Genomic DNA, 57,671 nt, shown 5'->3' on the forward strand with positions numbered 1-57,671 from the left:
TCGCCGTGGGCCGGGGTCGCGCTCGGGCTGGCGGTGCTGGTCGGCGGAACGCTCGCGCCGTTGGTCGCGGTGGCTGCGGAACGCCGGGCGAGCACCGTCCTGGCCCGTGGCCGGCGGCAGGTGTCGGAGGACGTGCTGACGCTGCTCACCGCCGCACCGGACCTCATCGCGTTCCGGGCGGACCGGAAGGTGCGGGCGTCGCTGGCCGCCGACGACGCCGAACTCGCCCGGCTGGCGCGACGGCAGGCGTTCGGCGCCGGCGCGGCGACCGGTGTCGTGCACCTGGCGCTGGGGATGGCGGTCGTGGCGTGCACGGCGTCGGCGGCCGGCGTCGACCCGCTGCTGGCCCCGGTGCTCGGGCTGGTGCCGTTGGCGTTGGCGGAGGTGCTCGGGGCGTTGCCGGCGGCGGCCCAGCACTGGGGCTCGCTGCGGGAGTCCTACGGGAGGATCGTCGAACAGTCCGCGCCCGGGAACCGCCCGGCCGTGACTCGTCGGCACCTGGCCGCGCCGCGCCCGACCGGCTCCGATGGCCTTCCGACCAGGCAAGATGATCACGCGGTCGGGCTCGATGACCGGTCGGTCGGGCCTGGGGACCCCCCGATTCAATCCAAGCACGAGGCACCGACAATCTCGGGCGTTCAAGCTGAGAGTGGCGCACGGGCAGCGGAGCCGGTTCGGGTCGTCGTGCCGGCGCAGGGCCGGGCGCTGGTGTCGGAGCGTCCCGGTGCGGTGGAGTTCGAGCAGGTGACGGTGGGGTGGCCGGGAGCCGGGGCGCCGGTGTTGACCGGCGTCAGCGGTCGGGTTCCGGCGGGGGCCAAGGTCGCCGTGGTGGGTCCGTCGGGGGCGGGCAAGTCGACGTTGTTCGCGGTGTTGTTGGGGTTCGTCGAGCCGTCGGCCGGGGTCGTCCGGCGCCCTGAGCGGGTGGCGTGGTGTCCGCAGGAGCCGATGCTGGTGTCCACGTCGTTGCGCGAGAACCTGCGGATCGGTGACCCGCGTGCCGACGACGCCCGGATGCTCGACGTGCTGTCGCAGGTCGGGTTGCACCTGGACCTCGACACGGTGGTCGGCCCGTCCCTGCTCTCCGGGGGCGAGGCGCAGCGGGTGGCGCTGGCGCGTGCCCTGCTGTTCGACGCCGACGTCCTGCTGCTGGACGAGCCGACCGCGCACCTGGACGAGGCGTCCGCCCGCGACCTGCTGGACCTGGTCGACGGCCTGGACCGCACCGTCGTGCACATCACCCACCGGCCCGACGAGGCCGCGCGCGCCGATCAGGTGTGGGAGGTGTCCCACGGGCGGGTCGGGGTCGGGGCCTACCGTTGACGGCCGTGGACCCCGCCCTGGTGCTTGCCGCTTCGACCGAGATCACCACCGCCGCGCTGGCCGGTGACGACCCGGACGCCGTGCTGCCGCTGGTCGTGCGGCGGGCGGTAGAGCTGGCCGGGGCCGACCTCGGGCTGGCGATGGTCACCGGGGACGACGGGACGCTGACCGTCGAGACGTCCTCGGGCGACGACGATCCGGTGGGGATCGTGCTGTCGAGCCGTTCGTCCGCCGCGCGCGCGGCCCGGACCGGCGTCCCGGTGGTGGCCGACGACTTCACGACCGATCCGCGCACGGCCCCGTTCGTGCCCAAGGCGTTGCGCGGCTACGGGCCGTTCGCGGTGGCGCCGTTCGGGACCAGTGAACGGCGGATCGGTGCGCTCGCGGTGTACCGGCGCAAGGGGGCCACGCCGTTCAGCACGGACACCGTGGACGTGCTGGCGGCGTTCGCGGCGCAGGCCGGGCTGGCGGTCGTGCTCGCCGAGGGGTTCACCGCGCGGCAACGGGTCGCGGTCTACCAGGAGCGCGAGCGGATCGCGCGGGACCTGCACGACGTGATCATCCAGCGGCTCTACGCGACCGGTGTCCAGTTGGACCTGCTCGACCGGCGGTTGAAGCTGGAGGGTCGGGAGGGCGAGCGGCTCGCCGACGCGGTGGACCAGCTCGACCAGACCATGGCTGAGGTGCGGGCCACGGTGCGGGCGTTGCGCAGCGCCGACCCCGGCAAGCCCGGTGACGCCGACCTGCGTGGCTCGGTGCTGGCCGAGGCGCGCACGGCGGGGGAGCTGCTGGGGTTCGAGCCCGAGGTGCGGATCGACGGGGACCTGGCGGAGGTGCCGCCCGAGCTGGCCGACCACGCGCGGGCGGCGTTGCGGGAGGCGTTGTCGAACGTGGTGCGGCACTCCGGGGCGCGGGCGGTCGGGATCGAGGTGGCGAAGGACGCCGAACGGCTCGTGCTGCGGGTCGCGGACGACGGGTGCGGGATCCCGCGCGGGGTGGCCCGGCGGGGGTTGCGGCACCTGGAGGAGCGGGCGTTGGCGGCCGGTGGCGGGTGCGAGGTGGCCTCGTCGCCGCGCACCGGGACGACGATCACCTGGCACGTGCCGCTGACGTGATCGGCCGCCGGCGGCAGGTGGGGATCAGCGCGAGCGGCGGGCCACCCAGGCGGCGGCCTGGGTGCGGCGCTCCATGCCGAGCTTGGACAGCACCGACGTGACGTAGTTCTTCACCGTCTTCTCCGCCAGGAACAGCCGTTCGGCGATCTGCCGGTTCGTCATGCCCTCGCCGATCAGGTCCAGCACCCGCCGCTCCTGCTCGGTCAGCGCGTCCAGCACGTCGACCTCCGGCGGGCGGCGCATCCGGTCCAGGACGCGGGCCGTGGTCTGCGGGTCGAGCAGCGAGCGGCCTGCCGCGACCTCCCGCACCGCCACCACCAGGTCCTGCCCGCGCACCTGCTTGAGCAGATATCCGGACGCGCCCGCCATGATCGCGCCGACCAGCGCCTCCTCGTCGTCGAACGCGGTCAGCACCAGGCACCGGACGTCCAGGTCGCGCAGCCGGCGGCACAGCTCCACCCCGGTCCCGTCCGGCAGCCGGACGTCCACCACCGCCACGTCGGGCCTGGTGGCGGACGCGCGGACGAACGCCTCGCCCACCCCGCCCGCTTCGGCGACCACGGTGATGTCGTCCTCGTCGTCGAGCAGCTCACGCAGTCCCCTGCGGACCACTTCGTGGTCGTCGACCAGCAACACGCGCACGGGCACGAACCAACCATAGGGCGAATGCCGGTACCGGCCGAACACGGACGCCAAGACAGTGCAAGGCATGCTCGTACGCGTGATCGAGGAAGCCGACCGGATCGTCGTCGGCCGACTGGTGCTGGAACTGTGGGGCGCCCACACAGCCGTCGCCCACGGCCAGGTGTTCTTCCCGGCCAGCCTGCCCGGCTTCCTGGTGGAGCACCAGGACCAGATCGTCGGCCTGCTCACCTACGCCGCCACCGACGGGTTGCTGGAGATCGTCACCGTCGACGCGTTGCGAAGAGGCAGGGGCGTGGGCAGCTCCCTGGTCGACGCGGCCGTCCAGCGCGCCCGCCAGCTCGGCTGCTCCCGCGTCCGGCTGACCATCACCAACGACAACCTCGACGCGCTGCGGTTCTACCAGCGGCGCGGGTTCCGGCTCACCGCGCTGCGGCCCGACGCGGTCCGGGAGTCCCGCCGGCTCAAGCCGGAGATCCCCTCGGTCGGGGATTACGGCATCCCCATCACCGATGAGCTCGACCTCGAACGATGGATCGCGCCGAGGTAGTTGTCCACAGGCTCTACCCAGCTTGTCCACAGACTTGTGCACAACCGGTGTGATCTGGGTTACGGCCGTTCCGGCTGTCGGGCGATCAGCTGTGGGCCATTCATCTGTAGCCCGTTCATCTGGGGTCCGTTCATCTGGGCGCCATATATCCGGGTGCGATTCAGCTGCCTGGATCTCGTCAGCCGGACGGCGATCCAGGTAGCGACCATCGGCAGGTCGATCATCGGCGGGGCAGCGAGCTGAACACCTCGTCCCACGCGGCCGCGACCTGTCGGGCGCAGGTCTCCGGGGCGACCCCGCCCACACCCGTGCCCAGACCCGGCATCGCCACCGTGCGGATCACCTCGCGCAGCGGGCGGCCGTCGTCCAGCCGCCCGTCCCGCCACAACCGCAGCACGGCACGCGCCGCGAGGTACGGGTGCACGGTGTCCGAGGGCAGGTGCTCCCCGGCTCGGCGCATGGTCGGCGCGCTGATCAGCCATTCCGGCTGGACCTCGCCGGTGGGCACCACCAGCGCCTCGCCGACCGGCAGCTCCCCGCCGTGCAGGGCGAGGATCGCGCTGCGCACGTGCGCCTCGACGTTGGGGAACGCGCGGGCGTACACGGCGTCGATCCCGCCGCGCATCCATCCCGAGGAATTCGCCGGGCTCACCACGGCCTCGGCCACGATGTCGAGCACCGAACCCCGGTGCACCTCGACACCGTCCCGGCCGTCGGCGACGCCCGACCACGCTGTCGCGAGCAGCTCGTCGACAGCGCAGAGCACCAGACGCGGAACAGCTACCGGAGCGTTGATCTCACCCTCCGTATCGGCGGACACACCCGCAAGCATTCCAGGACACAGGGGTCCGGTGGAACGGGGGCGGGCCCCCGCGGGGCGGGTGATCCTCGCCTCAACGGAGGGCGCCGGACGTGGTGCTCGTATCGTTGCGGCGTGCTCGCCTACTTCGGACCACGGGGAACGTTCACCGAGCAGGCCGCGCGCGCCTTCTCCGCGGCCTACGGCACCCCGGACGACCTGGTCCCGTTCGACACGGTGCCCGCCGCCCTGGCCGCGACCCGGAACGGCGAGACCGACGCGTCCTGCGTGCCGGTGGAGAACTCGGTGGAAGGCGCGGTGCCCGCCACCATGGACGCGCTGACCGAGGGCGCGCCGCTGGTCGTGGTCGCCGAGACGGTGCTGGCGGTGCGGTTCAGCGTCCTGGTGCGCCCCGGCGTGTCCGACCCGAAGACCATCGCCAGCCACCCGCACGCCCTCGCCCAGGTGCGGCACTGGATCGAGGCCAACCTGCCGTCCGCCACGGCCGTCGCCACGACCTCCACCGCGGCCGCCGCGCGCGCGGTGCTGGCCGGCGAGTTCGACGCCGCGGTGAGCGCACCCGTGGCCGTGCAGCACTACCCGCTGGACGTGCTGGCCACCGACGTGGCCGACGTGCGCGACGCCAAGACGCGCTTCCTGCTGCTCCGCCGACCGGGTCGGCTGCCCGCTCCGACCGGCCACGACCGCACGTCCGTCGTGGTCACCGCGACCGACCGGGTGGGCGCGCTGTCCGAGCTGCTGACCGAGCTGGCGCTGCGCCGGATCAACCTGACCCGCATCGAGTCACGGCCCACCAAGGGCCGGCTCGGCGAGTACCGGTTCTACGTCGACCTGGACGGCCACGTCGCCGAGCCGCGGGTCGGTGACGCGCTGGCGGCGTTGCGCCGGCACTGCCCGGACACCCGGTTCCTGGGGTCGTACCCCAAGGCCGAGGCGGGCCGCGCGCCGGCGGGGGACGAGGAGTTCGTGGCCGCCGCCGAGTGGGTGGCGTCGGTTCGGGAGGGGCTGGGGGCGTGAAGCTGATCCTGGTGCGGCACGGGGAGACCGCGTCGAACCTGAAGATGGCGCTGGACTCGCTGCCGCCGGGTCCGCCGCTGACCGAGGCGGGCGTGGCCCAGGCGGCGGCGCTGGCGTCGTCGTTGGCCGCCGACGAGTCGGTGGCCGCGGTGTACGCGAGCACCGCCGTGCGGGCGCAGCAGACCGCCGCGCCGGTGGCGGCGGCGTTCGGGCTGGAAGTCGAAGTGCTGGAAGGCGTGCAGGAGATCTTCTGCGGCGACCTGGAGGGGCGGCACGACCGGGAGGCGTTCGAGATCTTCCTGACGACCGTGCGGTCGTGGGCGGAGGGCGACCTGGACCTGGCGATCCCCGGCGGGGAGAGCGGGCGCCGGGTGATCGACCGGTTCGTCGCGGCGGTGGACAAGGTGGCCGCGCGCCATGCGCCGGACGACACGTTCGTGCTGGTCAGCCACGGCGGCTCGGTGCGGATGGCGGCGCTGGCGCTGGCCCGGAACGTGCAGCCCGCGCTGGCCGAGGCGGGCCTGCTGCCGAACACCGGGCGGGTGGTGCTGGAGGACTCCGGGGCGGGCTGGACTTGCACGTCGTGGACCGGGGTGGACGCGATCGTCTAGCGCTCGGTGATCTTCGGCGGACGCCGCGCCGCCGCGGTTCGGCCCGTCGGGTTCGACGGGTTCGCGCACGGCTGAGAGCGGTCGACCCCGCTTGATCGCCTCCGGCGGGCACACTGGGGAACGTGGAGATGACCCGCCGTGAGTTCGAGGAGCACGTCGCCGACGCCCTCGACCTCATCCCGCCGGAGTTGACGCAGGCCATGAGCAACGTCGTCGTCCTGGTGGAGGACGAGCCCCCGCCGGACGCCCCGGACCTGCTCGGGCTCTACCAGGGCGTTTCGCTGACCCGCCGCACCTCCGACTACGCCGGGGGTCTGCCCGACCACATCTTCATCTACATGGGGCCGCTGCTGCGGTACTGCCGCTCGGAGGACGAACTGGTCGAGGAGATCGCCACGACCGTGGTCCACGAGGTGGGTCACCACTTCGGCATCTCCGACCACCGGCTGCACGAACTCGGGTGGGGCTGACGGAGACGGTCGCCACAAAGACGGTCGCCGCAGAGAACGTCGGCTTCGGGATGGTCGGCCCCCAGACGAGGGCGCCGGTCACCGCGAGGTCGTGGTCGGCGCGGCCGACGACGTGGACGGCTTGTCCGAGGCCGACGTCGTGGCCGAGCTGGTGCTCGAACTGGAACTGGAGCTGGAGTGCAGGGGCGCCCCGGTCGGCTCGTCCTGCTGCACGGCCGTCGTCTGGGGCGGGTTGGACGTGGTCAGCGGCGGGGCGTTCGGGTTGCGGACGCTGCGGTCCCACGAGGTCAGGCTGTTGTCCGCGGCGGGGATCGCGCCCACCTTGCAGTTCGCCCGATGGGAACCGGCCGCCCAGCTCTCCGGCGCCCTGGTGTCCCACGTCACGATCAGGCCCTGCGCCTTGAAGTCCATCCCGCCGCTGTACTCGGCGGCGATCCGCACGCACTCGCCGGACATGATCTGGTCCTGCTTCTCCAGCGCGGGGAAGTCGCCCGCCGGCAGCGTCACCACGCCGACGATCTCGAACGTGTGCGGCTTCGTGCACTCCACCGGGTCACCGACGCCCTTCGCCTCGGTGATGCCCAGGCACACGCCGGGGTCGTACACGTCCGACTGGTCCTGGGTGCGCGCGGTGCCGTAGGCGGGCAGCAGGCCACCGGCCGGACCCGCCACCTGGAGCCCGCAGCGCAAGGTCCGCTGACCCTCCGCCCACAGGCGTTCACCGGGGTTGAGCGGGCCGACCGTGTACTTGCCGAACGGGTCGAACTTGCCCTTCAGGTAGTCCAGCGACGTCTTCGCGCAGTGCTCCTCGCTGATCTTCTGCCACTGCTCGTCGGTCGGGAACGGCGCCTCCGGGCCGTACGCCGAGCCGATGTCGACCACACCGGTGACCTCGAACATGTGTTGTGCCGCACAGTCGACCTTCGTCACATCGGACAGGTTGCGCCTGGTCCAGTTCAGGCAGTCGCCTGCCTGGGAGACGTACACCGGGTTCACGGCCTCCGTGGCACTCTGTCCGGGTGGACCGGCGCCGACCGGCCAGGACGTGAAAGTGCTCAGCGCGAGCAGCAGGAACGCACCGACGAACGCGCCGAGCATGACCATGTGGTCACCACGACGAAACCAACGGGCGCTCATCGACATCTACTCCATGATGCCTGTGCCGACCCCGTAACCAATCGGGCGGGTGGACTGTGTTGCTTTTGGGACACTCGTCACCCATATGGCGGCCGATCTCTGTACCGTCCCCGCCGGGAGTGGCTGATGACTGAGAACGACCGGAACGACCGCAACGACCGGACCGCGGGCAACGCCGCGCCCGGTGGACCGACACCGCAGGCAGGCGGGGGTGCGACCCCGCCGCCGTACGTGCCGCCCACGCCGCCGGAGGGCACGCCCGGACCGGGCACACCCCCGCAGGGCGTGCGGGGGCACTCGCCTGCGCCCGGACAACCGGGTGGACAGCAGCCGGGGCAACCGGGCGGGCAGCAGCCGGGTGGGCAGCCGGGGCAGCCGGGTGGCAAGCGCGGCCAGATCCGGCAGCAGCAGCCGGGCGTGACGCAGGCCCGGCCGCCGACACTGGCCGAGCAGCGCGCCCGGACGCAGGCCCTCGAGCAGCAGCGCGAGGCGGAGCTGGCCCTGGAGGCCGAGCAGGCCCGCAAGCGGAAGCAGCGCAAGCGGCTGCTGATCGGCGGCGGCGTCGCCGTCGGCGTGGTGGGCGTGGTCGCCATCTGGTACGCCGCGTCCAGCCCGGACGACGTCGAAGCCCAGTGCACGCAGGACGGCGTCGTGGTCGACGACAAGTACTGCGACGACAGCTACGCGCGGTCCCACGGCGGGTACACCAGCGGCGGCTTCATCTACATCGGCGGCAGCTCCTACCGCTACCACTACGGCGGCTCCAGCGTGCCCGTCGGGCAGAAGGTCAGCGGCGGCAGCTACACCATCCCCAAGGGCGCGAACGTCACCACCAAGTCCGGCACGACGGTCCAGCGCGGCGGCTTCGGCGTCTCCGGCGGCAGCAAGAGCGGGGGCAGCTGAGTGCGCCGGGAGTCCTCCACGCCCCGGCCGAACTGGCAGCGCACGGTGTCCGACCAGGGCCTCGTGTTCGGCGCCCCGGCCAGGGCCGTCGACGGCAGCCCGCGCCCGTACTGGGACGAGTCGGCGCACTACGTGTTCGAGATGAGCGACATCCTCTCGCTCGAAGCGGACGTCGAGCTGCTGCACAACATGTGCCTGGAAGCGGTCGACAACGTGGTGCTCACCGAGCGGTTCCGGGACTTCGGCATCCAGGAGTGGCTGTGGCCCGCCATCGCCGAGTCGTGGAAGCGCCGCGACCCGCACGTCTACGGGCGGTTCGACCTGCGCTACGACGGTCGCGGGCCGGCGAAGATGCTGGAGTACAACGCGGACACGCCCACGTCGCTGCTGGAGGCGTCGGTCGTCCAGTGGAACTGGAAGACCGACGCCTACCCGGACGACGACCAGTGGAACTCGATCCACGAGAAGCTGGTCGAGCGGTGGGCGGAGCTGGGCGAGCGGCTGCCGTCCAACGAGCTGCACTTCACCTGGTCCGCGGCCGACCCGTCGGGTGAGGACCACGTCACGGTGGCCTACCTCCAGGAGACGGCGGCCGAGGCGGGCATGAACACGGTCGGCCTGGCGATCGAGGAGATCGGCTGGGACGCGCTGCTCAAGCGGTTCGTCGACCTCGAAGAGGCGCCGATGGGCACGGTCGTGAAGCTGTACCCCTGGGAGTGGGTGGTCGACGAGCAGTTCGGCCGCTTCGCGGTGGAGAGCCTGCCGGGCACGCTGTGGGTCGAGCCGCTGTGGAAGATGCTGCTCTCCAACAAGGCGCTGCTGGCGGTGCTGTGGGAGATGTACCCCGGCCACCCGAACCTGCTGCCCGCGTTCCTGGACGAGCCCGGCCTGCTCACCGAGTACGTGCGCAAGCCCCGGCTGGGCCGGGAGGGCGCGAACATCCAGATCGTGGCGCCGGGGTACGAGACGCAGACCGGCGGCGTGTACGGCAAGGAAGGCTTCGTCTACCAGCTGTTCGACCCGCTGCCGGAGTTCGACGGCTACCGGCCCGCCCTGGGCGCGTGGGTGGTCGGCGACGCGGCGGCCGGGCTCGGCATCCGCGAGACGGTCGGCCTGGTGACCGACGATGGCGCGGCGTTCGTCCCGCATCGGATTGTCGAATGAATGGAGTGGCAGTGATCAGCGAACTCGCGTTGGACCCGGGCTTCGGCTCCGCGATCGGCCGGGGCGTCGGCGCGATCGCCCTGTACGCCGTGGTCGGCCTCGTGCTGATGGTCGTGGGCTTCTACGCCATCGACTGGACGACCCCCGGCAAGCTGTCGACCCTGGTGCGGTCCGGCGCGCCGAACGCGGTCATCGTGACCTCGGCGGGCCTGGTGAGCATGGCGCTGATCGTCGTGGTGGCGATCTACAGCTCGGCGGGCAAGCTGGACGAGGGCCTGCTGTCCGCGCTGATCTTCGGGTTCGTGGGCATCGTGGTGCAGGTGCTGGCGGTCCGCCTGCTGGAGTGGGTGACCCGGCTGGACATCGGCTCGCTGATCGAGTCGGACCGGTTCGCGCCCGCCAGCGTCGTGGTCGCCAGCGCCCACGTGGCGCTCGGCCTGGTGGTCGCGGTCGCCATCTCCTGACCGTGACCCGGCTCACACCGGTCGCCTGTTCCTGGTGGAGCGGGCGGCCGGTTCGCATTGTCGGTGCCATTCGGGCGACAGGCGAATAAGAGGTGGCGGCGAGGTTCGCGAAGCACACCGCCGGTGAGCGATTCGTCACGGCCGCGTAGTCTGTGCGAGGCTGGCCCGGTCTCGGAGTCGAACCCCGGACGGGTGGCTGGGGGAGCCCGGTCGCAGCGGTTCCGCAGTGCAAGAACGAGCCAAATGCAGGCCCACCAGGGGGAGCACGCGCAGTATGACTCTGTCGAACCGGTCTTCGGACATTTCGTCCGAGGCGCACACGGGTGTGCTGGAGCTGTCGATCGTCCTGCCGTGCCTCAACGAGGCCGAGACGCTGGAGACCTGCGTCCGCAAGGCGAAGCGCTCCCTGGAGGAGTTGGGCGTCGTCGGCGAGGTGATCGTGGCCGACAACGGCTCCACCGACGGCTCGCAGGACATCGCCCGCGCCAACGGCGCGCGCGTGGTCGACGTGCCGCGCCGCGGCTACGGCGCCGCCCTGATGGCGGGCATCGAGGCCGCCGAGGGCGAGTACGTGCTGATGGCCGACGCCGACGACAGCTACGCGCTGGAGGACATCGGGGCCTTCGTCACATCGCTGCGCGAGGGCAACGACCTGGTGATGGGCAACCGGTTCCAGGGCGGCATCGCGCCCGGCGCCATGCCGTTCCTGCACCGCTACCTGGGCAACCCGGTGCTGTCCCGGCTGGGCAAGCTGTTCTTCCGCATCCCGGTGGGCGACTTCCACTGCGGCATGCGGGCGTTCCGCCGCGACCGGATGCTGGAACTCGGGCTGCGCACGTCCGGCATGGAGTTCGCCAGCGAGATGGTGGTGCGCTCGGCGCTCAACCACCGCAGGATCGCCGAGGTGCCGACCACGCTGCGCCCGGACGGCCGCAGCCGCGCCCCGCACCTGCGGACCTGGCGGGACGGGTGGCGGCACCTGCGGTTCCTGCTCGCGTTCAGCCCGCGGTGGCTGCTCTACTACCCGTCGCTGCTGCTGGTGGGCGTCGGCCTGCTCGGCCTGCTCTGGCTGTCGTTCGGCCCGCAGGAGGTCGGCGGGGTCGGCTTCGGCCTGCAGAGCATGCTCGGCTTCGCGACCATGTTCGTGGTCGGCCTGCAAGGCGTCGGGCTGGCCGTCATCGCCCGCTCCTACGCCTCCCACCTGGGACTGCTGCCGCCGCCCTCGGGGCGGGCCATCCTGCGGGTGGCGCGGGCGTCGCTGGAACGGGGTCTGTGGATCGGCGGACTGCTGATCCTGATCGGCGTAGGGTGCTTCGTCGGAGCGCTGCTCAGCTGGGGCGCGACCGGGTTCGGTGCGCTGGACGTCGTGGACACCGTGCGCGTGCCCATCCTGGGGATGGTGTTCATCGTGTCCGGGTTCCAGATGATCAGCGTCAGCTTCACCCTGAGCCTCACCAAGATCGGCGAGGACTAGTCCCTCCCAAGCTTTCGCGAAGAATGGTGTTAAGTGTGGGTTACCACGAGTGGCACGCGAAACCCGGTTACTACAACGACGTCGTGAGGCACTTCCGGCCCGGCTCGCGCATTCTCGACGTGGGGTGCGGCACGGCCTGGCTCTCGGAGTTCTTCCCCGACTACGTCGGGCTGGACAACTTCCAGTCGACCGTCGACAAGGCGAAGGAACAGGGGATCGACGTCCGCCTCGCCGACCTGGAGGAAGAACTGCCGGTCGGTGACCGCGAGTTCGACGGCGTGGTGCTCAAGGACGTGTTGGAACACCTGCTCGACCCGGTGTCCCTGGTGAAGGAAGTGCACCGGGTGCTCAAGCCGGGCGGCCGGGTGTTCGCGTCCTCCCCGGACGCCCAGCGCTGGTCGTGGAACGACTACACGCACCGCCGGCCGTGGACCCGGATCTCGATGCGCCGGCTGTTCGCCGACCAGGGCTTCGACGTCAAGACGGTGTCCTACGAGTCGGTGATGCCGGGTTCCAGCATCATCTCCGGCCTGCTCCCGGCCAAGCGCCGGCCCGCCCCGCTGGTGGCCGCGACGTGGCTGCCCGGCTGGCGGCGCAACGTGTGGATCCTGGCCGCCCGCCCGAACTCCTGAACCGACCCGGATCCGGACTCCGGGGCGGAACACCCGGGCAGGACGCCCGAACCCGAACGCGAGAACGCCCCGGCGGCCACGGCCACCGGGGCGTTCCGCCGTTCCGGGATGACCGCCGAAGTCAGGCGGGTGACGTGGTGGCGGGCGTTTCGCGGCCGGCTCTGCGGGCGTTGAGCACCATGCGCAGCACGCCGTCACCGGACACGAACTCGATGGCCAGCAGGGCGCTGCCGATGGCGACGGCGGACGCGACGACGATGTGCTGCGCCGAGTCGTGCAGGAACGCCAGCAGCGCCCAGTGCGCGACCGCCGTCCCCACCAGGCCGACGACCATCCGCGTGCTCTTCTTGGCGATGGCGAACATCAGGTGCACCCACAGCACCGCCGCCGCCGTCATCACCAGCGCCAGCGGCGCCAGCAGCGGCTTCGACTCGCCGTAGGCGGGGCCGAACGTGCCGGTCAGCAGCGCCGTGGGCACCAGCCACAGGCCGAGCGCCACGGCGAGCCCGCCAGCCGCGGTCAGCGCCATCGTCTTGAGCACCAGGCCGTCCGCGCGTTCGCCGCGCTCCAGCGCCGCAGCCGCCCTCGGCAGCAGCACCATCGCCAGCGCGGACGGCGCGAACAGCGCCACCTTGCCCAGCAGCACGGCCCCCGCGTAGTGGGCGCGTTCGATCTCCGGCAGCATCGCCTGCGCCACCAGCAGGTCGACGTTGGTCAGCGACGAGAACGCCAGCAGGCCGATCATCGTCACGATGGTGCTGGGCATCGGCGGCGGCGCGACCGGCGGCACCTTCATGTCCCGCACCACCGGGGGCGCCATCACGGCCAGCCCGACCAGGGTGGCCGCGAGCATCGCGAGCATGCTCCCGGACATACCCGCGACCAGCACGAACAGCGGCAGCAGGACGGGCCGCAGCGCGCCCAGCGGACCGGCCAGCGCGAACGCCACGTACCGGAACCGCTCGGTGCCCTGCGCGACGCCGGTGACCACCAGCAGCAGGGCGGTCGTCGCGACCCACACCGCGGCGAACACCACGGGCCGCGCCGCACCGATGTTGAGCCGGTCGGCCAGCAGCGGCGACAGACCGGACAGCACGACCGCGATCGCCAGGCTGACCAGGCCCATCCGCCGACCCAGCCGGCGCAGGTAGCCGGACAGCTCGGCCGGGGTGCCGGAGGTGCGCAGCACCGCGACGTCGCGCGCGGTGGCGACCTGGATGCCGTTGACGGCCATCGACACGATGGTGCCGAACGCGATCAGCGCGGAGATGGCGGCGAACTCCGGCGGCGTCACCATCCGCGCGGCGATCAGGTAGAACAGGTAGTTCCCGGCGTGGCCCGCGAAGCTGGCGACGAGGACGATCAGGCCCTCGCGGCGGGCGCCCGAGCTCATCGGTTCCGGACCATCTCGCGGTACACCTCGGCGTGCGCGTCGGCGGTGCGCTGCCAGGTGAACCGGGTCGCGCACTTGAGGCCCGCGGCGGACAGCGACTCGCGCAGCGCGGGGTCGGAGACCACCCGGCGCACGGCGTCCGCGATGGACCGGGTGTCGTACGGGTCGACGTAGACCATGTCGTCGCCGCCGACCTCGCGCAGCACCGGCAGGTCCGAGCCGATCACCGGGCAGCCGCGCACCATGGCCTCCACCACGGGCAGGCCGAAGCCCTCGAACAGGGTGGGGAACGCGAACGCGCTCGCGCCCTCGTACAGGCCGGCCAGCTCCTCGGCGGTGACCCAGCCGCGCAGCTCGACGTCGTCCTCCAGGCCGAGCTGCCGCACCAGCGGCGTCAGCGGGTCGTCGCCGTGACTGCCCGTGACGACCAGCCGGGGGCGCTCGACCTCCGGGATGAGCGTCCACGCCTCCAGCAGCCGCGCGTGGTTCTTGTGCGGCATCCGGTTGCCGCCCGCGAGCACGTAGGGGCGGCCGGTGCGCTCCGCGCGCGGCGGCAGGTCGACCGGGTCGGCGCCCAGGTAGATCATGTCGATGTCGGACCGGGGGCGGCCGAGCAGCTTGACGATGTCGTCGGCGGAGGCCTCGCTGATGGTGTGGATGCGGGTCGCGGCCCGCGCGGTGGCGCGGCTGAGCAGCTGCACACCGCGCGCGCGACCGCCGGGCACCCACTCCGGGTGCTTGATCGGCAGCACGTCCAGGATCGACACCAGGGTCGGCAGCAGCCGCACCGAGGGGCCGAAGTTCGACGGGCAGTGCAGCAGGTCCGCCTTGATCCGGCGGGCCTGGACGGCCACCGCGAACGCCTCGGCCAGCGCCCAGGTCACCCGGTTCTCGCCGGACACCGGCAGCGGCACGATCTCGCCGGGGAACCAGTCCGGCGGGTTCTCCGCCAGCTCCCGGTTGCCGATGCCGACGAACCGCAGGTCGTCGTGCGCGGCGGCCATGGCCGGGAACATGCCGCGCACGTAGCTTTCCGAGCCGCCCTTGCGTCCGGTGAAGAAGACCAGGTCGACGGCGATGTGGAGGGGCACGCGGCCCATGGTAGGTCCGTCACCCGCAGTTACCGTGCCGCCTCCACCAGCCGCGCCAGGATCTGCCGGGCGGTGGCCTGCACGGTGTTGGTCCGGCTCACCCGGGCGTACCACTCGTGGGTGGTCTTGCGCAGCGGGTCGCCCGCCGACACGACCTCGGCGATGGTGCCGCCGAGCTGCTCGGGCGCGGTGGACGCGGCCAGCCGGCCGTTCACGCCGTCCTCCACCAGTTCGACGGCCGCGTTGTCGTCGCCGTCGACCAGCACGGTCGGGGTGCCGGCGGCGGCGGACTCCACCACCACCAGGCCGTAGCCCTCCCGGGCGGAGGGGTTGACCAGGCACGCGGCGTCGCGGATACCGGCGTCCAGCTCCTCCTGGCCCACGAAGCCGGGGGTGCTGATGACGTCCCGCAGGCCCAGCCGGTCGATCTCGGCGAGCACGGCGGCGCGGGACGGGCCATCGCCGAAGATGGTCGCGGTGAGGTCGGGGACCAGGGTGCGCGCGTGGGCGATCGCGGCGGGCAGCGACTCGACCCGCTTGTCCGGGATGTGCCGGCCGACGTACACCGCGTTCGGCGGCGTGGCGGCCTCCAGCACCGGCTCCACCTCGCCCACCGGGTCGATCAGGCCGGGGCTGACCAGCGCCCGCGCGCGCAGCCCGCCCGCGTGCAGCCGACGGGCGGTGAGCTGCGAGTGGCAGGTGGACAGCGGGCTCAGCCGGGCGGCGACCCACTGCAGGGTGCTCGCGACCCGGCCGACCACCGGCCCGGAGTACTGCCGCCACTGGTCCGGCCGCCACACCTCCAGCCAGTCCGTGCCGACCGCGACCTTCGTGCCGACCAGCGCGGCGCGCACGGCCAGCAGGTTGGTGGAGGGCAGCGCCGAGACGAACACCGCGTCGTAGGCCCGGCGGTGGCGGACCAGGTGGGCGAACAGCCCCTTGCCGTACTTCAGCGCCGGGCCGAGGGTGCGCGCGCCGTTGGCGTCGTACAGCTCGCGGTCGGTGCTGAGCACCTTGATCGTGATCCCGTCCAGGGTCGGCGGTTCGCCGTCCCACTGCTGCCGGGTCAGGTAGGTGACCTCGTGGCCGGCGGCGGCCCACTCCTCGGCGAACCTGCGGTAGAGGCGTTCACCGCCGCCCTTCGACCAGGGGAAGAGACAGTCATAGGCGATGGCGATGCGCACTCGCGGTCCTCCACGACTCGGTCGCACGGGAATGCCGGCGATGGTAGCGGGTACACGCGTTCGATCCGTTTCCGGCCGAGGACTACCCTCCTGCCTCGTGATTGACCTCAAAGCCTTGCGCGAGAACCCGGAAGCCGTCCGCGCGTCGCAGCGCGCGCGTGGCGAGGACGAAGCCGTGGTCGACGCGCTGCTGTCCGCCGACGAACGGCGGCGGGCGGCGGTGGCGCGCGCCGACGGGCTGCGGGGCGAGCAGAAGGCGTTCGGCAAGCAGGTCGGCCGGGCCCGCGGCGAGGAGCGGGACGCGCTGCTGGCCAAGGGCAAGGAGCTGGCCGCCGAGGTCAAGGCCGCCGAGGCGGAGCAGTCGCAGGCCGAGGCCGCGCTGGAGGAGCTGCACCGAGCCGTGCCGAACGTGGTGCACCCGGACGCGCCGCACGGCGGCGAGGACGACTTCGTGGTGCTCAAGCACGTGGGCGAGCCGCGCGAGTTCGACTTCGAGCCGCTGGACCACCTGGACCTGGGCACGCGGCTGCGCGGCATCGACATGGAGCGCGGCGCGAAGGTGTCGGGCTCGCGGTTCTACTTCCTGACCGGCGTGGTGGCGCAGCTGGAGCTGGCGTTGCTGAACATGGCCGTCGCGCAGGCGACCCGGGCCGGGTTCACGCTGATGGTCACGCCGACGCTGGTCCGGCCGGAGATCATGGCCGGGACCGGGTTCCTCGGTGCGCACGCCAGTGAGGTCTACCGGCTCAAGGACGACGACCTGTACCTGGTCGGCACGTCGGAGGTGCCGCTGGCGGGCTACCACGCGGACGAGATCCTCGACGGTGAGCGCCGGTACGCGGGCTGGTCGTCGTGCTACCGCCGGGAGGCCGGCTCGTACGGCAAGGACACCCGCGGCATCATCCGGGTCCACCAGTTCAACAAGGTGGAGATGTTCTCCTACGTCCGCCCGGAGGACGCCGAGGCCGAGCACGCGAAGCTGCTGGCCTGGGAAGAGGAGATGCTGGCCAAGATCGAGGTGCCCTACCGGGTGATCGACACGGCGGCCGGCGACCTCGGCACGTCGGCGGCGCGGAAGTTCGACTGCGAGGCGTGGATCCCGACGCAGCGGGCGTACCGGGAGCTGACCTCGACGTCGAACTGCACCACGTTCCAGGCGCGCCGGCTCAACGTGCGCTACCGGGACGAGAACGGCAGGCCGCAGATCGCCGCCACCCTGAACGGCACGCTGGCCACCACCCGGTGGATCGTCGCCATCCTGGAGAACCACCAGCAGGCGGACGGCTCGGTCGTCGTCCCGCGGGCGCTGCGGCCGTTCCTCGGGCTGGACGTGCTCCGGGCCGGGTGAGACCACCTCCGGTACAGTGGGGCACCGACCCCCGCCCGGCGTAACCGCTGGTGACGTGGGTGACACCATCATCCACGGGGCAGGGACAGCAGGTGGCGAACCGCATTCACCAGACCGCGATCATCGGCGCGGAGGTCGAGCTCGGCGACGACAACGTGGTCGGCCCGTACACGGTGATCGCCGGGCCCGCCCGGATCGGTGACGGCAACTACATCGGCCCGCACGTGAGCATCGGCGGCCCGGCCGAGTACCTGGGCGCGGAGCACCTGGCGGGCTGGGACGGCGAGACCGGCGGCCCCGGCGTGGTGATCGGCGACCGCAACCGGATCCGCGAGTTCGTCACGGTCAACCAGGGCGTGACCGAGCCGACCACGATCGGCGACGACTGCTACCTGATGGGCCGGGCGCACGTGGCCCACGACTGCCGGCTGGACGACGGGGTGATCGTCACCAGCGCGGTGCAGATCGCCGGGCACTGCCACGTCTGGTCGGGCGCGAACCTGGGCCTGGGCACGGTCGTGCACCAGCGGGTGCGGATCGGTCCGGGCGCGATGGTCGGCATGGGTTCGGCGGTGCGCAAGGAGGTGGGTGCGTTCACCATCACGGTGGGCAACCCGGCCCGCACGACCGGCGTCAACACCATCGGCCTCCAGCGGCGCGGGTGCTCCGAGGAATCGATCGCGGCCCTGACGGGTTTCCTGACCGGGAAGGACACCGCGATCGCCGGCGACCTGCCCGAGGAGCTGGCCGGCCTGCTCAAGGCGTGGGCGGCCCGCGGTCCCCAGCACTGACCACGGTTTTCGAGCCGAGAGATTGAGAGCAGCATGTCGCTTAACGACCGCCTCCGTGACGTCTTCGTCGACGCCCTCCAGCTCGACGGCGACGTGGACGTGGAGAACCTCAAGTACCGCGACATCGACGCGTGGGACTCGGTCGGCCACATGGCGCTGGTCGCGGCGATCGAGGACGAGTTCGACGTGCAGTTCGAGACCGAGCAGGTCATCGACATGAGCAGCTTCAAGGTCGCGGGCGACATGCTGCGGGGCCTCGGCGTCGGTGAGTAGTTTCGACGGCAGGGTCGCGGTCGTCACCGGCGGCACGCGCGGCATCGGGTTCGCCACGGCCGCCGCGCTGGCCTCGTCGGGCGCGACGGTGGTGATCACCGGGCGCGATGCCGGGGTGGTCGCCGAGCGGGCCGCCGAACTGGGGTCGCGGGTGTCCGGGGTCGCGTTGGACGTGACGGACTCGGCGGCGGTGAAGGACGTGTTCAAGGCCGTCGCCAAGGAGCACGGCCGGATCGACGTGCTGGTGGCCAGTGCGGGTGTGCTGGAAGGCGGGCTGATCGGGATGCTCACCGACGACCACGTCGGCACCACGTTGGCCACGAACGTCGCCGGGACCATCGCGTGCGTGCAGGCGGCGGCGCGGGCCATGATGCGCAAGCGGTCCGGGTCGATCGTGCTGCTGGGCTCGATCGTCGGCGAGCGCGGCAACGCCGGTCAGACGGTGTACGCGGCGTCCAAGGCGGCGCTGTCCGCCACCGCGAAGTCGGCCGCCAAGGAGCTGGGGCGGCACGGGATCCGGGTCAACGCGGTCGCGCCCGGCGTGATCCGCACGGACCTGATCGCGGAGCAGTCCGACGAGGTGCTGGCGAAGGTCCAGGCGGACACGGCGCTGGGGCGGTTGGGCACGCCCGAGGAGGTGGCTGCCGTGATCCGGTTCCTGGTCGGCGACGACGCGTCGTTCGTCACCGGGCAGGTGCTGGGGATCGACGGGGGTCTGGTGCTGTGACTCCGCCGCACCCCACGCCGCACTTCGAGACGCCACTGCTTCCCACCTCGCTGCTGCACCCCGCGGCACGGTTGCGGGACGCCGCTTCGGGCGAGTTGCTCGGAGGGGCCGACCTGGCCGGTCGCGTCGCCGGGACGGCAGCGGAGTTCACGGCTCTGCCGCCGGGCGTGGTGTTCCTGCGGGTCGGGCTGGACCTGTCGAGCGTGCTGCGCTACCTCGGCGCGTTCGAGGCCGGGCGCGCGGTGGCGTTGCTGGATCCGGCCCAGGACCGCGATGTGCTGGACGACCTGGTGGCCCGGTTCCGGCCGGCCGCGGTGTTCGGGGTCGCGGTGGACGACGTCGCTCCCGGCTACGCCGCCGCCGGGTCGGACGGCTGGGTCCGGGACAGCGCGGAAGGCGTCGTGCCGCACCGGGACCTGGCGGTCCTGCTGCCCACCAGCGGGTCCACCGGCAACCCGAAGTTCGTCCGGTTGTCGCGGCGGGCGTTGCTGGCCAACGCCTCGGCGATCGCGGACGTGCTCGGGATCGGGCCGGACGAGGTCGCGCCCACCAGCCTGCCGCTGCACTACAGCTACGGGATGTCCGTGCTGAACAGCCACCTGCTGCGCGGGGCGACGGTGCTGCTGGAGGGCTCCGGTGTGGTGGCCCGGCCGTTCTGGGACGCGGTCACCGAGTACGGGGCGACGTCGCTGGCGGGCGTGCCGTACCACTACGAGATGTTGCGGCGGATGCGGTTCGACCCGGCCAAGTACCCGACGCTGCGGACGCTGACGCAGGCGGGCGGGAAGCTGCGGGTCGAGCTGGTCGCCGAGTTCAACGACCGGATCACGGCGGTCGGCGGCCGGATGTTCGTGATGTACGGGCAGACCGAGGCGGCGCCGCGGATGGCGACCGTGCCCGCCGGCCGGTTGGTGGAGAAGCTCGGGTCGGCGGGTCCGGCGCTGCCCGGCGGTTCGTTCTCGGTGCGGACCGAGGACGGGTCGGAGGTCGTCGAGCCGGGAGTCACCGGGGAGGTCGTCTACCGCGGTCCGAACGTGATGATGGGCTACGCGGAGTCCGAGGCGGAGCTGGCGGCCGGGGACGTCGTGGGCGGCGTCCTGGCGACCGGTGACCTGGGCTACCTGGACGAGGACGGCTACCTGTTCATCACGGGGCGGCTCAAGCGGATCGGCAAGGTGTTCGGCAACCGGGTCAGCCTGGACGACCTGGAGGAGCTGGTGAAGCACCTCGGTGCGGCGGCGGCGGTGCCGGCGGGCGACAAGGTCGTGGTGTGGCTGGACCAGGCTTCGCGGGACGGGTGCCGGGCGGCGGCGAAGGTGTTGGCGGAGGCGCTGCACCTGCACGTGACGGGGTTCGACGTGCGGCCGGTCGACGGGTTCCCGCTGCTGCCCAGTGGAAAGATCGACTACCGGTCCCTGGAGGCACAGGTATGAGCGTCTTCGCCCGACCGCAGGCCGAGCGGGAGACCGCGCTGCTCGCCGAGCTGACCGAGCTGACCGCGCACCACCGCGAGCGGTGCGAGCCGTACGACCGGATCCTGTCGTCGCTGGGCACGCCGACGTCGTTCGACTCGATGGCGGACCTGCCGTGGCTGCCGGTGCGGATGTTCAAGACGCACGACCTGAAGAGCATCCCGGACGACGAGGTGTTCAAGGTGCTGACGTCGTCGGGGACGACCGGCGCCGGGGCGTCGCGGATCTACCTGGACAAGGAAGCCGCCGCCGTGCAGCCCCGGCAGCTCGGCGCGACGCTGCGTGAAGTGCTCGGCGGCAAACGACTTCCGATGCTGATGGTGGACACCGTCGGCATCATCAAGAACCGGCGCTCGTTCTCGGCGCGCGGGGCGGGCGTGCTGGGGATGGCGAACTTCGGGCGCAACCACGTGTACGCGCTGGACGAGAACGACCGGCCGGACGTCGACGCGGTGAAGGGGTTCCTGGAGAAGTACGGGTCGGAACCGTTCCTGGTCTTCGGGTTCACGTTCATGGTGTGGCAGTACCTGTACGAGGTCGCGCGCGAGCACTCGCTGGACCTGTCCAACGGGATCCTGATCCACTCGGGCGGGTGGAAGAAGCTCGTCGACATCGCGGTGGACAACGCGGAGTTCCGGCGGCGGTTCGCGGCCGACACGGGGCTGACGCGGATCTACAACTACTACGGGATGATCGAGCAGATCGGCACCGTGTTCCTGGAGGGGCCGTCCGGGAACTCGTTGTACTGCCCCGAGTTCGCCGACGTGATCATCCGCGACCCGGACACGTGGCAGGAGCAGCCGGTGGGCAGGCCCGGCGTGATCGAGGTGATCTCGACGTTGCCGCGCTCGTACCCGGGCCACGTGCTGCTGACCGAGGACCTCGGTGTGGTGCACGGGATCGACGACGGGGACTGGCCGGGGAAGAGGTTCTCGGTGCTGGGTCGGCTGCCCCGGGCCGAGGCGCGCGGGTGCTCGGACACGTTCTCGGGAGCGGTGGCGTGAGCGTGCGGCGGAGGTTCCCGGCCGGGCCGGACGTGTCGGTCGACGAGCTGGTGGCCGGGTTGTCGGCGGAGGCGGTGGCAGCCCCGCTGCGGGTGGGCGACGAGAGGGTCGTCGACTTCCTGGTGGCGTTCGCGCGGAAGCTGCTGGCGCCGGCGACCGCCCGGAGGTTCCCGGAGTTGGCTTCGCTGGGGTTCTTCCTGCGGCGCGGGGAGATCGCGAAGGTGCTCGCCGCGCCGGAGAAGGCGGGGGTGCTGAGGTTCCCGCGCGGGCTGGTGTTCCACGTGCCACCGGCCAACGTGGACACGATCTTCGTGTACTCGTGGGCGTTGTCGGCGTTGGCGGGCAACCGGAACGTGGTGCGGATCTCGCCCCGGTCCGCCGGTGCCGCCTCGGCGGTGGTGGACGCGCTGAACGAGGCGCTGGCCTCGGCGGACCCGGTGGTGGCGCAGACCCAGGTGATGGTGACCTACGACCGGGACGACGCGGTGACGGCGGCGTTGTCGGCCGCGTGCGACCTGCGGGTGATCTGGGGTGGGGACCGGGCGGTGACCGAGGTGCGCCGGATGCCGTTGGCGCCGCACGCCCGGGACGTGACCTTCCCCGACCGGGCCTCGTTCGCGGCGATCTCGGTGGCCGGCTGGGAGGCCGCCTCGGTCCGGGAGCGGAGGGAGGCGGCGGTCGGGTTCTACAACGACTCGTACTGGTTCGACCAGGCCGCCTGTGCTTCGCCGCGGGCGTTGTTCTGGGTCGGGGACGCGGCGGGGGCGGAGCAGGGGCGCGAGGAGTTCCTGGCGCTGCTGGGCGAGGTGCTGGCGGACAAGGGGCACGTGGTGGAGCCCGCCATGGCCGTGCAGAAGCGGGTCTCGGCGTACGGGGTGGCGGCGGACGGACATGCGCGGTCGATCCGGTTCGACGGCAACGCGGTGGCGACGCTGGAGCTGACCTCGGCCGGGGACGTGCCGCGCGAGTGGTTGGGGGCGGGGACGTTCCCGCTGGCCACGCTGCCGTCGCTGGACGCGCTGGTGCCGATGGTGCGGCGGAAGGACCAGACGCTGTCGGTGTTCGGGTTCGGGCAGGGCGAGTTGGAGCGGCTGGCCCACGACCTCGCGGGGCGGGGGATCGACCGGGTCGTGCCGTTCGGGTCGGCGTTGACGTTCTCGGAGCTGTGGGACGGGTATGACCTGTTGTCCGAGTTCACGCGGTTGGTGACGGTGCGGGCGTAGGTGGCGGGGCCGGGGGTGCGGGCGGGGAAGAGGCGGGAGTCGGGGGAGGGGAAGGAGTAGGGAAGAGGGGCGGGGAGAGAGGGCTTCGGTCAAGAAGACCCTACTGTTAACGCCTCGCGGGGAGCCGCGGGTGCGTGCCACCCTTGACCTGCGCCGAGCCACCCCACCTGCGGGGCGTCACGCGAGGCGCGAATCCGGTCGCCGCGGATTTGGACCCTGCCCAGGGAAACCCCTCGGGGTTCCTCCGAAGGAGCTGGACAATGAGTCTGAAACGCAAGCTCGCAGCGGTTCTCGCCGGTGTGGGCATCGCACCCTTCATCGTCGTGATGTCAGCGGGAACCGCGAGCGCGCACGGCTACATCACGTCACCGCCGAGTCGGCAGGCGGTGTGCTTCGCCGGCCGCATGTCGAACTGCGGCGACATCATCTACGAGCCGGGAAGCGTGGAAGGTCCGAAGGGGCAGCAGAACTGCCACGGCGGCGACGGCCGCTGGGCGCCGCTCAACGACGACAGCAAGCCCTGGCCCGCCACGTCGGTGGGGGACAAGGTCGCGTTCAACTGGGCGATCCAGGCCAACCACTCCACCACCACGTGGCAGTACTTCGTCGGCGGCAGCAAGATCGCCGAGTTCAACGACCACGGGCGTCAGCCGGGTCGGACCGTCAAGCACGACGTGAGCCTGGGTGGCCGCACCGGCCGGATCAAGGTGCTGGCCATCTGGAACATCGCGGACACGGCGATGGCGTTCTACGCGTGTGTGGATCTCCAGGTCGGACCGGGTGGTCCTGGGCCTACGACCACTACTGCGCCGACGACCACCACGTCGCCGACTACGCCTACGGAGCCGACTACTACGGCACCGACTACTACGACGACCAGGCCTACGACCACTACGCCGCCTGTGGGTGGGGCTTGGGCGCCGGGGGTCGCGTACACGGCTGGTACGCAGGTCACTTACGGCGGGGCGAACTATCGGTGCCTTCAGGCGCACACGTCGTTGACCGGGTGGGAGCCGCCTAATACGGCCTCGCTTTGGCAGCGGGTGTGATTGCTGGATGTGATTGCTGAGAGTGGTGGAACGGTGGTTACCGGGGTGAAAAGCGCTTAAAAGCGACGCTCGCCGCTGGGCAGACCTCCGGGGGAGGAAAAGCGAAGGGCGTCGTGTTCTCCCCGCATGGCCTGTCAAAGACCACCACACTTGTCAATGGGGCGCAAGCGGTGAAGCGTGCTTGCGCCCCATTGACAAGTGTGGTTGCCCTGCGGGCAGGCCATACGGGGAGAACACTGGGCGACGTGTGCGTCGGCCGGTGGCGGGGGGCTGTCAGCAGTAGCCGAGTTGGGCGAGGGTGTCCACCACGATCTTGCTGGGGTGGAACCGGTCCATCCGGTTCGGCAGGCGGTAGGACTCGTAGTCGTCCAGGAACTGCTGGAGCTTGTCGCCGTTCATGCCGGTCAGCAGGAGGGTGGTGCCGGGGCCGTGCTTGTCCTCGGTGCGCTCGCGGTGGATCGCGCACGGGACGCCGAGGTAGTTGCACTCGGCCTGCAGGCCGCCGGAGTCGGTCACCACGAACTTCGCCCGGGCCATGACGGGCAGGAATGCCAGGTAGCGCAGTTTCGGCTTGAGGATGAAGCGTTCGTCGTCGAACAGGTCCCCCAGGCCGTACTGCTTGATGCGGTCCTGTTCCGGCGGGCCGGCCAGGTAGAGGATCGGCATTCGTTCGCTGGCCTTGCGGAGCAGTTCGAGGGCCTCGCGGTACTTGTCGGCGCGGGAGACCAGTTCGAAGCGGTGCAGGGTGGCCAGGCCGAATTCCGCGGGCAGCGGGAACGTCGGGTCGGCGTCGATGGCCAGGCGCATGGCGTCGATGGCGGTGTTCGCGCCGGTGTTGACGACCGCGCCGCGGGCGTTGCGGAGGTTGTGGACCTCCTTCGCGGTGGGGGCGAAGTGGAGGTCGACGATCTTCGCGGCCAGCTTGCGGTTCAGTTCCTCGGGGAGGGGGGAGAGCAGGCTGCCGGAACGCGCGCCCGCCTCCACGTGCGCCACCCGGGACTTCAGGATCCGCTTGCCGATCAACGCGCCGTACGGCGTGGTGAACGTGTCGCCGTGGACGATGACCAGCGGTGGGCGGCCGTCGTCGGTGAGGATCGAGCGGAGCTCGGTGCGGCGGGTCCAGGCGTTGCGCAGGACGGTCGCCGCCCAGCCGGGGACCTGGGCCGGGCGCTCGATGTGCACGGCCTGCTCCTTCGGCACCAGCCACACCGCGGGTTCCGGCAGGCGCAGGTCGGCCAGCGTCTCGGCGACGTGGTCGACGTGCTGTGCGGTGAACCAGATCTGCGGTTTCGTGCCCCGGTCGGAGATGGCGTGGAAAACCGGGGCGATCTTGATCAGTTCCGCGGTGGTGCCGAGGATGAAGGAGATCACGGCCGGGAGAATACCGGGGCGGCCGTTCCGCCCTACTCGCGCGTCAGGTCGGCCACGTGCTTCGCGATCTCCAGTGATCCCGTCGCGGCGGGGGACGGGGCGTTGAGCACGTGCACCTGCCGCGGGGCGGTTTCGACGAGGAAGTCGTCGACCAGGGAGCCGTCCGGGAGCATCGCCTGGGCCCGCACGCCCGCTCCGGCGGGGACCAGGTCGTGCTCCCGCACGGCGGGGACGAGGCGGGCGAGACTGGCGGCGAACCGCTTGCGGGACAACGAGCGCAGCACCTCGTCCAGGCCGGTGCGGGCGTACTTGCGGGCCAGTTTCCAGGTGCCGGGGAACCTGGCGACGTCCAGCACGTCGCGGGCCGAGAAGTCCCGCCAGTGGTAGCCCTCGCGGCGCAGCGCCAGGACGGCGTTGGGGCCGCAGTGGACGCTGCCGTCGAGCATCCGGGTCAGGTGCACGCCGAGGAACGGCAGCGTCGGGTCCGGGACCGGGTAGATGAGGCCCCGTACCAGGTCGCGGCGGCGCAGTTCGAAGTACTCGCCGCGGAACGGGACGATGCGGGCGGACGGCGTCAGGCCGGCCAGTTCGGCGACCCGGTCGCTGTGCAGGCCCGCGCAGTTGACCAGGACGTCGGCGCGGACGACGCCCTGCGGGGTGGCGACCTCGACCTTGGCGCCGCGGGTGCGGATGGCCAGTGCGGGGGTGTCCAGGCGCAGGTCGTGCTCGCGGAGGTTGCGGACCAGGGCCGCGCAGACCGCCGGGAAGTCGATGATGCCGGTGCTGTCGACGCGCAGCGCCCGGACGCAGGCGACCTCGGGTTCGTGGTCGAGCGCCTCCGCCGCGGAGATGAGCTCGGCCGGCACGCCGTTGGCCTCGGCGCGTTCGGCCAGCGCGTGCAGCCGGGGCAGTTCGTCGGGCGACGTGGCGACCACGAGCTTGCCGCAGACCTCCACCGGGACGTCGTGCCGCCGGGCGAACTCGACCATGGACCGGTTGCCCGCCACGGACATCCGCGCCTTCAGCGAACCCGGCTTGTAGTACAGGCCGGCGTGCACCACGTTGCTGTTGTGGCCGGTCTGGTGGGCGCCCCAGCGGCCTTCCTTCTCCAGGACCGTCACCCGGTCGCCGCGGGCGGCGAGTTCGTTCGCCACCGCCAGACCCACGATTCCGCCGCCGATGACCACGATGTGCCGCACGGGGCGTGAATCTACGCGGCCGTCAGCCCAGCGCGGGCAGCACTTCGGCGGCGATCTCCTCCAGCACGGTCTCGCGCCCGGCGTAGACGCCGTCGTGGCGCGGCCAGTGCACGATCACGTCGGTGAAGCCGAGCTCCTCGGCCCGGCCCACGGCGTCCTGGAACGTCTCGACGCTGGTCAGCGAGTACACCGGGGCCGAGTCGAGGTTCAGGTAGCGGTCGACGCGGCGGCCCGCGCCGTGCTGCGCCTCGGTGAACCTCTTCGACAGCTCCGCGACGCCGTGCCACCAGGCGTCGAAGTCGTCGGTCCGGGGGCCGGTGGTGACCCAGCCCTGGCCGTGCGCGGCGGCGATCTTCATCGCCTTGGGGCCGTTGGCCGCGACCAGGAACGGCATCCGCGGGCGCTGCACGGCACCGGGGGCGCTGCGGGCTTCGACGGCGGAGAAGTGCTTGCCGTGCCAGGTGGTCTTGTCCTTGCGCAGCAGTTCGTCCAGCAGCTCCACGAACTCGCCGAACCGCTGGGTGCGCTCCGCCGGGGTGCGCGGCGGCTCGCCGAGCACCTCCGTGTCGTAGCCTTCGCCGCCCGCGCCCACGCCGAGCGTGAAACGGCCGTCGGAGACGTCGTCCAGGGTCAGCAGCTCGCGGGCGAACGGCACCGGGTGGCGGAAGTTCGGGCTTGCCACGAACGTGCCGAGCCGGATGCGCTCGGTGACCATCGCGGCGGCGGTCAAGGTGGGCACCGCGCTGAACCACGGACCGTCCACCAGGGTGCGCCAGCCCAGGTGGTCGTAGGTCCACGCGTGGTGGAAGCCGTACTCCTCGGCCGCTCGCCACTTCGGCTCGGCGAACCACCAGCGGTGCTCGGGAAGGATGACGATGCCGGTGCGCACGGACGTACCGTAACCAGGTGTTGGTCTCCGGCCGACGGCGGGACCAGGCATCATCTGTGCTGTGGAAAGACCTGGACTGGTGGCCTCGGACGTCGACGGAACCCTGCTCACGCCGCTGCACGGGGTGAGCCCGCGCACCGCCGGCGCGATCGGGCGGGTGGTGGCGGCCGGGGTGCCGTTCGTGCTGGCCACCGGCCGGCCGCCGCGCTGGGTGCCGGACATCGCCGAGGCGGCGGACCTGGACGGCTACGCGGTGTGCGCGAACGGGGCGGTGCTCTACCACCTGGGGCAGGACCGGGTGATCTGGCAGCGGAACCTGGACCCGGTGCTGCTCGGCGACATCATGGGCGCGCTGGACCGGGTGCTGCCGGGGGTGGCGTTCGCGGTGGAGCGGACGGGCGCGTCGGCGTTCGACGAGACCGTGCCGCAGTTCATCGCCGAGGACAGCTACCGGCACCCGTGGCCGGAGGGACCGGAGCCGAACGGCGACCGCTCCGGGATGCTGACCCGGCCGGTGGTGAAGCTGCTGGTCAGGCACCACGAGATGACCAGCGAGGACATGGCGCTGGCGGTCGGCGAGCTGCTGGAGGGCCAGGTGGACGTGACGTTCTCCACCAGCATGGGCCTGGTCGAGCTGGCCGCGCCGGGGGTGACCAAGGCCACCGGGCTGGCGGACGTGGCGCAGCGGCTGGGCGTCGCGGCGGCGGACGTCGTGGCGTTCGGCGACATGCCCAACGACGTGGAGATGCTGTCCTGGGCCGGGCACGGCGTGGCGATGGCGAACGGCCACCCGGACGCGCTGGCCGCGGCCGACGAGGTGACCGGGCCCAACTCCGAGGACGGCGTCGCCATGGTCCTCGAACGCTGGTTCTGAGACCGGGAACGCCGGTTCCGAGGCCGGGCCGACAGCCGCGCGCCGGCCGGCGGCGAGGTCACCGGGTCGCGGCGGGTCGGTGAGCCGCACCTCGCGCCCCGGTGGCCGACCTCGGACAACCCTCGCCGAGCGCCACGCGTCCCTAGAGGTAGCGTGGTGCCCCGCGATGCAGGCCGAAGGCACCGTGTCGGGCGTTGTGCCGGGCATTTCGAAGGCGGAGAGACTGCTGAATGATTCCCATCACTGTCGTTGACGTCGCGGCGGCCGAGGAGCTGGTGCTCCAGGTGCTGCGCTCCGGAGCCATCGCTCAGGGCCCCATGGTCAAGCGGTTCGAGGAAGAGTTCGGCAAGGTCGCCGGGGTGCCGCACGCGGTGGCCGTGAACAACGGCACGACCGCGCTGGTCGCCTCCCTCCAGGTGCTGGACCTGGCGCCCGGCGACGAGGTGGTGACCTCGCCGTTCACCTTCGTGGCCACGCTGAACGCGATCCTGGAGGCCGGCGCCACGGCCCGGTTCGCGGACATCTCCGAGGACGACTTCAACATCGACCCGGACGCGGTGGCGCGGGCCGTCACGCCGCGCACGAAGGTCCTCATGCCGGTCCACCTCTACGGCCAGATGGCCGACATGGGCCGCCTCGCCCCGCTCGCCGGGCAGCACGGCCTCGCACTCGTGGAGGACGCCGCGCAGGCGGTCGGCGCGACGTTCGACGGCCGGCCCTCCGGCAGCTACGGCCTGGGGTGCTTCTCCCTCTACGCCACCAAGAACATCACCACCGCCGAGGGCGGCGTGATCACCACCGCCGACGACACCCTCGCGGACCGGCTGCGCGTGCTGCGCAACCAGGGGATGCGGCAGCGCTACCAGTACGAGGTGGCGGGCCACAACTACCGGATGACCGACGTGCACGCGGCGATCGGCATCCCGCAGCTGGAGCAGCTCGGGACCATCACCGAGGCCCGGCAGCGCAACGCCGAGGCGCTGAACAAGGGCCTGGCCGACATCACGGGCCTGAAGACGCCGCAGACGCTGCCCGGCCGCACCCACGTGTGGCACCAGTACACGGTGCTGGTCACCGACGACGCCCCGGTGACCCGCGACGAGCTCGCCGCGAAGCTCACCGAGAAGGGCATCGGCAACGGCATCTACTACCCGAGGGCGGTCTTCGACTACGACTGCTACCGGGACAACCCGAACGTGGTGGTCTCCGAGGTGCCGGTGGCCCGCAAGGTAGCCCGGCAGGCGCTGTCGCTGCCGGTGCACCCGAAGCTCACCGACGCCGACCTGGACACCGTGGTCTCCGCCGTCCGCGAGGTGCTGGGCGCATGACACCGCGGATCGCCCTCGTCGGCGTGGGCTCCATGGGATCCCTGCACGCCCGCGTGACCAGCCAGAACGAGCGCTGCGAGCTGACCAGGATCGTCGACCCGCGGGAAGAGGTCGGCAAGGGTGTCGCCGACACCTACGGCGCGGCGTGGACGCCGGAGATCGGCGACCTGTCCGACGTGGACGCGGTGGTGCTCGCCTCGGCCACCGAGACGCACCACCGGCTGGCGCTGGAGGTGCTGGAGCAGGGCAAGCCGCTGCTGGTGGAGAAGCCGGTGTGCGCCGACCTCGCGGAGACCGAGGAGGTGCTGGCGCTGGCCGGGCAGCGCGGGCTGCCGGTCATGTGCGGCCTGCTGGAGCGCTACAACCCGGCCGTGATGACCGCGCTGGAGCTGATCACCGAGCCGGTGTACGTCTCCGCGGTCCGGCACTCGCCGTACGCGCCGCGCATCCGCACCGGCGTGGCGTGGGACCTGCTGGTGCACGACGTCGACCTGGCGATCCGCTGCATGGGCGGCGCGGAGCCGAACGGCTTCTCGGCGGGCGTCGGCCAGTTCCACCCGGACTCGGTGCCGGGCGCCGAGGACGTGGTGAACACCCTGATGAGCTTCCCGTCCGGGGCGATCGCGTCGGTGTCGGCGAGCCGGATCGGCCAGCGCAAGATCCGCACGCTGTCCATCACCGAGCTGGACCGGCTGATCGAGGTCGACCTGCTCACCCGCAACATCACCATCTACCACCACGTGTCCCAGGACGCGGCGACGCCGGACGGCCGCGGCTACCGCCAGCAGGCGATCATCGAGATCCCCGAGCTGGTGACCGCGCGCGAGCCGCTGGCCACCCAGTTGGACCGGTTCCTGGACCTGATCGCCGGCCGGGTCGACGCCGACGCCGAGCGCGCGTCCATCCTGCCGTCCCACCGCGCGGTCGCCGCCGTGCGCGCGCAGTCGACCTCCGCTCGATGACGAGCCGTTCCGAGGCGAACGGACAGAAAGCACAGGGAAACGGAAGATGATCGCCCTGGTCGTCCTGGCCTACTGGGTGCCCGGACTCGCACTGGGACTCGCGTTGCGGCTTCGTGGGTGGACCCTCGCCGCCATCGCCCCCGCGTTGACGTTCGGCATGGTGTCCCTGGCCGTGGTCGTGCTGCCACGCGTCGGGATCACCTGGAACGTCCTCACCGCCCTGCTCTGGGCGGCCTTCCTGGTCGCCCTGGCGGCGGTGGCGGTGTGGCTGGTCGGCCGCCGGGCGCCCGAGCCGGTGCCCGACGAGCGGGTCGGGAAGCCGAGCCGGCGCGACCACCTGGTCGTGGGCGTCGGCGTGGCGCTGGGCATGGCGTGGGGCCTGTTCACGTACCTGCGCGGCGTCCGGACCGTGACGGCGGTCAGCCAGGACTGGGACGCGCCGTACCACGGCAGCGCCGTCCGCTGGATCGCCGAGCACGGCAACCTGTCGCCCGCCGACCTGGCCGTGCTGGCGAACACACCGGGCAAGGCCGGCTACTTCTACCCGAACACGTACCACTCGCTGCTGGCCCCGGTGTTCGACACCGGCGCGCTGGACATGGCGGTGCTGCTGAACTTCGGCACGATGATGGTGCTGCTGATGTGGCCCCTGGGCATCGCGGCGTTCGGTCTGGCGTGGCGGCTGCCGCCGGTGGCGGTGGCGGTGGCGGCGCTGGTGTCGACGTGGTTCGGCGCGTTCCCGTACGACCTGATGTGGCGCGGTCCGCTGTGGCCGTTCGTGGCGGCGGTGGCCCTCGTGCCCGCGACGCTGGCACTGCTGCGGCCGTTGCTGGACGGCGAACGCGGCATCGGCGCACCGGTCGCGATCGCGGTGGCGCTGGCCGGGCTCGTCGGCCTGCACACCAGCCTGGCGTTCGTGATCGCCATCTACGGCGTGGTGCTGGCGCTGGCGCTGCTGTTGCGGCTGGAGAAGACGGACTGGGCGAGGTCCTGGAAGCCGATCGTCCTCACCGCCGTGGTGAGCGTCCTGTTCGTGGTGCCGGTCGTGCTGCCCGCCCTGGTGAACGTCGGCGGCATCACCGGGGCGGCGTGGCCGACGCTGGGCACGGCGGTCGGGACGGCCCGTCAGGCCGCGCTGTTCTCGGCGTCCGACGTGCCGTACTGGTGGACCGGTGTCGCGGCGCTCCTCGGCACGCTGCTCCTGCTGTGGCACCGCCGGGTGCTGTGGGTGGTCGGCGCGTACGCGGTGTTCGCCGCCATGTTCGTCTCGGCGGCCTCCCACATGCTGCCGTTCCTGTCCGTGCTGACCGGGCCGTTCTACAACGACGCCTGGCGCATCGCCGCCCTGTTCCCGTTGTTGGGCGCGCTCGCGATCGGCGAGTTGGCGAACACCGTCGGCACCCGGGTCGCCGCGTTCGTCGGGCCCCGGCTCGACCGTCCGTGGGCGCCGGTCGCGCTGCCGGTCGCCGGTGCGCTCGCGGTGGTGGTCGTGCTGGGTGTGGCCAGCGGCGGCTACCTCGGGTCGAACACCCGCCGGCTGGCCTGGCACATGGGCGACAGCCCCGTGGTGAGCAAGGCCGAGGTCGAGGCCTACCACTGGCTCGGTGAACGGGTGCGCCCCGGCGAGGTCGTGGCGAACGACGTGCGCGACGGCGCGGTCTGGATGTACCCGCTGGCCGGCGTGACGCCGATGAACTGGAACTACTACGGCCCGCCGGAGAAGAGCGACGCGTGGTGGCTGGAGGACAACTTCAACCGCCTGGACACCGATCCGAAGGTGCGCGAACTGGTCGACCGGATCAACATCCGGTACGCGATCGTGGGCGAGGGCATGGTGCAGCGCAAGGGTGAGCGCCCGCCGGGTATGCGCGACCTGGACTCGGTGAAGCACCTGCGCAGGGTGTTCCAGAACGCCGACGCGGTGGTCTACGAGGTGCTGCCGGAAGGCTCCACCAGCCCCTGACGGCGGGGCCCGGCCACCGCGATTCCTGGCCCCTTGTGGCGGGCGGTCATCGGCGCGAGCATCGCATCCGCCGATGACCGCCCACGTCGCCGAGGAATCGATGCCGGACCACTCGCACGTCCTGGTGACCGGGTGATCGCCCGCGATCTCGCAGCGCTGCTGGTGGCGCTGCTGACGGTCGTCCTACCCGGTTCGGCCCTGCTGCTCGCCCTCGGCGTCCGCCGTCCGGTGTGGCTGGTCGGCCTGTCGCCGGCGGCTTCGGTGGGCGTGGCGACGCTGACCGCCGTCGCCTGCGCGCCGTTCGGCCTGGCGTACGGGCCGCTGCCGCTGGGCGTCGTGACCGCCGCGCTGGCGGCGGCCGCGGTGCCGCGATTACGCCGCGCGCGGGACTCGCCGGCCCACCGGGCTCCCGCGCCGTGGCGAACCGGGCGGGTCGCAGGTCTCCTGCTCGTCCTCGGCGGGATGGCGATGAGCGGGTACACGTGGTGGTCGGGCCTGCGCACGCTCTCCACCGTCGGCCAAGAGCACGACATGATCACCCACCACATGGTCACGGCCTACATCGAGCGCACCGGCCGCGGAGCGCCGTGGCAGCTGATGCCCACCGACGTCCTGACCGACTCGGGCGTCGCGTTCTACCCGGCCGGCCTGCACCTGCTGATGGCCCCGGTCTCCGGCCTGCTCGGCGACACCGTGGTCGGCATGAACGCCGTGACGGTCGTCGTGCTGGGTTTCGGCTGGGCCGCCGCGATCGCCGCCCTGGCCCACGTCGCCGCCCGCCGCGCCCGCCTCAACGCCTCGGCCGCCATGCTCGCGGCCGGCATCGCCGCCGTGGTGGCCGTCGGCCTCTACCGCCCGGTGTTCTCGCTGATCCACGAGGGCGGCATCCTGCCCAACGCGGCCACGCTCGTGCTGACCCCCGGTGTGCTGGCCGCTCTGCTGACGCTGCAACGGAGTTGGGCCGCGGCGGTGGGCGCGGGCCTCGGCGCGATGGGCGCTCTGGCGATCCACCCCAGCGCGCTCGCGTCCATCGGGGTGAGCCTGCTCGGCTGGTGGGTCGGCGACGCCCTCACCAAGGGCGGTCCACGGCGGATCGTCGTCGCGCTGCCCCGATTAGCCGTCGCCGGCGCGGTGGCCGTGGTCGCGGGTCTGCCGGTGCTGGCACAGGTCTTCGGAGTGGCGGGCGGAGCGCCCAACGCGGGCGCGGACGTCGGCCCCGCGCTGTTCGGCCCGGCGTTGGGCAACGCGCTCGCGCTCGTCTACAGCGGCTACATCCAGGGCAACCAGGGCAACGCGCAACTCGCGGCGGCTGCCCTGACGCTGCTCGGCGTCGTCGTGGTGCCGGCGACCCGGCGCGGTCTGGGCGTGCTCGCCGCGTGGACCACCTGGCTGCTGGTCGAGGTGGCGTTCCTGACCAGTCCGGCACGCGGCCTGGACGCGGTGGTCACCGGGTTCTTCTACCACGCCCACCTGCGAGTCTGGTCGCACCTCTCGTTGTTCGCGCCGGTCCTCGCGGGCCTCGGCGTGGTGCTGGCGGCGTCGGGTGTGGTGCTGTGGTCCGCGCACGTCGCCCCGGTGGTCCGCCCGTGGGCGCGGTGGGGCGCGGTCGCCCTGGCCACGGTGGTGGGCGCGGGCTACCTGTTGTGGCCGGCGCTGAGCTACGCGCGGGTGGAGACCCGGTACCTGGCGAGCCGGTACGGGCAGCCGGACTTCGTGCGGGTCGACGCCGACGACGAGAAGGCGATCGACTGGCTGGCGGGCCGGGTGCGGCCGGGGGAGCGGGTGCTGAACTCGGCCAACGACGGCTCCACGTTCCTGTACGTGAAGAAGGGCGTCCCGATCGTCAACACCAGTTCGCTGGGCAACGTGAAATCGCCGCACACCTACCGCTTGCTGCGGGACTTCAACCGCTACCCCTCGGACCCCGAGGTGCGCAGGATGCTGCGCGAGCTGAACGTCCGCTGGGTCTACGTGGACACCAGGGCGCCCACGATCGGCGCGGGCTCGTCACCGGAGAACTGGGTGGGCGGCTTCGTGTTCTCCACCGCTGCCGGGCTGCGCGGCCTGGACGGCCTGCCCGGCCTCAGCCTCGGGTTCCGCGCGGGCAGCGTGTCGGTGTACGAGTTGGACCCCGGTTCCACCTGATCGTACGAGTCGGATCCCCGGTACCCACCTGATCCGCGAGTCGTGCACACATCTGGAAAAGGCGGCCGATTCCGGTCGGGATAGCATCACGGCTGCTATCCCGACTCGACTTTGCCGAGGGACTGGATGAACCCCACTGCGATCTCCCGGGCGATCTCCCGGGCGAGCTCTTGATCAGCCGCGACGCGATCGCCATCGCGGTGGCGCTGCTGGTGGTCGTCCTGCCCGGTGCGGCACTGCTGTTCGCGTTCCGGGTGCGGGTCGGGCCCTGGTTCGTCGGGTTGTCGGCCGCCGCATCGGTGGGCGTGGCGACGCTGACCGCGATGGCGTGCGCGGTCGTGGGGCTGCGCTACGGCCCGGTGACGCTCGGCGTGGTGACCGGTGTCCTGCTGGCCGTGGGCGCGTTCCGGTGGTTCCGGGGCCGGGGTGAGCGGCACCGCCGGACGCCGGTGGCGTGGCGGGCCGGGCAGCTGCTGGGCGCGTTATTGACGATCGGCGCCATGGTGCTGGCGGGCATCGCCTGGTGGGGCGGCCTGGACACGCTGTCGACCGTCGGCCAGGAGCACGACCTGATCGTGCACCACATGCTGACCGCCTACATCCAGCGCAGCGGCAACGGCGCACCGTGGCAGGTGCTGCCGGCCGACGTGCTCACCGGCAGCGGAGTGGCGTTCTACCCGGCCGGCGTGCACCTGCTCGCCGGGGTCACCGGCGCGGTCATCGGCGACACCGTGGTGGCGCTGAACGCCGTCACGATCGTCGTCCTCGGCTTCGGCTGGGCGGCCTCGCTCGCCGCACTGGCCTACGTCGCCGCCCGCCGGGGCGGCCTGGGCACGTCGTCGGCGACGCTCGCGGGCGGGGTGGCCGCGCTGGTCGGCGCGGGCCTCTACCGGCCGGTCTTCTCGCTGATGCACGAGGGCGGCATCCTCGCCAACGCCTCCGCGATGGTGCTGGTGCCCGGTGTGCTGGCGGCCCTGCTCAGCGTGCCCCGCAAGGGCTGGAGCGCGGTCGTGCCGCTCGCCATCGGTTGTCTGGGCATCCTCGCGGTGCACCCCACCTCACTGGCGTCGGTCGGGGTGAGCCTGGTCGCGTGGCTGATCGGTGACGCGCTGGTCCGCGGCGGGTGGCGGCGCGTCCTGGGCGAGCTGCCGAAGCTCGCCGCGGCGGGCGGGCTCGCGGTCGTCATCGGGCTGCCGCTGCTGCTCCAGATCCTCGGCGTCGGCGGCGGTGCGGTGGACCGGTTCGGCGCGGACATCGCGCCGCAGCCGTTCAGCCAGGTCGTGGGCAACGCGCTGGGCCTGGTGTACTCCGGCTGGGTGCCGGACAGCGCCGGCTACCCGCAGTTCGCCGCGGTGCTGATGACCCTGCTCGGCGTGGTCGCGGTGCTGATGACGCGGCGCGGCATGGGCGCGCTGACGGCGTGGTTCGCCTGGCTGTCGATCGAGATCGCGTTCGCGACCAGCCCGACGTCCGGGCCGGAGACCCCGCTGGCCGGCCTGTTCTACAACGCCCACCTGCGGATCTGGTCGCACCTGTCGCTGTTCGTGCCGGTGCTGGCCGGTCTCGGCGTGGCCATCACGGCGTCCGGCGTGGCGCTGTGGCTGGCCAGGGTGGCGCCGGCGACCCGGTCCCGGGTCCGCTGGGTGTCCCTGGCGCTGGCGTTCCTCGCGGGCGCGGGGTACCTGTTCGGGCCGGGTGTGAAGTACGCCGAGGTGGGGGCCGAGTACCTGACCACCCGGTACTCGAAGTCGCACTTCAGCCGGGTCGGGCCGGACGACGAGGCGGCCATCGCGTGGCTCGCGGACCGGGTGCGGCCGGGAGAGCGGGTGCTCAACTCGGCCAACGACGGCTCCACGTTCCTGTACGTGGAGAAGGGCATCCCGATCGTCAACGCCATGTCGCTGGGCAGTGAGCGCGCGCCGTACACGTACGAGCTGTTGAAGCGCTTCAACCGGTACCCGGAGGACGCGGAGGTCCGCAAGATGCTGCGCGACCTCAACGTGCGCTGGCTGTACGTGGACGTCATCGCGCCCGGCATCGGTTCCGGGATCTCGCCCAACGACTGGGTGGGGCAGCCCAACTACGCCCTGGCGCCCGGCTTCGCCGACCTGGACGGCCTGCCCGGCCTGAGCCTGGGCTTCCGGTCCGGCACGGTGTCGGTGTACGAACTGGACCCGGACGCGGCCAAGGCCCCCTGACCGCCCCTCCCCGGGGAATCCGGCCAGGGAATCCGGGCCGGGAATCCGGGCCCGCGGGCCGCTGGATACTGTGAGGCGTGACGAGCCGGAGCGATGTCCCCAGCCTCAGCGTTGTCATCCCGGTGTTCAACGAACCCGACTGGATCGGGCGTTCGGTCGGCGCGCTGCGCGCCGCGCTGGAGAACGCGCGGTGGGATGCCGAGATCGTGGTCGTGGACGACGGCAGCACCGACGACACCCCGGCGCGGCTCGCCGAGCTGCCCGGCGTGACGGTGGTGACGCAGCCGAACGGCGGCCGGTTCGCGGCGCGGCTGGCGGGCATCACCAAGGCCTCCGGCGAACTGGTGCTGATGCTGGACAGCCGGGTCGTCCTGGAGCCCGGTTCGCTGGTGTTCCTGCGCGACCAGCTGGTCGAGCACCCCGAGCGCACGGTGTGGAACGGGCACATCAACACCGACAACACCGGCAACCCGTACGGCGCGTTCATGCAGGGGCTGGTGGCGGTGGGGTGGCGGCGGTACGTGGCGAACCCGCGCCTGACGTCGTTCACCGCCGAGGACTTCGACGCGTTCCCCAAGGGCACCGGGCTGTTCCTCGCGCCGCGCGAGCTGCTGGAGGAGGCCGCCGGGTCGTTCTCCTCGCTCTACGACGACGTGCGGCTGGCCAGCGACGACACCCGGATGCTGCGCTGGATCGCCGAGCAGGGGCCGATCTTCATCGCGCCCGGCTTCGCCGCCGAGTACAACAGCCGCGACTCGCTGCCGAAGTTCGTCAAGCACGCCTACTTCCGGGGCAGCACGTTCGTCGACGGGTACCTGGACTCGCCGGGGCCGGTGCGCAACGCGGCGTTCGCGGCCGGCGGTGTCGGCGTCGCCGGGACGATCCTGCTGCTGCGCAAGCCGAAGGCCGCGCTGGCGCTGGCCGCCGCCGGTTCGGTGGCGGCCGGTTCGGTGGTGCGCAAGAGCGGCGGGTCGAAGGACCAGTCGCTGGCCGTGGTGAAGCTGCTGACGCTGTTCGCCGCGTGCTTCGGCGCGGGCGTGCTGCGCGGTCTGGCGCTGGCGGTGCGAAAGCGGCTGGGCAGGTGAGCGGGCGCGTGCGCCGGCGGGTGGGTGACCGGGTGCCCGGGCACGTGGGCGGACGAGCGGGCGGGCGATGAGCGCCGCGCCGGTGGCGGGCCGGTCCCTGGGCACGGTCGGCATCGCGACGCTGGTCGCGGCCGGCCTGGGGTACCCGCTGCTGATCGTCACCGCGCGGGTGCTGTCGCCGGCCGACGCCGAGGTCTTCCTGACGTTCTGGGGCCTGGTGTTCGGGGCGGGGTCGGCGATGGCCCCGATCGAGCAGGAGGTGTCCCGGCAGGCGGCGCTGGCCGACGTGGCGGGCCGGCGGACCGGGTTCGGCGCGGTGCAGGTCGTGGCGGTGTGCGCGGTCGGCGTGGTGCTGCTGGGCCTGGTCGTGATGCTGCCGCCGGTCGGTTCGCGGCTGTTCGGGTCCGGCGGGGCGATCGCGGCGGTGGCCGCCGCCGGCGCCATCGGGTTCGCGTTCCAGTTCGGGCTGCGCGGGCTGTTGATGGGGCACCACCGGGTCAAGCCGTACAGCGGGCTGGTGGTGGCCGAGGCGCTGGTGCGGGCCGTGCTGCTGGGCGGGTTCGTGCTGGCCGGGCTGAACGGGCTGGTGCCGCTGACCGTCGCGGTGGCGGCCGGGTCGTTCGCCTGGCTGGTGTTCGCCTGGCGCGGCCGGTCGCTGCTGGACCTGCGGTCGGGTCGCGAGCCGTGGGGCGTGATCGCCCGGCGGATGTTCGTCCTGGTGCTCAGCGCGGGGCTCACCGCCAGCGTGCTCACCGGCTACCCGGCGATCGTGAAGCTGTTCAAGGCTCCCACCGACGGCGACACGTTGTCGGCGCTGTTCCTCACGCTGACGGTGGCCAGGCTGCCGTTGCTGCTGCTGTCCCCGGTGCAGGCGATGGCCGTGCCGGCGGTGGTGCGGCTGTCCGCGGACGCGGACGGGCGGCGCAGGCTGCGGGCGCTGCTGGCCAAGGGCGCGGCCGTGGCGGTCGGGGTGGCGGCGGTGGGTGCGGCGCTGGGCGCGTTGCTCGGGCCGTGGGCGGTGCGGCTGATCTTCGGGTCGAAGTACTCGGTCGGGTCGTGGGCGGTCGCCGGACTGGTGTGGTCGTCCATCGTGCTGGGCGCGGTGATGCTGCTCGCGGCGGTGCTGGTGGCGCGCAAGCAGGGCAACGCGGTGCTGCTGCTGTGGGCCTTGGTGGCCGCGCTGAGCGTGCTGGTGCTGTGGCTCTCGCCGGGGGAGATCACCGTCCGGGCGGTGCTCGGACTGGTGGTCGCGCCGACCGCGGGACTCGCCGTCGGGGCGTGGCTGGTGCTTCGGGAACGCGCCGGAGGCGTCGTCGAACCGAGTCGTTAGGCTGCCCCCGTGTCTGACTCGGTCGACCTGCGTCGAGTGCTGGTCGTTATGCCGGCGCTGAACGAAGAACACAACATCGACAAGATCGTCGCCGAGGTGATGGCCGAACTGCCCGACGTGGGCGTCCTGGTGGTGGACGACGGGTCCACCGACCGGACCGCCCAGCGGGCGCGGGAGTGCGGCGCGCACGTCGCGCGCCTGGCCGTGAACCTCGGTGTCGGCGGCGCCATGCGCACCGGCTTCCGCTACGCGGTGCGGCACGGGTACCAGGTCGTCGTGCAGGTCGACGCCGACGGCCAGCACAACCCGGCCGAGGTGCCGGAGCTGCTGCGCGAACTCGGGGACGCCGACCTGGTCATCGGCGCGCGGTTCGCGGGCAAGGGCGAGTACAAGGCGCGCGGCCCGCGGCGGTGGGCGATGAAGGTGTTCTCCGTGGTGCTGTCCTGGCTGTCCGGCCAGAAGCTGACGGACGTGACCTCGGGCTTCAAGGCCGCCGGACCGCGCGCGGTGGCGCTGTTCGCCCGGCACTACCCGGCGGAGTACCTCGGCGACACCCTGGAGTCCCTGGTGATGGCCGTCCGCGCGGGCCTGAAGGTCCGGCAGGTGCCGGTGGCCATGCGGATGCGCATGGCGGGCACGCCGAGCACGTCGCCCGTGAAGTCCGCCGTCTACCTGCTGCGCGCGTCCATGGCGCTGCTGCTGGCCCTGATGCGCCGCAAGCCCGCACAGGGCTTCCACGAAGCCGCCTAGGAGGTCGGCCACCATGCCCGAGTGGCGGTTGTTGAGCATCGTGCTCGCCGTGTTGGTGCTGGTCATCGTCGTAGAGATGATGCGGCGGCGCAAGTTGCGGGAGAAGTACGCCGCCATGTGGCTGTTCGTCGGCCTCGGCGTGGTGCTGCTCGGCGCGGTGCCCGGACTGCCGTCGTGGCTGGCCGGGCTGACCGGTGTGCAGCTGGCGGCGAACTTCCTGTTCGCGGTCGCGGCCGTGGTGCTGCTGTTCGTCGTGCTGCAGCTGAGCAGCGAGGTCGGGCACCTGGAGGAAGAGGTGCGCACGACCGTGGAGGAGATCGCCCTGCTGCGGTGCGAGCTGGAAGACGCGCGGCACGAGCTGGACAAACGACTCGCGGCGGCCGAGGACCGGCTCCAGAGGTCGTAGTCGCCGTCCTCGACGCCCGCGACGACGCCCACACATCCGGCGCGGGGTTGCGGCGATCCGGACGTGCCCAGGCCGTTCCCCGGTCCGCCGGAGGCCGGGGTCGACATGCCGCGAGAGCTGGTCCGGCGCTGCCGGGACGTGTTCGACGCCGCGCTCCCCGAACCGGCCGGATCGGGGAAACCACAGCTCCGACCGACAACCCGGAACCGTCCGCGCCGGTGTGGGGTGGGAACTGTCACGGCGGGTCACTGCCGTACTCTCAAGCGCCGTGAGCTTCGCAGGATATGACCTGATCGTGGTCGGTTCCGGCTTCTACGGCCTGACCGTCGCCGAGCGTGCCGCCAGCCAGTCGGACAAGCGCGTGCTGGTGCTCGAACGCCGTGAGCACATCGGCGGCAACGCCTATTCCGAGGCCGAACCGGAGACCGGGATCGAGGTGCACCGGTACGGCGCGCACCTCTTCCACACCTCGAACAAGCGGGTCTGGGACTACGTCAACCAGTTCACCGAGTTCACCGGCTACCAGCACCGCGTGTTCGCCATGCACGCCGGCACCGCGTACCAGTTCCCGATGGGCCTGGGGCTCATCACCCAGTTCGTCGGCCGCTACCTCACCCCCGACGAAGCGCGCGCCTGGGTGGCCGAGCACGCCGCCGAGATCGACGCCAAGGACGCGAAGAACCTGGAGGAGAAGGCCATCTCGCTGATCGGCCGCCCCCTCTACGAGGCGTTCGTCCGGGACTACACCGCCAAGCAGTGGCAGACCGACCCCAAGGAGCTGCCGGCCGCGGTCATCAGCCGGCTGCCGGTCCGCTACACGTTCGACAACCGGTACTTCAACGACACGTACGAGGGCCTGCCCAAGGACGGCTACACGGCGTGGCTGGAGAAGATGGCCGACCACCCGAACATCGAGGTCCGGCTGGACACCGACTACTTCGACGTCAAGGACGAGATCCCGGAGGGCACGCCGGTCGTCTACACCGGCCCGGTGGACCGGTACTTCGACTACTCCGAGGGCTGGCTGGGCTGGCGCACGCTGGACTTCGAGCGCGAGGTCCTGCCGACCGGCGACTTCCAGGGCACCTCGGTGATGAACTACAACGACGCGGACGTGCCCTACACCCGCATCCACGAGTTCCGGCACTTCCACCCGGAGCGCGACTACCCGACCGACAAGACGGTCATCGTCCGCGAGTTCTCCCGTGCCGCGGAGAAGGACGACGAGCCGTACTACCCGATCAACACGGCCGAGGACCGCGCCAAGCTGGAGCGCTACCGCGAGCTGGCCAAGCAGGAGGCGGCGGAGCGCAACGTGCTGTTCGGCGGGCGCCTGGGCACCTACAAGTACCTGGACATGCACATGGCGATCGGGTCGGCGCTCACCGCGTTCGACAACAAGATCGCCCCGCACCTGACCGACGGCACCCCGCTCGACGGCAACCTGGACTGACCCCGCGCGGCCGGCACCGCGTCGCCTGACGGGGGACGCGGTATGGTCGCTGGTACCACCTTCAAGGCCCTGGCGGAGCCACCTCGGACGCGGTGGCCGCCGACACCCGATTTCGAACCGCTCCGCTGGTTCGCCGGAGGAAAGCACGTGACCGAGCACAGCTCCAGTGGCGGCATCGACCCGAGCAAGGTGCTCCAGCGGGTGATCCTGCCCCGCGACGAGGACCCGCTGGACGTCCGCCCGCTGTACCTCGACGAGCCGGACAACGTGCACTCGCACGTGTCGTCCCGCCGTTCGGTGACCGTACCGGCGTCGGCGAAGGTGTCGTTCGCCTCCTACTTCAACGCGTTCCCGGCCTCCTACTGGAAGCGGTGGACGGTCGTGGAGGAGGTCGTGCTGCGGCTGCGGGTGCGCGGCGCCGGCCGGCTGGACGTGTACCGCTCGAAGCCCAACGGCGACCCGATCCACCTGGACGGCCGGCCGATCCGGGCGGCGGAGGACTGGACGGACGTCGAGTTCCGGGTGAGCCTGAAGCCGTTCGAGGACGGCGGCTGGATCTGGTTCGACGTGTTCACCGACGACCACACGATGGAGATCGGCGAGGCCGCCTGGACCACCGACCAGGTGATCGCGCCGCAGAAGGTCGCCATCGGCATGACCACCATGCGCCCGGTCGACGCGGTGATCGCGCTGCGCGCGCTGGGCGAGGACCCGGTCGTGCTGGACGTGGTGCAGAAGGTGTTCGTCGCGGACCAGGGCGCGGTCAAGGTCCGGGACACCGAGGGCTACGCCGAGGCGGTCCGGCTGCTCGGCGACAAGCTGGAAGTGATCGAGCAGGACAACCTGGGCGGCTCCGGCGGCTTCACCCGCGGCCTGTACGAGGCGATCGAGCACACCGACGTCGACCAGATCATGCTGATGGACGACGACATCCGGTTGGAGCCGGACGCGGTGCTGCGCTCCAACGCGTTCGCCCGCGCGGCGGCGCAGCCGGTCATCGTCGGCAGCCACATGCTCAACCTCCAGGCCCGCGCCCGGCTGCACAGCATGGGCGAGGTCGTGGACCTGGCCTCTGGCTACTGGCGGGCCGCGCCGGGCGCGGTCACCGACCACGACTTCGGCGAGGAGTCGCTGCGCGAGACCGAGGAACTGCACCTGCGCATCAACTCCACCTACAACGGCTGGTGGATGTGCCTGTTCCCGCGCGAGGTGGTGCAGCGCACCGGCTACCCGCTGCCGCTGTTCATCAAGTGGGACGACGCCGAGTACTCGCTGCGCGCCCTGGAGAACGGCTACCCCACGGTGTCGCTGCCCGGCTCGGCGGTGTGGCACATGCCGTGGACGGACAAGAACGACGCCACCGACTGGCAGGCCTACTTCCACACCCGCAACCGGCTGGTGCTGGCGGCCCTGCACAGCCCGTACGACATTCGCTCGACGCTGCTCAAGCAGGGCCTGAAGCTGTCGCTGCGGCACCTGCTGTCGATGGAGTACTCCACGGTGGCCGTGCAGCAGAAGGCCATCGAGGACTTCCTCGCGGGCCCGTCCAAGCTGTTCGAGTCGCTGCGCACGGCGCTGCCGGAGATCCAGGCGCTGCGCAAGACCTACTCGGATGCCCAGGTGCTGCCGTCGGCCCGCGAGTTCCCGCCGCCGACGTTCGACATGGTGCGCGCCGAGTCGATGCTGAAGCCGCCGACGAACCCGGCGACGATCGCGGCGGAGGCGGCGAAGGCGCTGGTGCACAACCTGCGCGCGCCGGAGGAGTCCACCACGCGCCGGCCGCAGATCAACGTGCCCGCCACGAACGCGCGCTGGTTCCTGCTGGGCAACCTGGACTCGGCGACCGTCTCGAACGCGGACGGCAGCGGGGTGGCGTTCCGCAAGCGCGACCCGAAGGAGTTCAAGCAGCTCATGGCACGGGCGGTGCGCAACTACCGCCGGCTGGGCCAGGAGTGGCCGCGGCTGAAGAAGGTCTACCGGGACGCGCTGCCCGAGCTGACCTCGGTGGAGGCGTGGCGCAAGGTCTTCGAGAACTCTGTCTGATTGACCTGCCTTCGGCAGGTCGGCGAAGTCGCCTGGAAGTCGGTGGTTCGAGGCTCATTTCCGCGATCGGAGAGCGTGATCGCGGAAATGAGCCTCGAACCACCGACGCGACTTCGCCCACTATTCGAAGTGCGCGGCCACGACGTGCGCGAAGTTCACCACGAACTCCTTGCCGTCGGCGGTGCGGATCGACTGGGTGTGGCCGTTGCGGACCACCTGGACCAGGCGTTGCCCGAGGTCCTCCACGACTTCCCGGTCGACCCGGACCGAAATCGGGTTCGGATTCGCGGCGAGGTGCAGGACGAGGCTGTTCTTACGCGCTTCAGAAGACATGCGCCCAGCCAACCGCCAACGGGTTGACCAGGCAAGACGGGTTCGCCGGCAGCGATTACGCGCACAGCGGACAGGTCACTTGCGGAAGAACTTCTCCCGCTGCCCCTGCCGCACCAGCTTGACCCATTCCACGAATGCCTTCGGGTCCTTGCGCACCGCGATGAAGTACAGGCCGAACCGGAAGAACTCCAGCAGCCCCAGCTTGCGCATCCCCGGCTGGGACAGCAGGTAGCCCCGGTTGCGGTAGGTGTAGTACCGCTTGACCGGGTTCTCCGGGTCCTGCGCGTGGAACCGGCCGCCGAGCATCGGCTTGAACTCGTCCGAGCCGTCCGGGTGCAGGTAGGCGACCTTCAGCGAGGTGCCGAACGGCAACCCGGTGCGCACCAGCCGGCGGTGGATCTCCACCTCGTCGCCCCGGAAGAACAGCCGGTAGTCCGGCACGCCGATCACGTCCACCGTGGACGCCCGGAACAGCGCCCCGTTGAACAGCGACGCGATGCCCGGCAGGAAGTCCGCGCCCAGGTCGGACGTGCGGCGCTTCCAGGTCAGGCCCCGGCGCAGCGGGAACGCCAGCTTCTCCGGCTGCTCGATGTTGGACACCACCGGCGAGATGGCGGCCAGCTTCCGCCGCTCCGCCTCGGCCAGCAGCACCTCCAGCACGGTCTCGTCGGCCGGCCGCCCGTCGTCGTCGGCCAGCCACAGCCAGTCCGCGCCCAGCGACAGGGCGTGCAGCATCCCCAGCGCGAACCCGCCCGCGCCGCCGAGGTTGCGGTGCGAGGCCAGGTACGTCGTGGGGATCGGGCACTGCTCGACGAGGTCGTCCACGGGCTGGTCCGGGCCGTTGTCCACGACCACCAGGTGGTCCAGCGCCCTGGTCTGCGAGGCCAGCACCTTCAGCGACTGGGCCAGCAGCTCGCGCCGGTGGCGGGTCACCACGACCCCCACCACGGACCCCTTCGGCAACGCGTCCACGGCTTACTCGCCACCGTTCCCGCTGAGCACCGGCGACTGGCCGATCCGGGCCAGCGTGTCCGGGCTGAGGTGCTCGTAGGGGTCGCGGCCCTTGTAGGCCGTCACCACCTCGCGCAGCGAGCCGTGCATCTTGACCTGGCCCTCGTCCATCCAGATGGCCGTGTTGCACAGCTCGACCAGCATGTCGTCGGAGTGGTTGGCGAACACCAGGATGCCCGACCGCGCCACCAGGTCGTTGAGCCGGTCGCGGGCCTTCTCCAGGAACGCCGCGTCGACCGCGCCGATGCCTTCGTCCAGCAGCAGGATCTCCGGGTCGATCGAGGTCACCACGCCCAGCGCGAGCCGCACCCGCATACCGGTGGAGTAGGTGCGCAGCGGCATCGACAGGTAGTCGCCCAGTTCGGTGAACTCGGCGATGTCGTCGACCCGCTTCTCCATCTCCTTGCGGCTCATGCCGAGGAACAGGCCCCGGATCATGATGTTCTCGAAGCCGGAGATCTCCGGGTCCATGCCGACGCCGAGGTCGAAGATCGGCGCCACCTTGCCCTGGATGCGGGAGCTGCCCCGGGTCGGCTCGTAGATGCCGGCGAGCAGTCTGAGCAGCGTGGACTTGCCCGCGCCGTTGTGCCCGACCAGGCCCACCCGGTCGCCGTGCCGCAGCGAGATGTTGATGTCGTGCAGCGCTTCGATGATCGGCACCCGGCCTTCCGAGCCGATCTTGCCGCCGACCTTGCCCAGGGCGAGCTTCTTCAGCGACCTCGACTTGGCGTCGAAGATCGGGAAGTCGACCGAGGCGTTCCAGACGTCGATGCTGACCATTGGTTGCGGCCTCACTCAGACCCAGTAGGAGACGCGGGCACGGTAGTTGCGCAGCGCCAGGAGCGCCAGCGACCACCCGACGACGGTGAACGCCCCCACGACCACCCAGTGGTGCCAGTCCTGCTGCTGGCCGAGCAGGGGGGCGCGCACGATCTCCAGGAAGTGGAAGATGGGGTTGAACTCGGCGATCAGGATCTTCCAGCTCGCTTCACCGTCGGTGAACTTGTTGAGCACACCCACGTGCCACACGATCGGCGTCATGAAGAACACCAGCTGGATGAAGCTGTGGATGACCGGCGGGATGTCCCGGAAGCGGGTGCTGATGATGCCGAACAGCAGCGCCACCCACACGGCGTTCACCACGAGCAGCACGAACGCGGGGAGGGCGAGCACCACCGTCCACGTGATGCCGGGGTGCGTGACCGTGTCGCCCTCCATCTTGTAGGGCTCGGTCAGCGCCGGGAAGAACACGATCAGCACGACCACGTAGACCGCGAGGTTGTGGGCGAAGAACAGCACCTGCCGCCACACCATGCGCAGCACGTGCACGGTCACCGGCGCGGGGAGGTGCTTGATCAGCCCCTCGTTCGCGATGAACACCTCGGTGCCCTCGGTCACCACGCCCAGGATGAGGTTCCAGACGATGAACCCGACGGTGACGTACGGGAGGAACGTGCTCAGCTCCTGGCCGAGCAGCTGCGAGTACAGCAGACCGAGGGCCAGCGCTGTGGTACCCATGGAGATGGTGATCCACAGCGGACCGATCACCGAACGGCGGTAGCGCTGCTTGATGTCCTGCCAGCCGAGGTGGCCCCAGAGCTCGCGTTGCCGCCACGCGTCGCGGACGTCGCCGAACGCGCGCGCGAATGTGCGCGAGTCGGGTGCCAGGGGAGCGGCTGGTCGGTCGACCGTACTCGTGTGTTGCACGAGTATTGAGACTACCGGCGACAGGTAGGTCCACCTGCCGCCGGGCTGTCACGGTGCGATTACCTCGGCAGAAGGGCCCTCGGGCACTCCGGTGACCTTCACGATCACCTGTTCGTGGTCGTAGGTGTATCCCTCGTAGCGGAACTCGGTTCCGGTCCGCTCCACGTACTCCGTCCAGGCGCGGTGCTCGTGCTCGCGCCAGCCGGGGAAGTTGAAGTACTCGTCGAACACGATGACGCTGCCCGGCACCAGCCGGGGCCCGACCAGGTCCAGCACCGTCCTGGTGGACGAGTACAGGTCGCAGTCCACGTGCAGGAACGTCACCGGGCCGGGGTGCTCGTCCAGGAAGCCGGGCAGCGACTCGTCGAACCAGCCGACCACCAGCTCCGCGCCCGGCACGTCCGGCAGGCTGTCGACGCCGAACATGCCGGCCGGGAACCCGCTGCGCCAGTGCTCCGGCAGGCCCTCGAACGAGTCGAAGCCGTAGACGTCCCGGCTCTCCCGGGCCGCCGCGATGATCTTCAGCGTGGTCCCGGCGTAGACCCCGAACTCCAGCGCCAGCCCGTCCCGCTCGACCAGGGTGAGCGCGTGTTCGAGGGTGGCGTGGGGGTGGTCGAAGTGCGGCGCGGAGGTCATCGCGTCGCGGACGAACCGCGCGCTGTCCGTCGCCGCGTCCCGTTCCCCGGCGAACACGATGTCCCGCCGGGCCCGGATCTCGAACCTCCGGAGGTCCTCGGCCACCCGTTCGGACCGGTGGCGCAGTTCCTCCCGCAGCTCGGCGAGCTCACCCCGGAGCTGGTCCAGCTGCGCGGTGTGAGCCTGGTGTAAGGGCGCGACGACTTCCTCGATCGCCCGCATCACCTTGCCGCGCAGCCTGCCGCGGGTCTCCTGGAGCAATCGGCTGTGGCGCACTCGGTCGAGCACGTGGGCTCTCCTCTCCACCTTCACCGCTGAAGACGCGGACAACACGGTCGGGCAACGGCCGTCCGCTGTCCAGAGGCCGTTATCCGATCGCCGCGTTTTCTGCAGGTGTTCTCTAGAGGTACTGCCCGCCGCGCAGCGGGGGGTGGTCGGTGGACTCACCCGAGGAACCGGCGGGCAGCGCCCGGCCGCGCATCTGCTCCAGCTGGACGCGGGCGGCCATCTGCTGGGCGAACAGGGCGGTCTGGATGCCGTGGAACAGGCCCTCCAGCCAGCCGACCAGCTGGGCCTGCGCGATGCGCAGCTCCGCGTCCGACGGCGTGCCCTCCTCGGTGAAGGGCAGCGAGAGCCGCTCCAGCTCGTCCCGGAGCTCGGGGGCGAGCCCGTCCTCCAGCTCGTCGATGGACCGCTTGTGGATCTCCTTGAGCCGGTTCCGGCTCGCCTCGTCCAGTGGAGCGGCCCGGACCTCCTCCAACAACTGCTTGATCATCGTGCCGATGCGCATCACCTTGGCCGGCTGCTCGACCAGGTCGGTGACGTCCGGCCCGTTCGCCTCGTCACCGGCGGGTACGCGGGCGGCGCCCACCGGCGTCCCGTCCGGCCCGACCACGACAACGTGTCGCTTGTTCTCCGCTGCCTCGCTCATACGTCCATCCTGACGCGATGGAGCAGCCGCCCGCTCACCGGGTGGCCGCTGTGCTGCCCCGACCGCACTGACCTGGAACCGGACTTGAGCCGAATGGTCCATCCGGCTGATGTCGGGCCCGGTCAGCGCCGCTTCCTGTCGTACCCACCTGGAAGGATTGAAACCGGGGGCTGCTCAGCGCGGGGCGCGTGATTGCTCGGCGCGGGACACCGGGAACGCCCGAATCGCACCCGATCGCCTCGAACCGCGCAAGCTTCGTCGATTTCGCGAGCGGCACCTGTCTCGCGGGGGCGCTGCCGACCTCGCGAGCACCGCCCACTCCCGAGCACCGCCTACTCCCGAGCACCGCCCACTCCCGAGCATCGTCCGAGCCGAGCGCTGCCCAAGTCGAGCACTGCCGACTCCCGAGCGCTGCTCAAGCCCGAGCGCCGGCCAAGCCGAGCATCGTCCAAACTCGAGCGCTGCCCAAGCCCGAGCACCGTCCGAGCCGAGCGCTGCCCAAGTCGAGCACTGACCATGCCCCACACTGCCGACCTCCGGAGCACCGCTGAAGCGCGCGAGCGGCACCCGAACGGCGTAGGCGGGGCGAACTGCGCAAATGCCACTCCGGGCCCCGTGCGCCTGGTCACGCTTCGGTCGCTACCCCTGGCCCCTGCTGTCGCACGCCCCGGCGTCCTCCGTACGGTGTGCGGCATGGCGTTCGACGTCGCCCGGGTCCGTGGGCTGTTCCCCGCGCTCGGCGACGGCTGGGTTCATCTGGACGCGCCGGCGGGGATGCAGGTCCCCGAACAGGTGGCCACGGCCGTCTCCACCGCGCTGCGCGCACCGGTCTCCGGACCAGGTGGCATCTTCCCGGCCTCGCAACGTGCCGAGGCCATCGTCGACGCGGCCCGGCGTGCGGTCGCGGACCTCCTCGGGGCCGACCCGGCGGGGGTCGTGCTGGGCCCGAGTTCGGCGGTCCTGCTGCAACGGCTGGCCGACGCGATGTCCGAGGGCTGGTTCCTCGGTGACGAGGTCGTGGTGTCCCGGCTGGACCACCCGTCGAACATCGCGCCCTGGCAACGCGCCGCCCAGCGCACCGGCAGCGTGGTTCGGTGGGCCGAAGTCGACATCGAGACGTGCGAACTGCCCGCCTGGCAGTACGACGAGCTGGTGACGGACCGGTGCAAGCTGGTCGCGGTCACCGCCGCGTCCGGCTCGGTGGGCTCCCGCCCGGACCTCGCCAAGATCGCCCGGGCCGCCCGCCGCACGGGCGCCCTGGTCGTCGTGGACGCCTCCTCCGCCGCCCCGTTCGTGCCGCTGGACATCGCCTCGATGGACGCCGACGTGGTCGCTGTCTCGGCGAACGCGTGGGGCGGACCCCCGGTGGGCGCGCTGGTGTTCCGCGACCCGTCCCGCCTGGACCTGCTGCCGTCGGTCGCCGTCGAGCCCGGCGCGCGCGGCCCGGAACGCCTCGAACTCGGCCCTCACGCCTACCCGCTGCTGGCCGGCCTGGTCGCGTCCGTGGAGTACCTGGCGGGCCTGGACGACGCCTCCGCGGGCCCGCGCCGCGAGCGCCTGCTGACGTCCTTGGGGTCGGTGAAGGCGTACCAGGCGGGACTTCTGGCTAATCTGATCAACGAACTGCGATCGCTCCGTCACGTCATGGTGATCGGTGACGCCATGCGGCGGGTTCCCGCGCTGGCGTTCACGGTGGCCGGCGTGAAGGCGACCGACGGTGTCGAGCACCTGTCCGAACGGGGCGTGTGCGCGTTCGCCGACTCGGGCCAGCACGGCGTGTTCTCGGTGCTGGGGGTGGGCGAGGTCGGCGGAGCGATCCGGGTGGGCCTGGCGCACTACACGAACGCGGTCGAAGTGGACGAACTCGTGCGGGCGGTCGCCGAGCTGGGGTAGCCGGAGGTGTGGTGGACGACGCTCTGTCCCGTGAACTGGCCGACCTCGCCGCACTGCACCGCCTCAGCCCGTTGAGGACCGAGTACCTGCCCACCACGGCGCACGAACTGCGCCCGGCGGCGCTGGCGGCCGTGGTGGACGAGGTGCTGCTCGGCTCGCGCACGGTCATCGTGGAGTGCGGCTGCGGCGCGTCGTCGGTGATGCTGGCGCGGTTGCTGGCCAAGCGGGGTTTCGGCCACCTGCTGTCCGTCGAGCACGACGAGCGCACCGCCGCCTTCGTCGCCAGCCAACTCCGCCGCGAAGGCCTCGGGCACGTGGCCCGCGTCGTCCACGCGCCCCTGTCACCGCACCCGGCGGCACTGGGCAGCGCCCGGTGGTACCACCCGCAACTCGTGCACGACGAGGTGTCCGTGTACGTCGAGCGGTACGGGCTGGTGGACCTGCTGCTGGTCGACGGGCCGTTGTCGGGCGACGCCCGCTATCCGGCATTGCCGGTGTTCCGCGGGGTGCTGGCCCCCGGCGCGGCGGTGCTGGTGGACGACTCGGAACGACCCGGCGAGCAGACCGTGCTGGTGCGTTGGGCCGAGGAGTTCGCCTTGCGCTTCCGCACCACACCCCGGACGTGCCTGGCCACCGGGACCGCACTGGACTGAACCCGGGCCCGGCGCCGGGACTCCCTCAGAACTCCAGCACGAGCTTGCCGAACACGTCCTTGCCGTCCTCCAGGGCGCGGTGCGCGTCGGCGGCGCGCTGGACGGGCAGCACCTCGTGCACGATCGGCTTGACCCGGCCGGACGCGACGAGCGGCCACAGGCGGTCGCGGACGTCCCGCACGATGCGCGCCTTGCCGTGCGGGCCGTCGACGGGGCGCGACCGCAGACCGGTGCCGCTGACGCTGCCGCGCTTGGACAGCAGCTTGCCGATGTTCAGCTCGCCCTTCACGCCGCCCTGCATGCCGATGATCACCAGGCGGCCGTCGCGGGCGAGGACGTCCACGTTGCGGTCCAGGTAGGCGGCGCCCATGTTGTCCAGCACGACGTCCGCCTCGCCCACCTCGGCGACGAAGTCCTGCGTCCGGTAGTTCACGGCGATGTCGGCACCGAGTTCGCGGCAGCGCGCGAGGCGTTCGTCGGAGCCCGCCGTGACGGCCACGCGCGCCCCCAGGGCCTTGGCGACCTGGATGGCGTGCGTGCCGATGCCGCCGGCGCCGCCGTGCACCAGGAACGTCTCGCCTTCGCCGAGGTGCGCCAGCATGACGACGTTGGACCAGACCGTGCACGCCACTTCGGGCAGCGACGCGGCGGTCACCAGGTCCACGCCGTCCGGGACGGGCAGGAGCTGGGCGGCCGGGACGACGACCTGCTCGCCGTAGCCGCCGCCGGCCAGGAGGGCGCACACCTCGTCGCCGACCTGCCAACCGGTGACGTCGGGGCCCAGCTCGGCGATGGTGCCCGAGCACTCCAGGCCGATGACGTCCGACGCGCCGGGCGGCGGCGGGTAGTGGCCTTGGCGCTGCAACAGGTCCGCGCGGTTGACGGCGGTGGCTGCGACGGTCAGCAGCACCTCGCCCGGACCTGGTCGGGGGTCCGGGACCTCGGTCCACTGGAGGACGTCCGGGCCGCCTGGTTCACGAGTCGTGATCGCGTGCATGGGTCGACGGTATTGGATCGATGCGCTTCCGTCGCGGCGGGTAATCCGGTCGCTCGCGGGCGGGAGCGGAGGCACCATCAACGGGCATGGACGCCTGGCCCTACTGGCAACTCGTGCTCCGCACACCCCGGCTGGAACTGCGCCCGGACGACGACTCCGGACTGCTGGAACTCGCGGAGGAGACGTTGCGGGGAATCCACCCGCCGGAGCGGATGCCGTTCGGCGTCGACTGGACCGACGCGCCCCGGGACCGGCTGGCCGTCAACACGTTGCAGCACTACTGGTCGGTGCGCGCGACCCAGTCACCGGAGCGGTGGACGCTCAACTTCCTGGTGCGCCTGGACGGTCGGGTGATCGGCGTCCAGACCCTGTCCGCGGACTCGTTCGCGGTGACGGGAGAGGTCGGCACCGGGTCGTGGATCGGCCTGCGGCACCAGGGCAGGGGGCTGGGCACGGAGATGCGCGCGGCCGTGCTCGTGTTCGCGTTCGACCACCTCGGGGCGCGGACCGCGCGGTCGAGCGCGTTCGTGGACAACCCGGCGTCGCTGGGCGTCAGCCGGAAGCTCGGCTACCGGCCGGACGGCACGTTCACGCAGCTCCGGCGAGGCGAGGCGGCGACCCAGACCCGGCTGCTGCTGACCCGCGACGGGTTCGTCCGGCCGGACTGGCAACTGGGGGTGAGCGGCGTCACTGCCTGCCTGGGGATGCTCACAGGGCGAGAACCCGCCGAGTGACGGATTGATTTCCCCACGTCGAAGGGTGAGGGTTCGGCATCTGAGTGAAGGGGAACTCGATCATGTCAGGTAGAACCGGGATCCGACGCGCGACGATCCTCGCGGCGTCCGTGTCCCTAGCCCTCGCCGCGGCGCCGGTCGCCGAAGCCGGGCCCGCGTCGGGTCTGAACGGACCCGCGCTGGCCAAGAAGCTCACCAAGAACGTCACGCTGGAAGGGGTCAACCGCCACCTGATCGCGTTCCAGCGCATCGCCGACCGCAACGGCGGCAACCGCGCGGCCGGCACCACCGGCTACGACGCCAGCGTCGAGTACGTCGCGGGCAAGCTGCGCGGCGCGGGCTTCGACGTCACCACGCCGGAGTTCACCTACCAGGTGCAGGTCACCGACGCGGCGGTGGCGAAGGTGGGTGCGACGACGTACGAGAACATCCCGCTGGCGTTCTCCCCGCAGACCCCGGTCGGCGGCATCACCGGAACCCTGCGCGCGGTGCCGCAGGACGAGACGCCGGGCTGCGAGGCGTCCGACTTCGCGGGCCAGTCGTTCACCGGGGCGATCGCCCTGATCCGGCGCGGCGGCTGCACGTTCGACATCAAGCACCGGAACGCGGCGGCGGCGGGCGCGATCGCCGTGGTCGTGGCGAACAACGTGCCGGGCAAGCTGTCCGGCGTGACCCTCGGCGCCGCGGGCCTCATCCCGACCGGTGGCGTGTCGCAGGCGGACGGCACGGCGCTGTTCGGCCTGGCCGGTCAGCAGGTGACCGTGGACCTCCGGTTCCACCAGGAAGACCGCGTCTCGCGCAACGTCATCGCCCAGACCAGGACCGGGCGCAAGGACAACGTGGTGTTCGGCGGGGCGCACCTGGACAGCGTTCCGGCGGGTGCGGGCATCAACGACAACGGCACTGGTTCGGCGGGCCTGCTGGAGGCGGCGCTGCAGCTGGGCGGATCGCCGAAGGTCAACAACGCGGTCCGGTTCGGCTGGTGGGGCGCGGAGGAGCTGAACCTGCTCGGGTCCACGGCGTACGTGCGGTCGTTGACGTTCGAGCAGCAGCTGGACATCGCGCTGTACCTGAACTTCGACATGATCGGGTCGCCGAACGCCGGGTACTTCGTGTACGACGGCGACAACTCGGACGGCGAAGGGGCCGGGGCCGGGCCTTACGGTTCGGCGCAGATCGAGAAGTCCTTTGTGGACTACCTGACGGTGGAGAAGCGGATCCCGGTCGAGGGCACGGACTTCACCGGGCGGTCGGACTACGGCGAGTTCATCCGCCAGGGCATCCCGGCGGGCGGGCTGTTCACCGGTGCGGAGGTGCTGAAGACGCCGGCGCAGGTGGCGAAGTGGGGCGGTACGGCGGGAGTCGCGTACGACCCGAACTACCACGGGGTGGGCGACAACCTGGGCAACGTGGACCGCAAGGCGTTGGACCGGAACTCGGATGCCCTGGCTTGGGTCACGGCTTCTTACGCGGTTTCGACGGAGGACGTGAACGGGGTTCCGGCACGGGCTTCGCGCGCGGCTGTGCGCGCGGAGGCGGCGCGGACGTTGCAGGTCGAGGATCACGGCCACTCGCATGACGTTGTGGAGTAGTGGGCGTGGAGTAGTGGAGTGGTTGGTGCGTTGTAGTTGGTGAGGCGCTGGGGAGGGGTCGGCCTTTGGTCGGCCCCTCCTTTTGTGTGCCTGTGCCTGCGTACCAGTCGCCTTCCGTCGCCTGCCCGCTCGCTGCCCGCCGGCGTCAGTCGCCTGTTCGTCTGGCCGCCTGAGGGTGGTTCTCAGCTTTGGCTCGCGGGATTGTCGGTGCCCCGTGGGATAATTGATGTGGGGGCCGGAGGCCATAGGGCGCATACGAATCTTGAACCGAGCCCCAGGCCGAGCGCTGTCGCATCCGCGCTTGGTGGAGAGCCGAAGAGCGGACGCTCGCCGCTTGGCAGGCCTCCGGTGGAGGAGGGGCAAGGGCGTCGTGTTCCCCCCGTATGGCCAGGTCGAAGACAACCACATGCGTCATGAAGTGGTGTCCTGCGCCCCGTGAGCGCTCCGCAGGCTCCGCGCTCCCGAGGCTCCGACCGGGCGACCGATCTCCCCTTGACACATGCGGTTCGCTGCGCGCAGGCCATACGGGGAGAACACGAGGCCGGAGGTTGTGCCGGCGCAGGCCTCGGGCGGTGGGTGTGGCCGGCGGTGAGCGTGGCCGGGGGGTGTGATTGTGGGGTCGGGGGTCAGCCGAGGTTGTCGGTGTCGAAGGTGTTGCAGCGGGCGGGGTCGCCGGTGTCGAAGCCGAGGGTGTACCACTTCTGGCGTTGGGCCGACGTGCCGTGGGTGAACTGGGTGGTGTCGATGCGACCGCCGCCGAGTTCCTTCTGGATGAAGTCGTCGCCGATCCGGGCTGCCGCGTCGAGTGCCGCCGCGATGTCGTCCTGCGTCACGCCGGTGATCAAGGGCTTGCCGGACGCGGTCGGGATGGTGGTGGCGTGGTTCGCCCAGGCGCCCGCGTAGCAGTCGGCCTGCAGCTCCAGGCGGACCGAGTCGGACTTGGGGCCGCTGCGGGAGCTGACCCGGTCCGAGGTGCCCAGCAGGTTCTGGATGTGGTGGCCGTACTCGTGGGCCAGCACGTAGGCCTCGACGAAGGGGCCGCCGGTCGCGCCGAACTTCTGCTGCAGTTCCTGGAAGAACACCAGGTCGATGTACACCTGCGCGTCCGCCGGGCAGTAGAACGGGCCTACCGCCGACGTCGCGTTGCCGCAGCGGGTCTGCACGCCGCCGGAGAAGAAGTTGGTCTGAGCCGGTTGGTAGGTCCGCCCGGAGCGGGAGAACTGGTCGGTCCAGTAGGACTGAATCGAGTTGATGAAGGCGACGGCCCGGCAGTCCGCGTTGCGGTTGGCGTCGGCGCCCGTCTTGCACTTCTCCTTGATGGCCTCCGAGCCGACCTGCTGGTCGCGGCCGACGTCCTGGAAGCCGGCGCCGGTGGGTAGCTGCCCACCGCCGCCGAGTTGGGACAGCACGAAGTAGATGATCAGGCCGACGATGCCCAGGCCGCCACCACCCAGCGCGACGCGTCCACCGACGCCCCGTTGGTCGGAGACCTGCGACGTGTCGAGCTCGGCGTCCTCGTTGAACTGCACCGCGTGTCCTCCAACCAAGGGCCCCACAAAGGCGGCACAACGATAGCTGGCACGGGGTACCCGCGGTCGGCTTCCCGATACCGCGTCGCGGACGTTTTCCCGGTCGCGTGGGATCAGCCTGCGGAGAACGCGAAAACCCAGGTGCGGAACCCGACGTCAGGGTGCCGCACCTGGGGTTTTTCACCTTGTGGAAGTGACTGATCCGATTCGTCGCGAGGTTGGCGTGGACCACGGCCGGTGCCGCCGTGCGAGACGACACCTCAGATGTCCGGGGTCGAACAGCGTCAAGCGCGACAAGCGCGTCGATCACGCCGGAAGCACTGCGCGCTCGAGACCTCGGTGGAACCGCTCACGGTCGCGACCGGGACGCTCTGTTCCATCCCGCCCGCGGGGTTGCGGCCGAACGCGGATCATCACAGCGAGGACTTCTCTGCACCGCACCACCTACCCCTTCCGGGCGTGCCGACCGGGGGTTTCGGCTCGGGTCGCCCCGGCGGCAGGTCCTGACTCGAGGATGCGCTTGATCGGCCCGTTGTACAACCGTTCGCGGCGTCCCTGAACTGGTGAAATGCGAATAGCCCGGCTCGGGGGGACGGTGGTCGCGCGCTGTGAGCGAGCCTGTGCGGGCTGGCGCGGACCCGCTCACAGCGCGTGTCCTCACGGCACCGTCGTGATCCGGCCCAGTGCCGGCGGGGTGGTGTTCGGGTGCGCCGACAGGTAGGCGGTGAAGCCGTCCAGGTCGATGCCGCCACCGGTGATCTCCGTGCCGCCGGTGAACGCGCTGAACCCGTCACCGCCGCCCTGGAGGAACGAGTTGATCGTGACGCGGTAGCTCGCGGTCGGGTCCAGCGGCGCCCCGTTGAGGACGATGCCGGACACCTTCGAGCCGATCGGGGCGGACGCCGACCACGTGTAGGTCAGGCCCGCGCTCGGCTGGAGGATGATCTGCCGCGGCGTGCCGTTCACGACCTGCCACTGCTGCTCCAGCGCCGCCTTGATCTGCGTGCCGGTCAGCGTCACGGTCTGCAGGATGTTCCCGAACGGCTGCACGGTGAACGCCTCGCCGTAGGTCACCACCCCGTTGCCCTCGCCGGCCGGCGACGACGCGTAGGTCAGGTCGGTCCGCACGCCGCCGGGGTTCATCAGCGCGAGGACCGCGCCGTTGCCCGTGGTGGCGGCCAGCTGCGAGTCGGCGATCAGGTTGCCCAGCGCAGACTCGCCCGCGCCGTTCTGCGCGCGCAGGATGTCCGACGCGATGGAGCCCACCGGGCGGTTCGCGATCGGGCCCGACTTGGACTTCGCCAGGTCGATCACGGACTGGATGGCCGGGTCCGGCGTGACGTCCTTGGTCACCACGTGGTTCTTCGCGACCGTGGCGGAACGGACCACGTCGCGGGTCCGGCGGTCGATCTTCAGGTCGACGACGGACAGCTCGCGGCCGAACGCCAGGCCCTCGATGAACGGGCGAGGGTTGCCCGCCGGGTCGGTGACCGTGCAGTTGTAGTGCTGGTGGCTGTGACCGGAGAACACCGCGTCGATCTTCGGCGACACCTTCGAGGCGATCTGCTGACCGGGGCCACCCGGCACGGTGCGGCAGTCGTCGGGGCCGCCGCCGGTGGTGCCGTCGCCCTGGTGGACCAGCAGCACGATGGACTTCACGCCCAGCCAGTTCAGCAGGTCCGCGTACCGGTTGGCGGCGGCGATCTCGTCGCCGAACTCCAGCTCCTTGATGCCGTTCGGGTCGACCAGGATCGGCACGTCCTTCAGCGGCATGCCGATGAAGCC

General features: G+C 71.5%; 53 protein-coding genes (2 of these 53 cut by a window edge). 35 read left to right on the forward strand and 18 right to left on the reverse strand.

The window, feature by feature from the left end; translation table 11 throughout:
• Window positions 1-1,320, forward strand: the final stretch of a protein-coding gene (gene cydD, locus FHS29_RS26765) for a thiol reductant ABC exporter subunit CydD (protein WP_184695149.1). Its footprint begins 2,118 nt before the window's first position; 1,320 of the gene's 3,438 nt are visible here — the last part of the coding sequence; its start codon lies off the left edge, out of view; its stop codon occupies window positions 1,318-1,320.
• A gap of 5 nt (window positions 1,321-1,325) precedes the next feature.
• Entirely contained in the window at window positions 1,326-2,435 is a 1,110-nt protein-coding gene (locus tag FHS29_RS26770) for a GAF domain-containing sensor histidine kinase (protein ID WP_376774474.1), read from the forward strand.
• A gap of 24 nt (window positions 2,436-2,459) precedes the next feature.
• Here FHS29_RS26770 and FHS29_RS26775 read toward each other — a convergent pair whose 3' ends face one another.
• Complete coding sequence (locus FHS29_RS26775) at window positions 2,460-3,083, reverse strand: response regulator (RefSeq protein ID WP_184695153.1); 624 nt, start codon at window positions 3,081-3,083, stop codon at window positions 2,460-2,462.
• 61 nt (window positions 3,084-3,144) lie between these two features.
• Between FHS29_RS26775 and FHS29_RS26780 the strand changes: the two genes are divergently transcribed.
• The gene (locus FHS29_RS26780) at window positions 3,145-3,627 is read left to right on the forward strand and encodes a GNAT family N-acetyltransferase (protein ID WP_184695155.1); all 483 of its coding nucleotides are present in this window, start codon (window positions 3,145-3,147) and stop codon (window positions 3,625-3,627) included.
• 220 nt (window positions 3,628-3,847) lie between these two features.
• Here the strand turns inward: FHS29_RS26780 and FHS29_RS26785 are convergent, their stop codons facing one another.
• On the reverse strand, window positions 3,848-4,459 hold the full coding sequence (locus tag FHS29_RS26785) for a macro domain-containing protein (protein ID WP_221456645.1): 612 nt from the start codon (window positions 4,457-4,459) through the stop codon (window positions 3,848-3,850).
• A 102-nt stretch (window positions 4,460-4,561) separates the two neighbouring features.
• Between FHS29_RS26785 and pheA the strand changes: the two genes are divergently transcribed.
• The 3 genes from pheA (at window position 4,562) to FHS29_RS26800 (ending at window position 6,545) form a co-directional block, all read left to right on the forward strand.
• The gene (gene pheA / locus FHS29_RS26790; protein WP_184695159.1) at window positions 4,562-5,464 is read left to right on the forward strand and encodes a prephenate dehydratase; all 903 of its coding nucleotides are present in this window, start codon (window positions 4,562-4,564) and stop codon (window positions 5,462-5,464) included.
• A complete protein-coding gene (locus FHS29_RS26795) occupies window positions 5,461-6,075 on the forward strand; it encodes a histidine phosphatase family protein (RefSeq protein WP_184695161.1) in 615 nt (204 codons plus the stop codon). Before pheA ends, FHS29_RS26795 begins: the two co-directional genes overlap by 4 nt.
• Window positions 6,076-6,203: 128 nt before the next feature.
• The gene (locus FHS29_RS26800; RefSeq protein WP_184695163.1) at window positions 6,204-6,545 is read left to right on the forward strand and encodes a metallopeptidase family protein; all 342 of its coding nucleotides are present in this window, start codon (window positions 6,204-6,206) and stop codon (window positions 6,543-6,545) included.
• 78 nt (window positions 6,546-6,623) lie between these two features.
• Here FHS29_RS26800 and FHS29_RS26805 read toward each other — a convergent pair whose 3' ends face one another.
• Complete coding sequence (locus FHS29_RS26805) at window positions 6,624-7,682, reverse strand: septum formation family protein (protein WP_246440871.1); 1,059 nt, start codon at window positions 7,680-7,682, stop codon at window positions 6,624-6,626.
• Window positions 7,683-7,808: 126 nt separating this feature from the next.
• On the opposite strand from FHS29_RS26805, the gene FHS29_RS38295 reads away from it, so the two are divergent.
• The 5 genes from FHS29_RS38295 to FHS29_RS26830 all read left to right on the forward strand — a co-directional run bounded on the left by FHS29_RS38295 (window position 7,809) and on the right by FHS29_RS26830 (window position 12,319).
• Window positions 7,809-8,585, forward strand: coding sequence for a cell envelope integrity TolA family protein (locus tag FHS29_RS38295; protein ID WP_312865113.1), 777 nt, complete (start codon window positions 7,809-7,811; stop codon window positions 8,583-8,585).
• Window positions 8,586-9,749 (forward strand): glutathionylspermidine synthase family protein, encoded by a 1,164-nt coding sequence (locus FHS29_RS26815; RefSeq protein WP_184695165.1) that lies wholly within the window; start codon window positions 8,586-8,588, stop codon window positions 9,747-9,749.
• Window positions 9,750-9,760: 11 nt separating this feature from the next.
• Complete coding sequence (locus FHS29_RS26820; RefSeq protein ID WP_184695167.1) at window positions 9,761-10,213, forward strand: DUF350 domain-containing protein; 453 nt, start codon at window positions 9,761-9,763, stop codon at window positions 10,211-10,213.
• Between the two features lie 274 nt (window positions 10,214-10,487).
• Window positions 10,488-11,687, forward strand: a complete 1,200-nt coding sequence (locus FHS29_RS26825; RefSeq protein ID WP_184695169.1) for a glycosyltransferase family 2 protein — start codon at window positions 10,488-10,490, stop codon at window positions 11,685-11,687.
• A gap of 35 nt (window positions 11,688-11,722) precedes the next feature.
• Window positions 11,723-12,319: a class I SAM-dependent methyltransferase gene (locus FHS29_RS26830; protein WP_184695171.1), complete on the forward strand. Its 597-nt coding sequence runs from the start codon at window positions 11,723-11,725 to the stop codon at window positions 12,317-12,319.
• 121 nt (window positions 12,320-12,440) lie between these two features.
• Here the strand turns inward: FHS29_RS26830 and FHS29_RS26835 are convergent, their stop codons facing one another.
• Genes FHS29_RS26835 through FHS29_RS26845 form a run of 3 tightly spaced genes read right to left on the reverse strand, consistent with a single transcriptional unit; the run spans window position 12,441 to window position 15,987 of the window.
• Window positions 12,441-13,712, reverse strand: a complete 1,272-nt coding sequence (locus FHS29_RS26835; RefSeq protein WP_184695173.1) for an MATE family efflux transporter — start codon at window positions 13,710-13,712, stop codon at window positions 12,441-12,443.
• Window positions 13,709-14,803, reverse strand: a complete 1,095-nt coding sequence (locus tag FHS29_RS26840) for a glycosyltransferase family 4 protein (RefSeq protein WP_184695175.1) — start codon at window positions 14,801-14,803, stop codon at window positions 13,709-13,711. The genes FHS29_RS26835 and FHS29_RS26840 overlap by 4 nt, the downstream gene beginning before the upstream one ends.
• 29 nt (window positions 14,804-14,832) lie before the next feature.
• Complete coding sequence (locus FHS29_RS26845) at window positions 14,833-15,987, reverse strand: glycosyltransferase family 4 protein (RefSeq protein ID WP_184695197.1); 1,155 nt, start codon at window positions 15,985-15,987, stop codon at window positions 14,833-14,835.
• 97 nt (window positions 15,988-16,084) lie between these two features.
• Between FHS29_RS26845 and serS the strand changes: the two genes are divergently transcribed.
• The 8 genes from serS to FHS29_RS26885 all read left to right on the forward strand — a co-directional run bounded on the left by serS (window position 16,085) and on the right by FHS29_RS26885 (window position 23,874).
• Entirely contained in the window at window positions 16,085-17,335 is a 1,251-nt protein-coding gene (serS, locus tag FHS29_RS26850; protein ID WP_184695199.1) for a serine--tRNA ligase, read from the forward strand.
• A gap of 92 nt (window positions 17,336-17,427) precedes the next feature.
• Window positions 17,428-18,126, forward strand: a complete 699-nt coding sequence (locus FHS29_RS26855; protein ID WP_184695201.1) for an acyl-ACP--UDP-N-acetylglucosamine O-acyltransferase family protein — start codon at window positions 17,428-17,430, stop codon at window positions 18,124-18,126.
• A gap of 33 nt (window positions 18,127-18,159) precedes the next feature.
• Window positions 18,160-18,399, forward strand: a complete 240-nt coding sequence (locus FHS29_RS26860) for an acyl carrier protein (RefSeq protein WP_184695203.1) — start codon at window positions 18,160-18,162, stop codon at window positions 18,397-18,399.
• The gene (locus FHS29_RS26865; RefSeq protein WP_184695205.1) at window positions 18,392-19,126 is read left to right on the forward strand and encodes an SDR family NAD(P)-dependent oxidoreductase; all 735 of its coding nucleotides are present in this window, start codon (window positions 18,392-18,394) and stop codon (window positions 19,124-19,126) included. The genes FHS29_RS26860 and FHS29_RS26865 overlap by 8 nt, the downstream gene beginning before the upstream one ends.
• The gene (locus tag FHS29_RS26870; RefSeq protein ID WP_312865114.1) at window positions 19,123-20,559 is read left to right on the forward strand and encodes an AMP-binding protein; all 1,437 of its coding nucleotides are present in this window, start codon (window positions 19,123-19,125) and stop codon (window positions 20,557-20,559) included. Before FHS29_RS26865 ends, FHS29_RS26870 begins: the two co-directional genes overlap by 4 nt.
• On the forward strand, window positions 20,556-21,602 hold the full coding sequence (locus tag FHS29_RS26875) for a LuxE/PaaK family acyltransferase (RefSeq protein ID WP_184695207.1): 1,047 nt from the start codon (window positions 20,556-20,558) through the stop codon (window positions 21,600-21,602). The genes FHS29_RS26870 and FHS29_RS26875 overlap by 4 nt, the downstream gene beginning before the upstream one ends.
• The gene (locus FHS29_RS26880) at window positions 21,599-22,825 is read left to right on the forward strand and encodes an acyl-CoA reductase (protein ID WP_184695209.1); all 1,227 of its coding nucleotides are present in this window, start codon (window positions 21,599-21,601) and stop codon (window positions 22,823-22,825) included. Before FHS29_RS26875 ends, FHS29_RS26880 begins: the two co-directional genes overlap by 4 nt.
• Before the next feature lie 260 nt (window positions 22,826-23,085).
• The gene (locus tag FHS29_RS26885) at window positions 23,086-23,874 is read left to right on the forward strand and encodes a lytic polysaccharide monooxygenase (protein WP_184695211.1); all 789 of its coding nucleotides are present in this window, start codon (window positions 23,086-23,088) and stop codon (window positions 23,872-23,874) included.
• A gap of 273 nt (window positions 23,875-24,147) precedes the next feature.
• Here FHS29_RS26885 and FHS29_RS26890 read toward each other — a convergent pair whose 3' ends face one another.
• Genes FHS29_RS26890 through FHS29_RS26900 form a run of 3 tightly spaced genes read right to left on the reverse strand, consistent with a single transcriptional unit; the run spans window position 24,148 to window position 27,333 of the window.
• Window positions 24,148-25,245, reverse strand: a complete 1,098-nt coding sequence (locus FHS29_RS26890) for a UDP-N-acetylglucosamine 2-epimerase (protein WP_312865115.1) — start codon at window positions 25,243-25,245, stop codon at window positions 24,148-24,150.
• A 32-nt stretch (window positions 25,246-25,277) separates the two neighbouring features.
• Window positions 25,278-26,444: an L-2-hydroxyglutarate dehydrogenase gene (gene lhgD, locus FHS29_RS26895; RefSeq protein ID WP_184695214.1), complete on the reverse strand. Its 1,167-nt coding sequence runs from the start codon at window positions 26,442-26,444 to the stop codon at window positions 25,278-25,280.
• Between the two features lie 22 nt (window positions 26,445-26,466).
• A complete protein-coding gene (locus FHS29_RS26900; RefSeq protein ID WP_184695216.1) occupies window positions 26,467-27,333 on the reverse strand; it encodes an LLM class flavin-dependent oxidoreductase in 867 nt (288 codons plus the stop codon).
• A 61-nt stretch (window positions 27,334-27,394) separates the two neighbouring features.
• Between FHS29_RS26900 and FHS29_RS26905 the strand changes: the two genes are divergently transcribed.
• The 12 genes from FHS29_RS26905 (at window position 27,395) to FHS29_RS26960 (ending at window position 43,870) form a co-directional block, all read left to right on the forward strand.
• Window positions 27,395-28,207 carry an HAD family hydrolase gene (locus tag FHS29_RS26905; protein ID WP_184695218.1) on the forward strand — a complete coding sequence of 271 codons (813 nt, stop codon included), beginning with the start codon at window positions 27,395-27,397 and terminating at the stop codon, window positions 28,205-28,207.
• A 230-nt stretch (window positions 28,208-28,437) separates the two neighbouring features.
• Entirely contained in the window at window positions 28,438-29,535 is a 1,098-nt protein-coding gene (locus FHS29_RS26910) for a DegT/DnrJ/EryC1/StrS family aminotransferase (RefSeq protein ID WP_184695220.1), read from the forward strand.
• The gene (locus FHS29_RS26915; RefSeq protein ID WP_184695222.1) at window positions 29,532-30,497 is read left to right on the forward strand and encodes a Gfo/Idh/MocA family protein; all 966 of its coding nucleotides are present in this window, start codon (window positions 29,532-29,534) and stop codon (window positions 30,495-30,497) included. Before FHS29_RS26910 ends, FHS29_RS26915 begins: the two co-directional genes overlap by 4 nt.
• Window positions 30,498-30,543: 46 nt before the next feature.
• Complete coding sequence (locus tag FHS29_RS26920; RefSeq protein WP_184695224.1) at window positions 30,544-32,460, forward strand: DUF6541 family protein; 1,917 nt, start codon at window positions 30,544-30,546, stop codon at window positions 32,458-32,460.
• A 132-nt stretch (window positions 32,461-32,592) separates the two neighbouring features.
• Window positions 32,593-34,605 carry a DUF6541 family protein gene (locus tag FHS29_RS26925; protein WP_184695226.1) on the forward strand — a complete coding sequence of 671 codons (2,013 nt, stop codon included), beginning with the start codon at window positions 32,593-32,595 and terminating at the stop codon, window positions 34,603-34,605.
• Between the two features lie 170 nt (window positions 34,606-34,775).
• Window positions 34,776-36,803, forward strand: a complete 2,028-nt coding sequence (locus FHS29_RS26930) for a DUF6541 family protein (RefSeq protein ID WP_184695228.1) — start codon at window positions 34,776-34,778, stop codon at window positions 36,801-36,803.
• A gap of 77 nt (window positions 36,804-36,880) precedes the next feature.
• Window positions 36,881-37,888 carry a glycosyltransferase family 2 protein gene (locus FHS29_RS26935; RefSeq protein ID WP_184695230.1) on the forward strand — a complete coding sequence of 336 codons (1,008 nt, stop codon included), beginning with the start codon at window positions 36,881-36,883 and terminating at the stop codon, window positions 37,886-37,888.
• A 67-nt stretch (window positions 37,889-37,955) separates the two neighbouring features.
• A complete protein-coding gene (locus tag FHS29_RS26940; protein WP_184695232.1) occupies window positions 37,956-39,218 on the forward strand; it encodes a polysaccharide biosynthesis protein in 1,263 nt (420 codons plus the stop codon).
• 48 nt (window positions 39,219-39,266) lie between these two features.
• Entirely contained in the window at window positions 39,267-39,968 is a 702-nt protein-coding gene (locus FHS29_RS26945) for a glycosyltransferase family 2 protein (RefSeq protein ID WP_184695522.1), read from the forward strand.
• Window positions 39,969-39,981: 13 nt separating this feature from the next.
• Window positions 39,982-40,374, forward strand: coding sequence for a DUF2304 domain-containing protein (locus FHS29_RS26950; protein ID WP_184695234.1), 393 nt, complete (start codon window positions 39,982-39,984; stop codon window positions 40,372-40,374).
• Window positions 40,375-40,642: 268 nt separating this feature from the next.
• Window positions 40,643-41,827, forward strand: a complete 1,185-nt coding sequence (glf, locus tag FHS29_RS26955; RefSeq protein ID WP_184695237.1) for a UDP-galactopyranose mutase — start codon at window positions 40,643-40,645, stop codon at window positions 41,825-41,827.
• A gap of 147 nt (window positions 41,828-41,974) precedes the next feature.
• Window positions 41,975-43,870 (forward strand): glycosyltransferase, encoded by a 1,896-nt coding sequence (locus FHS29_RS26960; protein WP_184695239.1) that lies wholly within the window; start codon window positions 41,975-41,977, stop codon window positions 43,868-43,870.
• Window positions 43,871-43,990: 120 nt separating this feature from the next.
• Here the strand turns inward: FHS29_RS26960 and FHS29_RS26965 are convergent, their stop codons facing one another.
• From FHS29_RS26965 to FHS29_RS26990, 6 genes are all read right to left on the reverse strand, one after another.
• Window positions 43,991-44,203, reverse strand: coding sequence for a hypothetical protein (locus FHS29_RS26965; RefSeq protein ID WP_184695242.1), 213 nt, complete (start codon window positions 44,201-44,203; stop codon window positions 43,991-43,993).
• A 75-nt stretch (window positions 44,204-44,278) separates the two neighbouring features.
• Window positions 44,279-45,175 carry a galactofuranosyltransferase GlfT1 gene (gene glfT1, locus FHS29_RS26970; protein WP_184695244.1) on the reverse strand — a complete coding sequence of 299 codons (897 nt, stop codon included), beginning with the start codon at window positions 45,173-45,175 and terminating at the stop codon, window positions 44,279-44,281.
• Between the two features lie 3 nt (window positions 45,176-45,178).
• Entirely contained in the window at window positions 45,179-45,994 is an 816-nt protein-coding gene (wzt, locus tag FHS29_RS26975) for a galactan export ABC transporter ATP-binding subunit Wzt/RfbE (protein ID WP_184695245.1), read from the reverse strand.
• A gap of 15 nt (window positions 45,995-46,009) precedes the next feature.
• A complete protein-coding gene (gene wzm / locus FHS29_RS26980; protein ID WP_184695246.1) occupies window positions 46,010-46,921 on the reverse strand; it encodes a galactan export ABC transporter permease subunit Wzm/RfbD in 912 nt (303 codons plus the stop codon).
• A gap of 48 nt (window positions 46,922-46,969) precedes the next feature.
• Window positions 46,970-47,845, reverse strand: coding sequence for a class I SAM-dependent methyltransferase (locus FHS29_RS26985; protein ID WP_312865116.1), 876 nt, complete (start codon window positions 47,843-47,845; stop codon window positions 46,970-46,972).
• Between the two features lie 112 nt (window positions 47,846-47,957).
• Window positions 47,958-48,488, reverse strand: coding sequence for a bacterial proteasome activator family protein (locus FHS29_RS26990; RefSeq protein WP_184695247.1), 531 nt, complete (start codon window positions 48,486-48,488; stop codon window positions 47,958-47,960).
• A gap of 693 nt (window positions 48,489-49,181) precedes the next feature.
• Here FHS29_RS26990 and FHS29_RS26995 point away from each other — a divergent pair.
• On the forward strand, window positions 49,182-50,381 hold the full coding sequence (locus FHS29_RS26995) for a cysteine desulfurase-like protein (RefSeq protein ID WP_184695249.1): 1,200 nt from the start codon (window positions 49,182-49,184) through the stop codon (window positions 50,379-50,381).
• A gap of 11 nt (window positions 50,382-50,392) precedes the next feature.
• Window positions 50,393-51,034 (forward strand): class I SAM-dependent methyltransferase, encoded by a 642-nt coding sequence (locus FHS29_RS27000; RefSeq protein WP_312865117.1) that lies wholly within the window; start codon window positions 50,393-50,395, stop codon window positions 51,032-51,034.
• 25 nt (window positions 51,035-51,059) lie between these two features.
• Here the strand turns inward: FHS29_RS27000 and FHS29_RS27005 are convergent, their stop codons facing one another.
• Window positions 51,060-52,031, reverse strand: coding sequence for an NAD(P)H-quinone oxidoreductase (locus FHS29_RS27005; RefSeq protein WP_184695254.1), 972 nt, complete (start codon window positions 52,029-52,031; stop codon window positions 51,060-51,062).
• An 86-nt stretch (window positions 52,032-52,117) separates the two neighbouring features.
• Between FHS29_RS27005 and FHS29_RS27010 the strand changes: the two genes are divergently transcribed.
• A complete protein-coding gene (locus tag FHS29_RS27010) occupies window positions 52,118-52,765 on the forward strand; it encodes a GNAT family N-acetyltransferase (protein ID WP_184695255.1) in 648 nt (215 codons plus the stop codon).
• Window positions 52,766-52,827: 62 nt separating this feature from the next.
• Entirely contained in the window at window positions 52,828-54,357 is a 1,530-nt protein-coding gene (locus FHS29_RS27015) for a M28 family metallopeptidase (protein WP_184695256.1), read from the forward strand.
• 626 nt (window positions 54,358-54,983) lie between these two features.
• On the opposite strand, the gene ypfJ is transcribed toward FHS29_RS27015, so the two are convergent.
• Both ypfJ and FHS29_RS27025 read right to left on the reverse strand, forming a co-directional pair.
• Window positions 54,984-55,886, reverse strand: coding sequence for a KPN_02809 family neutral zinc metallopeptidase (gene ypfJ / locus FHS29_RS27020; RefSeq protein WP_184695258.1), 903 nt, complete (start codon window positions 55,884-55,886; stop codon window positions 54,984-54,986).
• 657 nt (window positions 55,887-56,543) lie between these two features.
• Window positions 56,544-57,671, reverse strand: partial view of a bifunctional metallophosphatase/5'-nucleotidase gene (locus FHS29_RS27025; protein ID WP_184695260.1) — the 3' portion only. Its footprint extends 591 nt past the window's final position; the window shows 1,128 of its 1,719 coding nt (coding positions 592-1,719); its start codon lies off the right edge, out of view; it ends in the stop codon at window positions 56,544-56,546.

Source organism: Saccharothrix tamanrassetensis, from assembly GCF_014203665.1.
Lineage (GTDB): Bacteria > Actinomycetota > Actinomycetes > Mycobacteriales > Pseudonocardiaceae > Actinosynnema > Actinosynnema tamanrassetense.

Excerpts from the sequence above, each read along its gene's own strand:
- FHS29_RS26805 (WP_246440871.1), bottom strand. The coding sequence starts at position 7,682 with ATGAGCGCCCGTTGGTTTCGTCGTGGTGACCACATGGTCATGCTCGGC.
- FHS29_RS26885 (WP_184695211.1), top strand. The coding sequence starts at position 23,086 with ATGAGTCTGAAACGCAAGCTCGCAGCGGTTCTCGCCGGTGTGGGCATC.
- FHS29_RS26860 (WP_184695203.1), top strand. The coding sequence starts at position 18,160 with ATGTCGCTTAACGACCGCCTCCGTGACGTCTTCGTCGACGCCCTCCAG.
- FHS29_RS26990 (WP_184695247.1), bottom strand. The coding sequence starts at position 48,488 with ATGAGCGAGGCAGCGGAGAACAAGCGACACGTTGTCGTGGTCGGGCCG.
- FHS29_RS26835 (WP_184695173.1), bottom strand. The coding sequence starts at position 13,712 with ATGAGCTCGGGCGCCCGCCGCGAGGGCCTGATCGTCCTCGTCGCCAGC.
- FHS29_RS26940 (WP_184695232.1), top strand. The coding sequence starts at position 37,956 with ATGAGCGCCGCGCCGGTGGCGGGCCGGTCCCTGGGCACGGTCGGCATC.
- FHS29_RS26780 (WP_184695155.1), top strand. The coding sequence starts at position 3,145 with ATGCTCGTACGCGTGATCGAGGAAGCCGACCGGATCGTCGTCGGCCGA.
- FHS29_RS27005 (WP_184695254.1), bottom strand. The coding sequence starts at position 52,031 with ATGCACGCGATCACGACTCGTGAACCAGGCGGCCCGGACGTCCTCCAG.
- wzt (WP_184695245.1), bottom strand. The coding sequence starts at position 45,994 with ATGGTCAGCATCGACGTCTGGAACGCCTCGGTCGACTTCCCGATCTTC.
- FHS29_RS26995 (WP_184695249.1), top strand. The coding sequence starts at position 49,182 with ATGGCGTTCGACGTCGCCCGGGTCCGTGGGCTGTTCCCCGCGCTCGGC.
- FHS29_RS26875 (WP_184695207.1), top strand. The coding sequence starts at position 20,556 with ATGAGCGTCTTCGCCCGACCGCAGGCCGAGCGGGAGACCGCGCTGCTC.
- FHS29_RS26800 (WP_184695163.1), top strand. The coding sequence starts at position 6,204 with ATGACCCGCCGTGAGTTCGAGGAGCACGTCGCCGACGCCCTCGACCTC.
- FHS29_RS38295 (WP_312865113.1), top strand. The coding sequence starts at position 7,809 with ATGACTGAGAACGACCGGAACGACCGCAACGACCGGACCGCGGGCAAC.
- FHS29_RS26945 (WP_184695522.1), top strand. The coding sequence starts at position 39,267 with ATGCCGGCGCTGAACGAAGAACACAACATCGACAAGATCGTCGCCGAG.
- FHS29_RS26950 (WP_184695234.1), top strand. The coding sequence starts at position 39,982 with ATGCCCGAGTGGCGGTTGTTGAGCATCGTGCTCGCCGTGTTGGTGCTG.
- FHS29_RS26785 (WP_221456645.1), bottom strand. The coding sequence starts at position 4,459 with ATGCTTGCGGGTGTGTCCGCCGATACGGAGGGTGAGATCAACGCTCCG.
- FHS29_RS27010 (WP_184695255.1), top strand. The coding sequence starts at position 52,118 with ATGGACGCCTGGCCCTACTGGCAACTCGTGCTCCGCACACCCCGGCTG.
- FHS29_RS26825 (WP_184695169.1), top strand. The coding sequence starts at position 10,488 with ATGACTCTGTCGAACCGGTCTTCGGACATTTCGTCCGAGGCGCACACG.
- FHS29_RS26910 (WP_184695220.1), top strand. The coding sequence starts at position 28,438 with ATGATTCCCATCACTGTCGTTGACGTCGCGGCGGCCGAGGAGCTGGTG.
- FHS29_RS26915 (WP_184695222.1), top strand. The coding sequence starts at position 29,532 with ATGACACCGCGGATCGCCCTCGTCGGCGTGGGCTCCATGGGATCCCTG.
- FHS29_RS27015 (WP_184695256.1), top strand. The coding sequence starts at position 52,828 with ATGTCAGGTAGAACCGGGATCCGACGCGCGACGATCCTCGCGGCGTCC.
- FHS29_RS26920 (WP_184695224.1), top strand. The coding sequence starts at position 30,544 with ATGATCGCCCTGGTCGTCCTGGCCTACTGGGTGCCCGGACTCGCACTG.
- FHS29_RS26965 (WP_184695242.1), bottom strand. The coding sequence starts at position 44,203 with ATGTCTTCTGAAGCGCGTAAGAACAGCCTCGTCCTGCACCTCGCCGCG.